The following is a 53,978-nucleotide window of genomic DNA, read 5'->3' on the forward strand; positions in this document are numbered from 1 at the left end:
CGTTTTGCCCGTTCAATCCTTGAGCTGGGCGGCAATAATGCCGGTATCGTTTGCCCATCGGCTGATCTCGATATGGCGCTGCGTGCCATTGCTTTTGGGGCCATGGGAACAGCCGGTCAGCGCTGCACCACGCTTCGTCGTCTGTTCGTCCATGAGAGTGTTTATGACACGCTCGTCCCGCGCCTCAAAAAGGCCTATGAAAGCGTTTCCGTCGGCAGCCCGCTTGATACGCCTTCTTTGGTCGGTCCATTGATCGACAAGGCGGCATTTGACCATATGCAAAAATCAATCAGCGAAGCTGTTGCGCATGGCGGCAAGGTTACTGGCGGCGCACGCGTCGACACAGATCATGCCAACGCCTATTATGTGCGCCCTGCCCTGATTGAAATGCCAAAACAGACAGGACCTGTCGTTGAAGAGACCTTCGCTCCAATCCTTTATGTGATGAAGTATAGCGATTTCGATCAGGCGATTGTCGAGCACAATGCCGTCGGTGCTGGTCTGTCATCGTCGATTTTCACGCTTAATTTGCAGGAAGCCGAACGCTTCCTCAGCCCGGACGGTTCGGATTGCGGCATTGCAAATGTCAATATCGGAACATCCGGCGCTGAAATCGGCGGCGCATTCGGCGGCGAAAAAGAGACTGGCGGCGGGCGCGAATCCGGCTCGGATGCGTGGAAAGCCTATATGCGCCGCGCAACCAACACTGTGAACTATTCCAAGGCTTTGCCACTCGCTCAAGGCGTGTCATTCGATATTGATTGATTGAACTTCACTGCGATATTGTTGCTCCCGCTGTTCAAACGGCGGGAGCGATACTTCCATAAACCCGCCTAGGCGGACTGGAATTTCTCTCCAACAAATTGCCAGTTGACCAGCTTTGCCAGCAGTGCGGCAACATGCTCGGTTCGCCTGTTCTCATAGTCGAGATAGTAGGCATGTTCCCACACATCGATACCGAGTAGCGTCTTCTTGCCATCTGCCAGCGGATTGCCTGCATCCTGCATTCCAACGACGGCAAGTTTATCGCCATCCTTTACCAACCACACCCAGCCGGTGCCAAACACCTTGTCCGATTCCGCGACGATCTGCTTTTGCAATTCGTCAATGCCGCCGAATGAACTTTTCACCGCATCAAGCAAAGCACCCTCAGCGGCGGCAGGTCCACCTTTGAACTGTTCCCAATACAGATTGTGATTCCACGCCTGCGCAGCATTGTTGAAAATCGCCGTTTCATTTTCCTTTTTGGCGCGCACGACAACCTCCTCCAGAGGCAGTTCCGCGTAAGGCGTTTTCTCGGTCAGCGTATTGAGCTTTTTGTAGTAGCCCGCATGGTGCTTTCCAAAATGCAGGCCGACAGTGCGAGCTGAAATGACCGGGCTCAATGCCCCTTCTTCATAGGGCAGTTCAGACTGCTTGAAAGGCATTGAAGCCTGGGCACGAACCGAGGGAGAGAAAAGCGTCGTGGCGGCTGCCGCGCCGGATAGCGCGAGCATATGACGGCGGTTCATTTTCATTTTTCATTCTCCTGCGTTCGGTGAATCTCCAGATACATCGCAAACGACTGCAAAGCGCCAGAGTTCCACCGTACACATCTGCTTGTGCAGCTCAGTTTATGGTTTTTTCAATTCTGCAACGACTGCATCAAAGAATACATTTGGATCGATCGGCTCCTTGCCCACCGGTTTGGGTTGCGCGCCAAAAGTGACAATGACGACCTTTTCAGCCGGGTCAATATAGATGTTTTGACCTTGAATCCCGATGGCGGAAAATGCGCCATCCTTGATGGAAGGCTCTGTCCATGCGGTCCACCACATATAGCCGTAATCGAGCTTTTTGCCGCCTTTAAGCGTCTTTGGCGTAGTCGCTTCCTTTACCCAGCCCTCCGGCAATATGGACTTTCCATCAATAACGCCATTGTTCATGAAGAAGAGGCCGAAACGCCCGTAGTCGCGCAAGGTCGCGCTAATCCCACTGCCGCCAATCTCAACCCCGTCGGGCGAATCCAGCCACCAGGTCGCATCGGTTTCCATTCCGAACGGCGCCCAGATTTTCTCCGACAGATAATCCGCAAGCGGCTTTTTCACCGCACCCCGTACTATCTCACCAAGAATCTGTGTTTCGCCCGTGCTGTAGGTATTCAATGTGCCAGGCTCAGCAGCTCGCGGCAGTTTCGCCATAAGCTCTACGGCAGAGCGTGGCTTTTGCGATATCTGTGCCTTCAACAGGGCGCGCCGGTCAGAGTTTGGGTCGGTATAGGTTTCATTCCATTTGACGCCAGACGACATCATCAAAACATCCCGAACCGAAACGCCATCATAGGCGCTGCCTTTCAGCTCAGGCACATAGTCCACGACTTGCGCATCGAGGCCCTTTATCAGCCCATCCTTTATCGCAATGCCCGCAAGGGTAGAACTGATGGACTTTGCCACCGACATCGACATCCAACGTGTCTTTTCCGTATTGCCGCGTTGATATGTTTCAAAGGCAATCTTGCCGTCCTTGATGACGAGCATGGCTGTAATATTGTCCAGCGCCACAAAATCGTAGAGATCGTAATCCTTTTCCTCATACTTGAATTTGACATTCGTGAGCTGCTTGTCAGCTTTTGGAAGATCGAGAGGCTTCGTTCCGGCTTTGATCGTGCGTGTTGGAAAGAGCCGGTCAATGTTCCGGTAGGTGCTGACAGCCAGATCCGGCAAGAGTGCGCCATCATAAACCTGTTCGACAGTCCCAATAGGCTCATTGCCATGCGGATATGTGCTTTCATCCGCCATCATGGGCGATGTCGCCCCTATAAGAAGCGCTACCGTACTAAACATCGTGGCTCTGAATGACGGCACAATCATATAATTTCGAAACATTCACATCTCCTCCTTTGTTGCCAGGCGAGAGTGCGGTGTTCTTCGCTTCGGTTCAATGCTTGAAACCGGTTTTTTCCATCATAGAGTGCATTAGCTCAGGGACGTGATCGCCAGATATATGCCGAGCAATAGCAGCCCGCTGAAAAAGACACGCCTGAATGCCTCGGCGCTCATTCGCGCTCTAAGCATTTGTCCAATGAACATGCCCAGTAAAGCGGGAATCAGCGCAAGCAGCGAGACACCAAGCAACGGCACAGGTGCCATTTGATCATCGGCATGCAGCGCGAGCCCAAGAGCCAGTGCAATCGTGGATACTGTGAATGACAGCCCCAATGCCTGAATCAGCTCTTCTTTTTCCAGCATCAACGCCTGCAAATAAGGAACCGCCGGAATAACGAATACGCCGGTTGCACCGGTCACGAGCCCCGTTATCAGCCCGACCAGCGGCGAGAGCAGATTTTCATAACGCACGCTCACCTGAAACCTGACTTGTAGCAATCCCAGCATTGCATAGATCGTCAAAGCTGCACCAAGGCCGGAGAGCGCAACGCCGGTGTGACCGCCTGTCAGCCAACCGCTTCCAGCAACGGTTCCAACAGCAACACCCGCCATCATGGTCCAGAGACGCTTGAAAAGCTGCTTGAACGATGGGCCTGCCAGCAACTGCCATACATTGGTGACGAAGGATGGAATAATCAGGATTGCCGCACCCTGTGCGGGAGGCATGGTAATTGCCAGAAGGCCCATTGCGACGGTGGGCAAGCCCATTCCCACGACACCCTTTACAAGGCCGGCCAACAAAAACACCGATGCAACGGTAATCCAGATCATCGGAAAGGAGATAAGATGGCCGGTTGCGAGATTGACCAGATTTCCGGCGACTTCCATCATAGCAGCACTTCCTGTTCTTTTGAGCTATTCCACGCCGACTCTTGACCTTTCCCTATCAAGTCCACAATCTGGAATTGCCCGGGCCAGCCTTCGTTATGGCCGAAGTCACGAGGTGTTGGTTTGCGATTTGATCTGGTTGACCTGAGGTTGTTTTTGCATATCGCTGAAAGCGGCAGCATCACTGCGGGTGCAGACCGCTCGGGCCTCGCGCTTGCATCGGCAAGTGCCCGCATCAAGGGCATGGAGGATATGCTTGGCGTAGCGCTGGTTGAGCGGAAACGGCGCGGCGTCACCCTCACCTCGGCTGGGCATACACTCCTTCATCACGCGCGAACAATTCAGAATCAGATCGAGGCCATGACAGGGGATCTTGGCGAGCACGCCGATGGTTTCAGGGCGCGCATTCGTCTACTGGCAAATACGGCGGCGGCTACACAGTCTCTTCCTGAACTTCTATCGACTTTTCTCGTGGCAAATCCTCATATTGATGTGGACCTTGAGGAACATCCCAGCCACCTGATTGCTGAAAAGCTTGTCAATGGCTATGCGGATCTTGGCATTGCTGCCAGTTGGGCCGATCTGTCGAATCTCGAACAACGGCCCTTTTGCACCGACCGCCTCACAATCATCGCAGCGCATAATTCCCCATTTGCTTCCGGTGCCCGCTCAATCCGCTTCGAGGATGCGGTAAACGAACCCTTCATCGGCCTCCACATCGGCAATGCCTTGCAGGAGCACATCATCCGGCGGGCAGCACAACTCGGACGCCACGTGAACTTTCGGGTGCGTGTGACAACGCTGGAAACTGTCATCCAACTTGTTTCTAATAATGTTGGAATTGCCATTGTCCCGGAAGGGGCGGCACGCAAGTCCTCTCGCACGCGCAAATTGAGGATAGTTCCTCTCAGCAATGATTGGGCCACACGCCGCCTGTGCCTCTGTGCCCGTCGCTTCAGTGACCTCACACCGCAGGCAGCACGCCTTGCTGATATTTTGTCTCAAACGGGATAAGACGGCGGCGTTGAAAGCCAGGATGCCCTGCGGGGCGTCTACGACCCGACGACTTTCGGATCGCCCACCTTGCCAAGAGCCTCGATCATGTAATCAACAACATCGTCCCCTACTGCCTCTTCGATCTCCGCCTCGTTATAGCCAGCAGCCTTTGCATCGGCGAGCAACGCGCGCGCAAGCTCCTCTCCTCGCTTTTCCGCATCACCAAGCTTATCAAGGTGGACGTTCTGCGCCGTCCAAGTCTTCACGAACGCCAGTGCTGGACCAAGTGTGATCATAATTTCTCCTCCAATTCAGCGCAGCGCCAATGAGAGCGCTAGAACCCTAATACCGTTCATATTCAAAATTCGCCATTGAAGCCTTGACGCGCATCGGTTAGAACCGCTTCGCGCATGCGAGCTATCGCAGCCTCATGCACCCGTAGCTCAGCTGGATAGAGCGCTGCCCTCCGAAGGCAGAGGTCACAGGTTCGAATCCTGTCGGGTGCGCCATTTCAGTAGAGAACTGCTGGAACTGCGGACTTCGCCCGCTGGGAGGGCGTAGCCTGCTCGGGACCGTTTGAGACAGTCACCTGACAATAGTGGTCGATGGCAAAACTTTGCGCTGTTTCCAGCCAAGCCAGATCAGGGCGAGCGCGGCAGCACCCATCCAGGGCAGCAGTAACAGGTTGAGCATTTGCCATCCAAGGAATTCCAGCAGCGCTGCTGCGCTCACCGAAGACATAAGCCCACAGGCAAAGATCGTCATGTCATTGGTCGCTTGCGCACGCCCTTTTTCGGCTGGCGTATAGGTGCTGGTCAGCAATGTTGTGCCGCCAATATAGAGGAAGTTCCAACCGATTCCGAGCAGGACAAGTGCGCCTGCAAACGAACCGAAACCAGTTCCCGTCAATGACATGGTCACATGACCGGCCAAGAGAACCAGGCCCGTCAACATAATAGGCAGCACGCCGAAGCGCGCGATCAACGAGCCTGTAAAGAAGGACGGCAAAAACATCCCAAGCACATGGAGTTGAATGACTGTCGCAGTGGCTGGGAGGTCGTGATGATGATGCGCCATGGCAAGCGGCGTTGCAGTCATGGCAAGAATCATGATTCCGTAGCCGGTCACGGCCCCGAAAAGCGCAACGAGATAGACTGGCTGAGTAATGATCTGGCCCCAGGACCGCCCCTTATCCGCATCACTATGAATGGCCTGCGGGGTGGGAACGCGAAGCCAGAGCAGCGCTCCGGCGGCAACCAGAGAGACCAGTGCCAAAAGCAGAAATGAGCCGACATATTCGGGCTGCAGCAGCGGACCACCGAGGCGTGCAAGCATGGGACCCGCCACAGCCGCGACGACACCGCCACCCAGCACGAGCGAGATCGCCCGGGAGCGGAAGTTCTCGTCAGCGACCTCGCTCGCAGCGAAGCGGTAGAATTGTGCAAAAGATTGATAACCTCCGACCAGAAACGTGCCGAATGACAAAAGAAGTAGCGATTCCAGCCAGATGCCCAGTGCCGCGCAGAGCCCGCCAGCAACACCAAGCAGCGCCCCGGCGACAAAGCCCGTCCGGCGGCCGACCCGTGCCATCCACATTGATGCAGGAAATGTCGCTGCCGCTGTGCCCAGAAACATCGCAGCTATCGGCATAGTTGCCAGCCCCGGACGCGAGGCGACCTGACCGCCGGCCAGAGCGCCGACAGTCACGACAAGCACCGTGACCGTTTGAAAGAGCGCTTGTGCGCTCGCTAGCAAAAATACCTGCCGATGCATGGGATTGCCGATCATGCGGATGCCCTTCAATGCAGCTTAAAGTTGATATACATCTCTAACAACAATCACCAATTATCAAAAGTATAGAATTGCCGGAAAACCATGGCGGCTCATTCTCGCAATGCTTCTGGGGGTCCGGCCCCTGCCTCAACGAGATGGAATGGAACAAAACGTCAAAAATACTGTTGCAATGTGTACGGCAAGACGGCATGCGTTGACTTGCCTTCATCGGCACCCAACATGGCCGTTCATCAGACCTTAATCGGCATTCGATTATTGCTGGACGGCTAACGTGACTGGTCAACGACAGAGCTCATTATGACACTGGAATCCGACTTGAACTTCTCCATCACTGATATTGAGCAGCTTGAAGACAGCCTGCGCAAGGCGATGCTTTCCAGCGATACTGCCGCGTTGGATGAATGTCTCGACGACAATCTCATCGCGATAGATCCTTTTGGACGCAGGCTGAACAAGCAGGAAAACCTCGATTTCCATCGTGCCAATATCCTTAAACTTGATCAGATTGACATGTTGGATTGCTCGGTGCGACTCATGGAAAATGCCGCGACAGTCTCATGGTTCGGAAAAATCGCCGGAACATATTACGGGGAAAGCTTTTCCGAAAAGCTCGCTTATAGCCGGGTCTGGTCACGAACTGACGGGCGGTGGACATTGATCCTCATCCACAGCACCAGAATTACGATGTGAGTTATCCGTCTTAAGTACCGTGATAGCTGGGACCAGAGCCAACTCACCCCAGTCGCAGATCAATGATTCAATGTGCGGAAACTGCTCTATTCGAGCTCCAGTACCTCTCCCGCTGTATAGATAATTTCCGGCGGGCCATACTCGCCAACATCCGGCTTCGCTTCCCGGGCCCAAGCGATAACACCAGCATGTTTTGAAGCCAAATCCTTGGCCGTGCGGATGGCGCGATCTTTTGTTTCGAATTGCTGCGGTTCTCCAACCGGGAAAAGCTCGCCAGCATCCCCTTGGTCGAACGCTATGACGACAATCAATTGCACTGGGTCCATTACACTAGCCTTACGTCAAACAATAATCTTAATACTGACCCAAGAATTCAAAGGCAGGCCTTCGATCCAGAAAACATCAGTAAACACATGGGGCCATAGGTGCCCTATTCGATACTAAACGCCAAGCACTAACAGCGGTTCCAATAGCGGCACTATGTTACTACTTTTGGTAACGTTTTATTTCAAAGCGCACCTTGCGTGATCTTATTCGGCGGCCATATAATAGCGGATGATAACTCCTCCACAAAAAAATAGCCCTGCAGCAAGCTCTGATGCTCGTCCTTGGCTTAAAATTCTAAGCCAATATCGCAAACCGCATAGAGGCCGGAGCGCCTTTGAACTTGCGGTTACGCTTGTTCCTTTCGCTATTTTCTGGGCTTTGTGCTGGGCCGCTGTCCATTATGGCTATTGGTGGGGTTTGGTTCTCATTATTCCAGCAGCAGGCTTCCTGTTGCGATTGTTCATGATCCAGCATGATTGCGGCCATGGATCATTCTTTGCTCACCGCCACACGGATGACTGGACTGGCCGGGTCATTGGCGTGCTGACATTGACACCTTATGATTATTGGCGACGCAGTCACGCTATTCACCACGCCTCGGCGGGAAATCTGGATGAACGCGGCATTGGTGACATTACTACGCTGACGGTTGCCGAATATCGCGCGTTGTCACGATGGGGCCGGATTGGCTATCGCTTCTATCGCCACCCGGCGGTTATGTTTGGTGTGGGGCCTGTTTGGCTGTTCTTCTTCAAGCAGCGTTTGCCCTTCGGCATGATGCGGTCTGGTGCTGCGCCGTGGATTTCAACCATGGCAACCAATCTTGGCATCGCTGTCTGCGCCATATTTCTGATGTGGCTTGTCGGCGTCGGTCCATTTCTGCTGATACACCTGCCCATCGTTACGCTTGCGGGAGCGGCGGGTATTTGGCTGTTTTACGTTCAGCATCAATTCGAAGAGACGCATTGGTCATCGGCACCGGAATGGCAGTTCCATGAAGCCGCCCTGCATGGTTCTTCGCATTACATATTGCCGGGTTTTCTCCAATGGATCACCGGCAATATTGGCATTCACCATGTTCATCACCTTTCCAGCAAGGTTCCCTGCTACCGGCTTCCGCAAGTTCTGAAGGACTATCCGGAGCTTGCCGATATTGGCCGTATTACAATCATGGAAAGCCTGCGCTGCGTGAAGCTTGTATTGTGGGATGAAAACCGCAAAAGACTGATTTCTTTCAGGGAAGCAAGGGCGCAGGTCTGATATCAGCGCCCGGCCCTCGCGCGATCACGCAATCGACTGATGCTCTTTGGGCCTCGCGGTGCGGGCCAGCCTTATTACCGCAAGACCCAGGATTGAGAATATACTGCCAACAGTGCCCAGATAGTTCAGCCCCAGATTGGTGATGACCAGCCCTCCGATCATTGATCCTATGGCAACCCCAAGGTAGAGCGCGGAATAATTGAGCGATAAAGCGAGCGGCGCACTTTCCGGCGCTATCGCCAATATGCGGCTTGCCTGTGCCGGTGGAAACATCCAGGCGATAACACCCCAGACCACCATGTGCGCGATCAAGACAATACCGGCAAACTCATGTGGCAAGGTCATGATCCAACTGACCAGGATCAGGGCAACTGTATTGAGAATGGATGCAGCAATCACCGTTTTCGTTGCACCGAAGCGATCGGCCAACTGCCCGCCAAGAAAATTGCCGAATGCCGCGCCAACTCCAAAAGCCAGAAGGATAATCGGCAAGTATTCACGGGAAAGACCTGTCCCCTCCAGTGCAACAGCCGCGATATAGGTATATACGGCAAAGCCTCCGGTCATATAGAGAAGCATGGTCAAGAGTGCGGGCAGCAGGCCCGGATGACGGATGACGCTCAGGCGCTTGGCCAAGGTCATTTTATCTGCGTAAAGGCCGCGTGGCAGCAATAGCCAAACAATCAACGTGGCCAGAACACCGATCAGGGCAATGAATAGATATGTGCCGCGCCAGCCCGCAAAGCTGCTTATAAATGCCCCCAATGGCGCGCCAAACGCCACGGCCAGAGTTGTTCCCCCGACGATCACAGAGATCGCTCTGGCGCGATGATGCGGCTGCGATATTGCAACGGCTGTCGCCTGCGCTGTCGCGGCATAAAGCCCGGCAACCACTGCAATCAGGAGGCGTGCTATCAGCAAGAGAATATATGTCGGGGATATTGAAGCAAGAATAGCACCGAGAACAAAAACCAATGCGCTTCCAGCCAGCACGATACGCCTATCCAGCGCACCTGTGAGGGCAGCGACGATGGGCGCTCCAATTGCATAGGCGAAAGCATAGGTCACAACCAGATAGCCTGCCTGAACAAGACTTACCCCCGTGTCTCCAGCGATCTCGGGCAGAAGGCTTGCCACGACAAAGCCTTCAATGCCGATTGCAAATGTGCCCAGCGCCAGTCCTACAAGACGAATGTCCATGGCTAATACCTAGATGTTCAACGATCATTGAACTATTCGCCTCCTCCAAATCAAAGTCAAGCGGTAAGTTCAATAATTATTGAACATTGAAATCTCTCCTGCCAATTGCTATTACATAGGTATGACGAACGCTCTGTATCATCCTGCGCCGGAAGAAATCGCTCTGCCAGCTGTTCTTGCGGCACTGGGCGATGAAACCCGCCTGACAATCATCTCCATGCTTGCGAGATTTGGCGAAGACGAGCGCAATATGACCTGCAGCTATTTTCTAAGCCTCGGATCAAAAACCGCGTTGAGTTATCATATTGGCAAGCTTCGTGAGGCGGGCATTATTTACGTTCGCCCTGAAGGGACAAAACGCTTGCTGTCCTTGCGGCGCACGGATTTGGAAAAGCGGTTTCCCGGTTTTCTGGATTCAATTCTGGCATCAGCAACGCAGCTCTCACCTGGCGTTGCTCCCTCCTCCACTGAATTTCCGAAACAATCAGGATTGCCATCATGAGAATAACGCCAAACGGCTCTGTCCCCTCGCGCCGCCCTCCTTCCGATTGGTTTACCGGAACTGTCTGGCAGGATCCAATCATTGAAGCGGAAGAACCTGCGCGATTGCGCGCTGTAACTGTCCGTTTCGAGCCAGGTGCTCGTACGGCCTGGCACACCCATCCACTCGGCCAGACTTTGCACGTGACATCCGGCTCCGGGCTTGCTCAGGTTTGGGGCGAAGCAATAAGGGAGATCAAGGCTGGGGATACAATCTGGATCCCACCGGGCGAAAAGCATTGGCACGGCGCCAGCCCCACTACTTTCATGACCCATATTGCCATGCAGGAAGCGCTCGACGGCAAAGCGGTGGAATGGATGGAAAAGGTTTCAGATACGCAATATTCCGGCCACGATTAGTCTGCTACATTTCTGTTACCTGTTCGGGTTGGAAATGTATGTTCGCATGAAAGGGAATAATCATGGCATTCGAAGACGTCAAAGCCAGAATCGCACTTTTGGTTGAAGAGATGGTCAAGCGGCCAGCGGATGCCCATGAAATCCATGAAACCCTGCGCGAACATTTGAATGAGCTCAGGGCCATGGGCATGCCCTTGCCCGATGACCTTGTAGCGCTTGAACGCAAGCTCGAGACTGATTTCGATTCATAACCGCCATTATAGCGGCCCATTGAAATTATCGTCGAGCCGTCCGTCGACAGAGTGCCTGCGCCTGTAGCCCGTTGAGCTCCTGCCATCCAGGGCTCCAATATCACGCATCATATGGTCTGAGAACTCATCCATACGGACATGACTGACAGGCGCGTTTTTGCCGTGCCCGGTTCTCAATCCCTTGATCCAATTTATCCATGCGGAGAATACTGGTTTGGGTGGTGTATGCGCTTTTGACATGTTCATTTCTCTAACTCCGAGTAAAGGCTGTTGGCCCTTTGTTGAAGCGAAGATGCGCCATACCCCAGTTGTTTTCCAACAAAACGGCAAGTAGTATGCATAAGGACAGCTTATGCGAGAAACTTGATGCAACTCCCTCCCTTATCTGCCATCCGGGTTTTTGAAGCCGCTGCACGCCACGGCAATTTTACCAAGGCCGCCGAAGAGCTGGGCATGACCCAAGCGGCTGTGAGCTATCAGATCAAGCTGCTGGAAGAGCGTATTGGGGCGCTGCTGTTTTTACGCAAACCGCGTCAGGTTGTGCTTACTGAAGTGGGCGTCCGGCTTTCTCCAGCGATCAGCGAAGCGTTTGAGCTTATGCGCGCTGCCATCGCCGCCACACGTGAAAATGCTGACGGCGTCTTGACCGTCAATACAATACCGACTTTTGCTTCAAACTGGTTGGTGCCGCGATTGGGGTCTTTCCAGCTTTCACACCCGCAATTGGCGGTACGATTGCAGGCGAGTCGGGAATTGATCGACTTTAACCGCCATCAGGTCGATGTTGCCATCAGGTCGGGAAATGGAAAATGGCCTGGCCTGACGAGCCATAAGCTTTTTGCTGCGGAATTTTCTCCGATGTTGACACCGGCATTGGCTGCCTCGGTCGGAGGGATAGAAACCCCAAGGGATCTTCTCAAATTACCAATTGTCGACACGGGAGATTATTGGTGGAAATTATGGTTCAGGTCGGTAGGCATTGATAATCCGGATCTGAAAGGCGACCCTCGCAACCGCTTTGGCGATCAGCATCTGGAGGGCAAAGCTGTTTTGGCTGGCATGGGCGTTGGAATTCTCACTCCCGCCTTTTATCAATCCGAAATTCAACAAGGTCAGCTTATCCAACCATTCGATATGGTTGGTGCCGATGCGGATCATTTTTATTGGCTGGTCTATCCTGAAGCACGCAGAAATGTCCCAAAGATCCGCGCTTTTCGCGACTGGATGCTGGAGCAAATCGGCAGCAATGGCAATTGAAAAGGGCGGGTTTAATCCCGCCCGCTCCGATCTTTAAAATACTGCGAGATAGCGCAGCAGCGAGATAATACCGATCACCACCACGATGACCTGAATAATCTGCTTGGCACGGCCATCCAGTGGCAGCATCTGGATGAGATAGAGCACGAGAAAAATCACCAGAACGGTGATCAAAAGACTGATCAAAATCGACATTATTTATTTCCTGTTTTCGGGATCAATACGAGTGTAGCCCTTAGAAACTCTCGTGAGCCGGCTTTTGTTCCATGCAATGCACGTAAAGAGTGCATTGTGCTCGTCCTGCATTGTTTGCTCTGGGCTGCACTGATAGTTTGCGGCAACCGCCATGCTTTCAGGAAATACCCATGCGCTCCTTGTTTCATTTTGCCTATCATGTAACCGATCTCGATGAAGCTCGTCGCTTCTATGGCGAGATTCTTGGCTGCGAGGAGGGTCGCAGCACGGAAACATGGGTTGATTTCGATTTCTTTGGTCATCAGATTTCGCTGCATTTAGGCAAGCCATTCGAGACAACCAATACCGGCAAGGTGGGAGATCACATGGTGCCCATGCCGCATTTCGGCATCATACTTGCGCTTGAAGATTGGAACAGGCTGGCAGATCGGCTGAAGGCTGCAAATGCGGAATTTGTCATGCCACCGGTTGTACGCTTTAAGGGCGAGCCGGGCGAACAATGGACAATGTTCTTCCGCGATCCGTCAGGCAATCCCATCGAAGTCAAAGGCTTTGCCGACTTCGCCAGCATCTACGCCAAGTAGCTTAAAATTCATGGAAGTGCCGCCGTCCAATATCAAGGCTGCGTTCTGGATGACCGGATCGCTGGCAGCCATCATTCTGATGGCGGTCTCCGGCCGCGAAGCTTCCAAAGAGCTGAATGTCTTCCAGATCATGGAGATGCGGTCGTTGATCGGCCTCGCCATGCTTTATCCGCTTATCCGCTCATCGGGCGGTATAAGAGCGATGCGAACCAGTCGCATCTGGCAGCATTTGGGCCGTAATACCGCACATTATGCCGGTCAGTTTGCATGGTTGATGGCGTTGTCAATGATCCCCTTGGCGCAGCTCATTGCAATCGAATTCACCACGCCAGCCTGGACCGCCATCATGGCCGTGGCGTTTTTGGGCGAGCGGCTCAATATCTGGCGCATGCTTACAATAGCGCTTGGAATTATCGGCGTGATCATCATCGTTCGCCCCGGTATCGGCACCATTGAAATCGGTCAATTGATCGTGCTTGGCGCCGCTTTTACCTTCGGGATTTCTTTCACTATGGTCAAATCTCTGACGCGCACGGAAAGCGTGGTCAAAATCATTTTCTGGATGCTGGTCATTCAGTCGGGCATCGGTCTTTTACCTGCCCTGCATAGCTGGCAATGGCCGAGCCCACACGTCATGCCATGGGTTATCATTATTGCCTTCACCGGCACATTCTCGCATTTCTGCATGGCGAAAGCTTTGCTCTATGCCGATGCCACTGTGGTCATTCCCATGGATTTTCTTCGCGTGCCCCTCACCGCAATCGTCGGCTGGCTGGTCTATTCCGAACATATCGATGTCTATACTGCCATCGGCGCGGCGCTGATCCTTTCGGGCAATTTGCTCAACCTCAAGAATCGCAAGTCCTAGAGAGGTCTATTCGTCGGGCTTCTGCATGTCTGATGCATCGGCATCATTCTTGGCCAGATCCTGCATTCGCGCTTCCGCAGCAGAGGACAGATGCGACCAGATTTTTGCAAGGCTGCCAGCGGCGCGGCTATAGGTTTCGTCAAGCCCCGGCCTGTTGACCAGTTCCTGAACCTCCTTGAAATCATCGACACCTTTTTGAATTACCCGGTGCAGCCTGGAAACCTGTTCCAGCGTAAGGCTGGGCTTTGAAAGGGCCGCTGGAACCTGCTTTACAAGCTGCTGAACCAGATCGGCATGCTGCTTGAGCCGCGTGACCCCAGTGTTTTGTATCTTTCCATCTTCTGTCATGGCTGCATATTCGCCTGCATCCGGCACGAAAGACAGCCCATATTGCTAATTAATGCTGAATCTGGGGTGTCACGTCGGGCAGCCCAACCGAATGCGCTATCCGATGTAACTTGCTTGGCTCGGCCTCAGCGCCCGTCTCGATACCATTGAGCTCTTCCACGGTCAGGCCGCTGGCAATTGCGAGATCTTCGACCGTATAACCGAATTTTTCCTTGATTGTTTTTACAAGATTGACCCCGGCAGTGATCGCGGAGGCTGTTGTTTCAATCACATCGGCCATTGTCATCTCCTTGTTTGGAAAATTTGCGTCTCCGGTAATGCGCCGCCGCGAATTTGGTTCCTATGTTTTCGGCATATTCTCCGCCAGAAAATCAATAAATGTGCGCACGCGAGTAGCCAGGTAATCATGCCCGACAAATACAGCATTGATCTGCTCCATATCGCCAGCATTGTAATCCTCCAGAATGACCTCCAGCCGACCGGCTTCTATGTCATCGGCCAGATGAAAATATCCGAGGCGCGCTATGCCCAACCCAGCCAGACACATCTGCCGCACGATTGCGCCGCTGCTCGCCAGAAAATTGCCGGAAATACCCATCCGCTCGATTTCACCGGTATCGCGATTTTTGAATGGCCACTCCTCAAGAGCGCGGCGGAAATTGAAATTCAGGCAATTGTGCTTCTCTAGATCGGCTGGCTGCTTGGGCCTGCCTCGCCTTGCAATGTAGTCCGGAGATGCAACTACAACCTTGCGGCTTTCACACAGTTTGCGTGCTTTCAGGTTCGAGTCGCGCATAGGGCCAACGCGAATTGCGATATCTGCTCGCTCGCCGATAAGATCGACCACGCGCTCGCTCAGGGTGAAATCAAGTTCTACCTCGGGGTATAATTCCAGAAATTTCGGCATAAGCGGAAGGATGAGAAATTGACCGACCGCAACCGACGAATTGACCCGCAACAATCCATGCGGCGCGACCGATGCACCAGAGGCGACGACGCGCTCGGTTTCTTCTATTTCAGAAATGATCCGTAGCGCACGCTGGCGGTAAATCTCGCCTTCAGGCGTCAATTGCAATGAACGTGTTGAGCGTACGAGCAAGCGTGTACCGAGCCGATCCTCGATACGGCGGATCATTTTACTGACCGCCGATGGCGAAAGGCCAAGCTTTCTGCCTGCCGCAGAAAAACTGTCCAATTCAACCGCCGTCACGAAGACGTCCATTTCTCCGGCTCTATTATCCATATCAGACCCCGCTACCGCTTATGAATTAGTTTCACAACAGCTGGTCGATAACAAGGAATTATCACACTGGCTGTTTAAGCCCATATGAGGCTTTGGATCATCAGATTTTGTAGCTGCCGCAAATGAGAGGAATAAAGAATGTTCAATGTAAGCGCTCATGGAGCAAAAATTCCGGCAATCGGGTTTGGCACGTTCCGTATGCCTGGCGCGGATGTGCTTCGCATGGTTCCCGCTGCTCTGAAGCTCGGCTATCGCCATATTGATACCGCACAGATCTACGGCAATGAAGCTGAGGTGGGTGAAGCAATCAAGAACTCCGGCGTCTCGCGCGGCGATATATTCCTGACCACCAAGGTTTGGGTCGATAAATACAAGCATGATGATTTCATCAAATCGGTCGATGACAGCCTGTCGAAACTAAAGACAGACTATGTTGACCTCCTGTTGCTGCATTGGCCAAAGAGCGATGTGCCTCTGGCCGAACGCATTGGAGCGCTCAACGAAGTCCGGGATGCGGGCAAGGTCCGTAATATCGGCGTCAGCAATTTCAGTTCAGCCCTCATGGCTGAATCAGTCAAGTTGAGCAAAGCTCCGATCGTGACAAATCAGGTGGAATATCACCCCTATCTCGATCAAAGCACTGTGTTGAAGGCCGCGCGGGATAGCGGCATGAGCATCACCGCCTTTTATGCCATGGCCGATGGCAAAATCATTGGCGATCCGGTCATCAAGGCAATCGCCGCAGCCCATGGCAAGAGCGAAGCGCAGGTTGTTCTGCGTTGGCTCATTCAGCAAGAAGGCGTCATCACGCTTTCCAAAACTGTCAGCGAAGAACGCGCCAAGAGCAATTTCGAGGTCTTTGATTTCGAACTGACCAATGAAGAAATGCAGGCCCTGCATGCACTTGCCAAGCCAGATGGACGGATTGTCAATCCGGGTCATCTTGCTCCAAAGTGGGATTAACTCTCACCAACTTTGCTATTGGAACGCGGCATCTCCTCAACCGAGGAGGTGCCGCAGTCGCGTTTAGACCTATCTGTGAATTGAATTCATAACCATTGAGCATGATCTGGTCATTATCAATGGAATTGCGATGGCTCATATTGGGGGCAACCAACCGGCCATCAGTAATTTCTATTTGAGGGCTGGCTTAACGCAGCATCCAATCAAAGGATAGGATCATGCCTCTCGCACTTCTAGCGCTGACGATCAGCGCCTATGCCATCGGAACGACAGAGTTCGTCATTGTGGGCCTCTTGCCCACAGTTGCCACAGATCTCAACATTACGTTGCCGCTCGCCGGGCTTATCGTCAGCGTTTATGCGCTTGGCGTCACCTTCGGCGCACCCATACTGACCGCCCTCACAGGCAGAATCGAGCGCAAGCCATTGCTGCTCGGTCTCATGGCCCTGTTCGTCGTCGGCAACACTGCGGCAGCACTCTCGCCTACCTATGAGCTATTGCTCGTCGCCCGCGTCATCAGCGCATTTGCACATGGCGTGTTTTTCTCGGTCGGCGCAACAATCGCCGCTGATCTGGTTGCGCCCAATCGCCGTGCCTCAGCAATCGCCATGATGTTTCTTGGCCTGACTGTTGCTATCGTCACTGGGGTTCCACTCGGCACATTTATCGGCCAGCAACTTGGCTGGCGTGCAACCTTCTGGGCCGTAACCGTGCTTGGCATCATCGCATTCCTTGCCATTGCATTCCTTTTGCCATCCAAGATCGCAAAAGCCGCCCCTGCCCGCATCATTGATCAGATTCGTGTTCTGGGGAGCGGGCGTCTTCTGCTTGCCTTTGCCATGACAGCACTCGGCTATGGCGGCACCTTTGTGATGTTCACATTCCTTGCGCCTGTTCTCGAACAGATCACTGGCTATGCCAATTCCACGGTCAGCCTGATCCTTGTGCTTTATGGCCTGTCCATCGCCGTTGGAAATATGGTCGGTGGTCGTGTCGCCGATGGCAATCCGGTCAGAGCGCTTGCAGTCATGTTCCTCTTACAGGCGATTGTCTTGGCGGCGTTCACCTTCACCGCCACATCGCCGGTCTGGGCGCTGGTAACTCTGGCCGCTTTAGGGGCATTGTCCTTCTCCAATGTGCCCGGCCTCCAGCTCTATGTGGTGCAACTCGCCAAGATCCATACACCTGAAACGGTTGACGTGGCTTCGGCGCTGAACATCGCTGCCTTCAACCTTGGCATTGCCGGTGGTGCCTTCCTTGGCGGCATTGTCGTTGCTTCGCCGCTTGGCCTTGGCGCAACGCCTTGGGTTGGCTCCCTGCTCGTTGTTGGTGCGCTCGGCCTTACTCTTTGGAGTCAGATGCTCGACCGACGCGAGTCTGCCCGGGTCCTCGCCCACGCCTGACAGGCTCAAAACTTGGCAGCCTTGTAAAAATCGGTAAGGTCAGCATGAGATTCGCAAGAGGTGTTTCATGCTGGCCGAAGTGGCACTGCCCATCAAGCTGACGTTCAAGCTCTGGTTGCGCTTCTGGCCCCAATTGGTGGCGGTGGTGCTTCTGGGGCTTACTGCTTCCCATATATTGATGCATCTGGCTGTCAAAACAGCCTATATGAACCATTATGCCGGGCTTGGCGTGTTGACCCTCGTTGCGCTTACGCAGCTGGTAACAACTGTTTCCATGATCCAGATTGTGCGCCCGGGACTGCCTTCTGTCAGCGCTGCCCAAGCACAATCCGACAAGGCAGCGGCGGGCAGCGGCTCCGGATTTTCCCGTTTGACGACGATTATCGCTGTCGCCCTTATCCCGTTCTTTGCCTATTATGCAGCCTGGGGTTTTCTTGGCGATACGGTTCGCCAATATTCCCGTTTGGCCCTGTCGATGATGCCCTTTGGCGGAAATGGCAATGTCTTGGATGTCCTAGACTCCAAATGGATATTGCTGTCCGTTGCGCTCTCCTGGCTTGTTCGCTGGTTTGCCAAGACCATGAAAGAACGCACAAAGCGATCTTTCTGGGAAATCGTCATTGTGGTTTGCGAAACCAACTGGATTTTCATCGGTCTCTACATTATCAGCCGCTGGAAAGATGACTGGATGCAGGCACTGGTCAATGGCAAACTATGGTCATGGTTTGAGCAATTGCTTGCCGGGATCGCGCAACCTGTTTCGGTTGCCTATGCGGCGACAATGATCCCGGTAGAACAGATTCCCGAAAGCTTTGGCACAATTGCCACCAACCTGTTTTTCCACGCGCTTTTACCCGTGATCTGGCTGGTCATGATTGCGCTGGTCTATGGCTATGATGTTCGTGACCAGACAGAACTCATGCGGGTGCATCACCGGGTCGAGCGTTTTGGCGAACGCTACCAGGCAGTGCCTAAATTTATCCGAGACTTTATCAATCACTTCGTCAGCGGCTATCGCTCACGTTATCTTCCAATCGCCAATGGAGTGCGGCTGACACTGAATTCCGGGCTGCTGCTTATCATCACGCTGATTCTTGGCTATCGCTTTATTGAGTGGGTGGCCGCTTGGGCGTGGCTGGGCGCAGCCCATATAATCGGCCCGCAACCCGGCAGGGTTTGGGAATTTGCTGGCAATGCGATTGTCTTTTTGTTGGGCAGCCCGATGCAGGATTCTTCCACCGGTCTGCTCGTGGAGCCCTTGCGCATCTGCTTCCTCGCTGCAATTTTGGAAACAGCCTTCTCGATGAGAAAGACAGAGCCTCAATCGGACACCAGCCTTGTGGCGAAGCCAATCTGATCTATTCGGTGCGGGCGAACCTCAGATAATAAGGCCGCTCGCTATAGACACCCAATGTCGGGCGCAGTTCATCCGCGACCGCTACCGGCACGAGGAACCGCTCTTCGATCACCATTCTTGTGCCTTTTTCCGCTCCTGAAAATATGGCCGACGTGCATGTCTGGATACCCTGTTTTGCAGGGCGCATTCCGGGAATGGACGTTGGAGACCAAGAGCGACCAGCCTTGTCTGTCAGTCGGATTGCACACATGAGCCATCGCTCCTGCAAATTGGTATCGCCGATCTCCACGAGAAATCTTGCAATCACAGGCACGGAACCTGCGGGCAGCGAGCCGGGGCGAATGCCCTCTTGCACCTTCCGCGTCCCGTAAAACTGCCAGTCGCTGCCACCATAATGCTTGACCTCACCCGCAGCCACTTCAGTGGGGTATAGATCGGTGTAACGGCTCATTTCCACATAGTCGCCATAACTGATGGTGAACAATGAGACCGGGACAATCACCAGCAGGGCCCACAGGCTGCGGCGGCGCCAGCGGCGCTCGGAAGGTTGGGTATCATGATCCGTCACAGCCATCGCGTCAGCTTCCCGCAGCCGGTTGTGGACGTGATATGTCGAAACGATCGACGATCAACGGCATGCCATCATTGAATTTTTTGAAGTCGTCGATTTTGATCCGCGCTTCGGAATCCAATGAGGGTTTCATCTGCGCCGATAGAAGCAGCGTCGCGCCATTGACCTGATCAGGCAATATCTCAAACGCCAGTTGCACCTGTTTCGGCAATCCCGGCTCGAGCATGTAAGGCGGTTGTCCGGGCAACCAGCCAACCCGATTGCTTTGTGCAAATCTGAGGCCGGTAGGTCCTCGCCAGATGGCCGTTGAAACACCCGTACTTTTGGTCGTTGCAGCAAGCTCTACCAAGGCGATCGCCCAAAGACCGGAGGTCGTAAGCACCTTTTCTTTTCCGAACTGGGTATAAGTCAATTCACGCGCAAAAATCACCTGATTGAGCGTTACGTCAAATTCGCGTGTGTGCACTCGATCATGCATCTTGCCATAGGCAGCAATCGGCCCTGTGAGTTCGCCATAACGCGGTTTCGTCACCCACATGCCGTACAGCAAGGCCACCGCCACAAGGATGACGGCAATATTCGCCAAGCGGCGCATCAGCCCTGCTCCCTTTGCAGCGGCAAGCGCACCGAACCCACAATGCTTTTGCTCCACCACCCCGGCGTTCCGGTCAAATTGTTGCGATGCTTGAATCCCCAAGCCTCAATTGCCAGTTCAACATCATTGCCCGCCACCACATCGCTGGGCATCAGCCAGACATAAACCATTTTCTCCGGCATTCCGGGTTGCAGATTTGGCGACATGGATTCATCGCGCGTAAGATAGACCATCGGTTGTTCGGTCTTTTCTGCAATATTGGCAGGCCATTGAAAGATTTTGTAATAGCCGCTATCGGACTCGATCGTGCGGTTCATCAATTCCACTTCAAGGATGATCGCCTTTTGCCCGTCCTTCGGTGTCGTGCTGTAAACTTTCTGGTCAGTTACCCGAATTGAAAGAGGCTTGATAAGCCACTTTCCCGCCTCCATGGATTGACCGGCTGTAATTTGCGGAAGCTGCGGCTTTTCAGCCGCTTCAAATGCTCCCAATACAAAGGCGAGCCCCAACGCCGCGAATGAACCAAGCCCTGCTGTCAGCCAGGCCGTAGCCTTGCTGCGAAACGTGACGAAATGGGACCACATCTATCTGCGTCTCTCCACAACCGTTCCGTAACCCAGAAAATGAGTCGCGCTGGACAGACCATGCAACAGCAAGGGGGTGTTTTTCAACCCTGCGGAGAAACCGTCCCGATAAGGCTACTTGTGTGCGACTTGCGGCAGATAGGCATTAACAAGACTTACAACTTGCGCATCGCGCTGTCTGGCAGTTTCGCCGCCCATCACGACAGCGACGAGCTGGCGGCCATTATCACTGATCGATGTGACGATATTGAAACCGGAGGCGCGAACATAGCCTGTCTTGATGCCATCTGCGCCGTTCAACTGGGCCAGAACACGGTTATGTCCACGGATGATTTTGCCGTCGAACATGAAATCCTGTGCTCCGAAGTAATGATATTGCTGCGGATAATGCTTACGCAAAGACAAGCCCAGCAAAGCCATATCTCGCGCAGTGGTAATCTGCTGCGCGTCGGGCAACCCGGAAGCGTTGTGAAAAATCGTGCCGCGCATACCAAGCTGTCGGCCTTTTGCGGTCATCTGGGCCGCAAATTGCTCTTCAGTTCCGCCCAGATACTCGGCTAAAGCCACGGCAACATCATTAGCGGATTTAACCACCAGCGCCTTGATTGCAGTATCCACATCAATCGTTCTGCCGGGTTTAAGACCAAGCTTGCTTGGTGCCTGCGAGGCCGCACGAGCCGAAATCGGTATCTGCGTATCCTTGCTGATCCGCCCCGATTGCAACGCCTCGAATGTCAGATAAAGCGTCATCATTTTGGTAAGCGATGCCGGTATGCGCGGCAGATCGGCACCCGCTTGATAAAGCACGGCACCCGTGCTGCCATCAACCACGATGGCAGCGGATTTTTCAGTCGTTGGGGCTGGCGTAATTGCCCCAACGGAATCGAGCGACGTTGCCGTCGTGCATCCACTTGCAACGCTTAAGGTCAGACCCAACACAGCTACGAATTTCACGACAGGATGCAAAAACATGGATACTCGCGGCATATTGTGGTTGGACCAGATGCGCCTTGTTAGCTGATTTCAGCGGCAACGCCAAGCGGTCGCATGAGCATCAGGCTGTCAGAACAACCTTGACGCTGCGCGACCTGTCTAATGCTGTGCGGAAGGCCTCCGGCGCGTCGGCGAGTTTGTATTCGCCTGTTACCAGCTTGAGGACATCAATCTTGTTTTCAACAATCAATTCCACAGCCTCGAAGAATTCATCGCCAAAGCGGAATGTGCCGATCAGATCGAGTTCCTTGGACATGACCGCATTGGCAGGCACGGGAATTGATCCACCGGCAAGATTGCCGACCTGAACAACTGTGCCACCGCGCCGAACTGTGCGAATGGCCGAGGCCAGACCTGCCGGCGTGCCGGAGATTTCAAAAGCAATGTCGAATGGTGTCGCCGCAGCAACTTCGGCCAATCTTTCCTCTCCGCCGGAGACATCGACGATCTGGTCTGCGCCCAGCTCTTCGGCAAACTTCAACGGTGCAGCCGCGATATCGACCATTGTCACGGATTCCGCCCCCGCATGTTTCAGTGCCAGCAATGTCAACAGTCCGATTGGTCCGGAGCCGAAAATGATCGTTGAAGTCCCTTTTACATGCCCTGCGCGCCGAACGGCATGCAGGCAGACCGCAAGGGGTTCAGCCAATGCCGCAGCTTGGAATGGCAGATCGTTCGGGACTTTGACGCATTGCGCGGCAACCGCGTCAAACACACTGGCGAAACCGCCCTGCATGTGAGGCGTCTTGGATGCAGAACCCATGAAATAGATATTTTCGCAAAGGTTCGGGCGTCCCTCATGGCAATAGGCACAGGTTCCGCACCAACGGGACGGGTTTACGGCAACCCTGTCGCCAACGGCAATACCAGTAACGTCGCGGCCGATTTCGATGATCTCACCGGCAACTTCATGGCCGAGAATGAGCGGCGAAGTGACCACGAAATCGCCGGTCTTTGCATGCCGGAAATAGTGCATGTCAGAGCCACATATCCCGCCGGCACCGAACTTGACCCGCGCCATATTGGGCGCGAGTTCTCCAAGTTCAATGTCAACGACGCGGAGATCTTCCGCTGCAAAAAGCGTGGCAGCGATACCTTTATTACTCATTTTATCAGGCCTAGTTGGGTTGGGAGCCAAAGTGTAATCGCCGGAATGAAGGTAATGGCGATCAGTGCGATGAAGAGCGGCACCAGCCAGGGCAGAATTGCCATGGTGGTTCGCTCCACGGAAAGCTTCGCGACGCGGGACAGTACAAACAGCACCATGCCCAGCGGCGGATGCAACAGACCGATCATGAGATTAAGCGTCATGATCAGTCCGAAATGAACCGGATCAATGTCGAAACCCAAGACCAGCGGCAAAAGGATCGGCACAAGAATTGTGATTGCCGCAATGGTATCGAGGAAGCAACCGACAAACAGCATCAGTATATTGACCAGTATCAGGAACACCCATTTGCTGTCGGTAATCGAGAGGATGGCCGCAGAAAGAAGCTGCGCCGCCTGACTGACCGTCAGGAGCCAGGCGAAAACCGAAGCGGCAGTGACAATAAACAGCACGGAAGCGGTGGTCTCGATTGTATCAAAGCTCGCTTTGGCGAGACTAGCCATTGTCATGGTACGATAGCGTACCAACCCAAGAAACAGTGACCAGAGAACTGCGGCAACGGCTGCCTCTGTCGGTGTAAACCAACCCATGGTCATGCCGCCGATAAGAATAACGGGTGTCATCAGTGCCATGACGGCGGAAAAGTCGAAATACCAGTCGGCAGCCAGCAGAACCACAAGTGCAATGCCGACCGAAGCATTTATAGACAAGCCGGTAAGCGTGAGCAGATAGATGAGGACTGGCACGCAGGCGACGACGACGATTTCCAGCGACGCTTCAAGCAGATTCTTGAGTTCGAATGGCGTGTCGGAACCCCAGCGCTTCACATAAGCGAAGATAGCAACCGTAATCATCATCAAGACGGTCATGACGATGCCGGGCACAATACCGGCCATAAACAGCGCGCCAATGGAAACATTGGCCATCATGCCATAGATCACAAAAGGCAGGGATGGCGGGAAAATAGGGCCAAGCGTTGCCGAAGCTGCCGTAACGCCAACCGCTGCTTCCACCGGATAGCCATGATCCTTCATCGCCTTGATTTCGATTGTGCCGATACCGGCGGCATCCGCCAGTGCCGTTCCCGACATGCCGGAGAAGATTACCGAGCCAATAATATTGACCTGCGCCAGTCCGCCCTTCATCCATCCCACAAGCGAAACCGCAAAGGAATAGATGCGGCCTGTAACACCGGCCGAATTCATCAGATTACCGGCGAGAATGAAAAACGGCACGGCGAGCAGCGGAAAGCTCTCAACCCCGGCGATCATGCGCTGAGCGACAATAATGTCGGGTGCAACACCGAAAAACACGAGATAGAGCACTGACGCCACGGCCATCGAAATTGCGACCGGCACACCGACAATCATCAATAGTAGAAATGAACCAACAAGCAGCAACATTGATCAGCCCTCGACGCTCTGGAATTCTTCGGGACGTTCCAGAACGGAATAGCCACGGCGGATATTGGCAATAAAAACCTGAATGGAACGAAGCAGCATCAGGACGAAAGATAAGAGAACCCCGTAAAAAACGATGTTGCGCGGCAGATCGATTGTCACCATCATTTCGTCGGCAACAATCTCGACATAGCGCCACATCAACCACACAGCGTAGATAAAAAAGCCAATGCGAACGAGATCGACAAAAGTTGCAAGAATGCGGGCAATGGGAGCAGGCAGATAGTGGTAAAGCACATCCACCTGAATGTGGCGCGAGACGCGAACACACATGACGGAGCCGAGAAATACGACGCCGATCAGGCAATTGATGGCGATTTCCTCTGTCCAGGCATAGCTGTCATTGAGGACATAGCGTGTGAAAAACTGCAGGAAAACGCAGCCGGTCATCAGCCAGAAGACGACGAGTGTCAGCCAGTCTTCAACCGCATATTCGCGCAGGTTAATAACCGGCGCCGCATCCTCGAATGAATGGGCAATTTCTTCCGCTGTGATCTGTGTATGAACTTCCTTGGACATGGCTGTCTCCGTCCTCAGGGCAGAAAAAGAGGCCGGGAGCCAAGGCTGCCCGGCCAGACTGATAGGTTACTTGATGGCGCGAATGGCTTCCCAGTCGGACTTTTCGTAACCGAAGTCTTCAAACTTCACCTTCTCCAGAACGGTCTTTTCAAAGTCAGCCTTGTCGACATCGGTGACTGACAGGCCACGTTCCTTGAAACTCGCAACAAGTTCCTTTTCCCTGGCGGCAATCGTCTTGGTGGTCTTTTCGGCGGCTTCCTGCATCACATCGCCGAAGATTTTCTTGTCTTCGTCGCTAAGGTTGGCCCAAAGCTGCTTGGAAATGACGGTATTCAGGTGATCGACAATATGGCCGGTCAAAATGATGTTCTTCTGAACTTCGAAGAACTTCTTGGCCTCAATCGTCGTCAGCGGATTTTCCTGCGCTTCGACAGTGCCGTTCTGCAATGCCAGATAGACTTCGGCAAAAGCGATTGGCGTTGTGTTGGCGCCGCAGGCACGCGGCATTGCCAGATAGGCTGGAACGTCCGGGACACGGATTTTCAACCCGGCCATATCCGAACACTTGGCGATGGGCCTGTTGGCGGTAGTGTGACGCGTGCCATAATAGCTGACCGATGCAATATGATTGCCGGTCTTTTCCTCGTAGCCAGCGGCAAGCCGCTTGAAGACATCGCTTTTGGTATAGGCGATCAGATGGTCGGAATCGCGGAAGATATAGGGGAAATAGGTAACGCCGATCGGCTTGGAATCACGGGCAGCAAAGCTTGAACCCGAAATGATGATATCCACTGTGCCGAGCTTCAATCCCTGGTTGATATCAGCTTCCTTACCAAGCTGAGATGCAGGGAACACGTCAATCTTGTAACGGCCATTGGTGCGCTTGGCGATTTCTTCCGCCGCCCATACGGACTCCGTATGGAATGGTTCGGACGTCTCATAGACGTGCGCCCATTTCAGCGTGGTCTGCGCCTGTGCAACCACTGCCGAAATGGCAAGCGCCGCAGCAGCACCAAGAAGTGTAGCCAGTTTGAATTTCATTGTTATTTCCTCCCTTATTGAATTTAGTTCGCGTTATTTCTGTCGAGACATCTTTGCAGATTGGTCTCTTTCCGTTTCCAGCTCCTCGTCGAAACTTCTGGAAAATCTCAGCTGCGATTGATGCAGATGATATTGCATCGCAGATTTTGCGCGAGCGGGATCACCACCTGCTATGGCATCGCGTACTGCACGGTGCTCCTCAAAAGCCTCCCGCCATGAAGCCGCACTCTCGAAATAACTGGCCAGCCTGGTGAAATAAGGCGTCATGCGCTGGTCGAATAACTCTCCGACAACGCGGTCGAGCGCGGAATTTTCCATGATGCCGGCAATGGTCGTGTGGAAGGTGCGATCGAGCGCAATCGACACCTGCGGGTTGTTGAATGTGCGCGCCATTTGCGTCAGCACATCGTCCATCGCTTCTATATGTTTCGTTGTCACTGTGCGGGCGGCTTCTTCGGCAATAGCGCACTCGATCAGCGCGCGTGCCCGCAATAGCTCGAACGGCCCTTCAAGCTCGTCAGGCTGAATCCGCAGGTGTTTCTCCCGCGGCGACCGCGCCACGTAAACACCTGATCCCATGCGAATATGGATGAGCCCCTCGACCTCGAGGGCAATCAAAGCCTCACGAATGGTGGGACGGGAAACGCCAAGTTCCTCCGCCAGTTCACGTTCACCGGGCAACCGCTCTCCGACACCAAGCTGACCATGTTCGATCTGGCTTCGTATCTGGTCTGCCACCTGCCGGTAAAGCCGGCGTGACTGAATGGCTGCGAACATTTAAACCTCCCCACCCGGCTTCCCATTTCCGGCAACTGGTAAACTGGCCTTACCAATATATAACTGATACATTGATATATATGAGCGAGTCAACCGCTGGTTCGGATCGGTTTTAACAGGGCAGGTTTTCGCAACTTGTCTCGCCTTGACAGGGCGCCCATGAGCATTGTTACATTTTGTATCAGAAAGTGATTGCCTCTAAACCGAACGAACGCGCTATGAGAAACCAATCGTTAAAAGAGATGCTTCGTCAAACCGGTGATAAATGCTGCCTGATACACGATCACTTCGGACCTTTGCTTGCTTGAGTTTCGCCTTGGTTTTGGGCGCTTGCACCACGACTGATCCCAAGCTGCCCGAGGCTGCATCACTGCCAATTCCTGAACAATCTCCGCGTGTTGCTGCGGCCGAAGCGCCCGCTAATTCCGATGTGGCCACGGACAGCAAGAGCACCGTCACGGTTGCCACAAGCACGAGAAGCGCCCCTGAATTCAAAGATAACGGTACGCCGCTCGACAGTTTGATTTCAAAATATTCGGTTGCCTACGAAGTGCCTGAATCGCTGGTTCGCCGCATTGTGCATCGGGAAAGCCGCGGTAATCCACAGGCTCGCAACGGTCCCTATTGGGGTCTGATGCAGATGTTGCCCGCGACAGCACGCGGCATGGGTCACACCGGCTCTGCGCAAGATTTGCTGGATGCAGAAACAAATCTCAAATTTGGCGTGAAGTATCTTGCTGGCGCCTACAAGGTTGCCGATAACAATCCTGATCAGGCCGTGCGGCTTTACGCTCGCGGCTATTATTATCAGGCCAAGAAAAAGGGCCTTCTGGAAGAGACCGGCCTGAAACCGTCAAGCACGCCTGTTGCACCCGCGACGATGACGGCGATGGCTCCCGCTGAAACACCGGCTGCCATGCCGGCGCAACTCGCTTATTCAGAAGAACCCGCTGTGGCGTTTCCGGCAGCGATCCCGTTGCCGATGCAACGGCCTGACATTGCTTCGGCAGCCTCCACCAGTGGAGCAACTACAGGCTTGAGCAACGCGACACCAGCCAGCACCGCCGCTCCACTCTGAAATCAAAACTGCACCGGTGCTGCTAGGCCGCCCACCAGCGATGGAAGTGGTGGACCGGCCCACGCCCGCTGCCGACTTTGAGCATTTCGCCAGCCGCCATGGCAGCCGTCAGATAGTCCTTGGCTTCACTAACGGCACCATGCAGAGCCATTCCTTTTGCCAGGCCAGCGGCAATGGCAGACGCCAGTGTGCATCCAGTACCATGATCATTGACTGTCTTGATACGCGGCGTCGAAAATCGCTCCATTCCGGACCCATCAAGCAGGATATCGGTGCTCATATCCCCCTTGGCATGTCCGCCCTTTATAAGTACGGCTGAGGGACCGAGTTCGAGCAGCTTTTTCGCTTGCCGCACCATCTGGGCTTCATCTTCGGCAATCGGCATATTTGTTAGCAAGGCCGCCTCCGGCAAATTGGGAGTCAGCAGCAGCGCGCGCGGCAAGAGAAGCTGGCGCAGAGCGTCGATTGCCGCTGGCTCCAGCAAAGGGTCGCCCGCAGTTGCAACCATGACAGGATCGAACACCGCTTTGCGCTGCCAGCGATCAAGCCCCTGCGCAATTGTCTCTATGGTTGATACTGTCGATACCATGCCGATCTTGATTGCATTCACCTCAAGGTCGGAAAGAACCGCGTCCATCTGAGCCCGGATGATATCGGGCGAAAGATTCTCAATGGCCGTAACACCATGGGTGTTCTGCGCAGTGATCGCGGTGAGCACACTCGCGCCATAAACACCGAGCGCCGAGAAGGTTTTCAAATCGGCCTGGATTCCTGCCCCGCCGCCGCTGTCAGACCCGGCAATAGTCAGCGCTATTGCGGTCATGCTGGCTCTCTTACCTGCAATGCCTCATCCACCGCCGACCGCAAAGTGTGCGCCGCTCCTTGCGGATCGTCCTGACGGAAGATCGCAGAAATGACCGCTACACCATCAGCACCCGCTTCAATGGCAAGCGGCGTGCGCTCGAGCCCAATACCGGCGATAGCGCCTATAGGCAAATGCGGTTTTGCCTTGCGTATGATGGCAGCCAGGCGCTTGAACCCGTCAAAGCCGATCGGTTGCAGGTTTTCCTTGGTGGGTGTTTCAAACAGGCCGCCAATACAGGCATAGTCAATATCGCCATCAATCGCTGCTTGCGCGTCCGGTTCATTCTTGACGGTCAGTCCGATAATCGCATTTGGCCCGAGGAGATGTCGGACATCGGCAACCGCCATGTCTTCGCGCCCCACATGGACACCTTCCACGCCTACGGCAAGCGCAACATCAATCCGGTCATTGACGAGCAGCGGCACGCCTGTCGCCTTGATCGCGGCGTGTATCTGCCGTGCACGATCAATCATGTCACGCGTTGCGGAGTTTTTGTCACGATATTGGATAATTGTTGCACCGCCACGCACCGCAGCCAGAGCCAGCGCCCCTAAATCCTTGTCGGGGCCAATAGCATCAAAATCGACAATGGCATTTAGGCGGTAATCTACATTTGGCACGTCACGGACTCCATTTTCAAAACTGGAGACCCGGATATGTGCGAAGAAAGACGAACCAGCGCGATAATTGCTCAATTCCCGTTCCTACGCCGGCATGATCCGGATCAGGTTCAAGGGTCTTGGCTCAGCGCCATCTCAGCATCGTACGATGCCCCCCTCGGAATGAACTCATGATGAGATGGCGCATCGTGGAAGTCAATGCGCAGGTGTGGTTCGGGTTATTGGGTCAACATAACTTTAGAGAAGTCATACGTGCAGCCTGTGGTCAGGTCGTATTCAAAATCGGGATCGGTGCCGCCCCCGTCTTCCCAGCCATGATGCTCCTTCTCGCCCTTGCAGTTCATGAGATCGTCCATGACAAAAGCATCTTTTTCTTCCGCCGTAGTCGTGGTTGCGCCGTTCAACGCCAATCGCCACGCATCATATCTTCTGTTGCTTTTAACCAAGAAAGCATGGGCACTATTCAGCCGCTTACTATAGTCACTGAAAGTGAGATTTTCAGGGATGCTCGTTAGCTGTTCGCGCGAATTGGTTGTCGCGACACATTTCTTCTGCAACGACCCATCGCGATTTTTTGGGTTAACATAACCAATGGGACAACCTTCCTTTTTCACAATCATAGTGAAGTAGAGTTCACTCACTTCGCCCAATGCAAACGTCTGCGCTTTGTTTACCTCAGGCTTAGAAGTACCTTGCCCGTCCACTTGCTGGGGATTTGTATATTCGATTGAGGCAACCTCGTGTTCCGTTCCATCTTTCCTAACGGCGATCATGGATATCTTTTTATAATAGATTCCCTTGACTTTCGTTATGTTGAAGGTCGCCTCAGTGGGTGAAATTGCGCTCGAAGCTACCGCTTTCACTGCTACGTTTATTGTGTCTTGGTTCAGTACCTTCATAAATGTCGTACCCATCGACGTCGACAGTGTAAGAACGATCTGCGGTGGAATGCTTTCAATTGCAGTGACATTCTTGATGATTCCGCGTGCGTCGTAATCCGCAACATTCGCGCGTAAACTTTCAAGAATGCGCGCATTTACCGGCTTGAGGTCCTTGCCATCATAGATCTCTGCACCCGACAGCACGGCTGCGTCCGCTGCGTTTTGCAGTTGCGAACGATCGCTGCTTGCGCGGGTATAATCCACGGCAAGCCCGGTCATTCCCACCATAGGTACGAGCAACAATGCAAATGTGACGGCTGTCGCGCCACTACGGTCTTTCAGAAAGTTTCTTATTTTTTTCATGGCCCACTCCAGTCGCTGGGCAGACCATTGATTCAGCCATGTGAATGACGGCTTATGAAATTCATTCAGATTTTCACCATTCTGCATTCAGGCAGTAAAGAGCGCCTGAATGTTCAGCAATGGTAAAAATCCGGTGAACCTTACAGCTCTATATGGATGCTTCCGGCCGGACAAAACCCTCGCTCGCCAAAAGAAGATTGCGCGTGTAATCTTCCTTCACAGCATGACGGGCAAGGTCTGTCGCCGACAGGCGTTCCACCTCTGCGCCATTCTGCATTACCATCAGCCGGTCGCACATATGGGTGACCACCGCCAGATCATGGCTGACCATCAGGAAGGTCAGCTTTCTATCCCGCCTTATCTGCTCCAGCAGGTTGAGAACTTCCGCTTGTACCGAAGCATCAAGGGCTGATGTCGGTTCATCAAGAAGCAGGATTGAAGGCTCCAGGATCAATGCACGGGCAATGGCGACACGCTGGCGTTGACCGCCGGAAAGCTGATGCGAATAGCGAAAGCGAAAGCTTGAACCAAGGCCCACTTCATCAAGCGCGCGCAGGATACGTTTTTCGATATCGGCAAAGCCATGCACGACCAATGGTTCCAGCAACAGGCGATCCACCGTCTGGCGCGGATGCAGCGAGCCAAAGGGGTCCTGAAACACCATTTGCACTTCACGGTAAAATGCTTTTGTCCGGGACGAGCCAAGCGTCTTGCCATTGACTGTGATCGCGCCGCCGGTAACAGGTGCAAGTCCCGCGACGGCTCGCAGCAAGGTTGACTTTCCCGAGCCGCTCTCGCCCACCAGACCAAAAGACTCGCCCTGCTGGACATCAAGACTGACGCCGCGCAATGCGCGAAAACGATCATACTTCACTTCAAGATTTTCGACGCTGAGAGCCGCCACTTGCAGATTGTTCATGCGGCCCACTCCGGCTTGCGGTCAAGGACCGGCAGCGGATGCCGGTCGGTGCCGATCTGCGGCATGCAATTCATCAACCCGCGCGTATAGGGATGTTTTGCGTTCTTCAGGTCTGCAGCGGCGATTTCTTCGACGATCCGCCCCGCATACATGACGATAACGCGGTCGCAAAAGGAGGAGACCAGCCGCAAATCATGGGAGATGAAGATCAAACCCATGCCGCGATCCCGCACCAGATTGTCAAGGATTCGCAGCACATCAAGCTGCACTGTCACATCAAGCGCGGAAGTCGGTTCATCCGCGATCAGCAGCTCCGGTCCGGTCACCAGCATCATCGCGATCATGGCGCGTTGTCCCATGCCGCCGGAAACTTCATGCGGATGCAGATTAAAGACCCGTTCCGGATCACGTATCTGCACAGCAGCAAGCATGTCGAGCGCGCGCTTGCGCGCCTCGGCTTTGCTCACCTTTTCATGGGTACGCAGCGTTTCAACAATCTGCCTGCCGATGCTCATCACAGGATTGAGCGAATATTTCGGGTCCTGGAGGATCATTGCGATGCGGTTTCCACGCAGGCTTCGCCGCTCCTTTGCCGAAATATCCAGAAGATCCATTCCGTCAAAATTCAACGTATCGGCGGTGATCTTTGCGTGATGTGGCGTCAGCCCCATGATTGCGCGCCCGGTCTGGGATTTTCCTGAACCGGACTCGCCAACAATGCCGAGCCTTTCGCGACCAAGCGTGAACGAAACGCCGCGCACAGCATCCACGACCCCCGTGCGGGTCGGAAATTGCACGCGAAGATCCTTGACTGTCAGCAAGGCGCTCATTGGTTGTTCCCCTTTGGATCGAGCGCATCGCGCAAGCCATCGCCAAGAAGATTAAAGCCCAGACTGACGATGAGAATTGCAAAGCCCGGTGCGGCTGCCACCCACCATTGATCCATGATGAACCGGCGGCCGGATGCGATCATCGCACCCCATTCAGGCAATGGCGGCTGTGCGCCCAGACCAAGGAAACCAAGGCCTGCGGCGACCAGGATAATTCCGGCCATGTCGAGTGTCACACGGACGATCAGAGATGAAAGGCAAAGCGGCATGATGTGGCGCAGGACGATACGCATGGGTGATGCACCCATGAGCTGCACGGCGGCAATATAGTCGGAATTGCGCACGGTCAGCGTTTCAGCTCTGGCAATGCGTGCATAGGGCGGCCACGAGGTGACCGCTATGGCAATGACGGCATTCTCAATGCCAGGTCCGAGCGCCGCCACCAAAGCGAGAGCCAGAATGAGCTTTGGAAATGCCAGGAAGATATCGGTGAGCCGCATAAGAATTGCGTCTACCCAGCCTCCGGCATAACCGGCGATGGTGCCGACAAGCAGCCCAATCGGCGCGGCGATGATAGCCACGAGGACAACTACATAGAGCGTCAGACGCGAACCATAGATAAGGCGCGAAAGAATATCGCGGCCCTGATCGTCTGTGCCGAGCCAATAATCGCCACCGGGCGGCAAAAGCCGTGCATTGCGCAGATCGCCTGCAACCGGTGAATGCGGCGCAAGCAGAGGAGCGAATAGCGCCACCAGCACCAGCGCAAAAATGATGCCAAGTCCGATCACGGCGAGCCTGTTGCTGGCAAAACGGCTCCAGATCAAATAAGCGCGGCCAAGCCGGGCCTGCATACGCGATTGCGGCCGGTCGCTCATCAGCCATTCGCGGCGGGAAATTGGTTTTGCGATCTCGCTCATCGTGCGCGTGTCCGTGGGTCAAGTAGCCGATACAGAAGATCGGAAAGAAGGTTGATGGCGATGAACACGGCACCAATGATAATCGTGCCGCCGAGCACCGCATTCATGTCGGCATTTTGCAGCGAATTGGTGATGTAGCTGCCAAGGCCTGGCCAGGAAAAGATCGTTTCGGTCAACACTGACCCCTCAAGCAGATTGGCAAAGGAGAGCACAATCACAGTCAGCAATGGCACTGCCGCATTGCGCAGGGCATGGGCCCAGATGATGCGGGTTTCGGACAGGCCCTTGGCGCGCGCCGCAACAATATATTCCTGCTCAAGCTCGTTCAGCATGAAAGAACGCGTCATCCGGCTGATATAGGCCAGCGAAAAATAACCCAGCACTGAGGCGGGCAGGATGATGAAGCTGAAAATATTGCGGAAGACTTCCCAATTGTTCTGCAAAATCGCGTCAAGCAGGTAAAGGCCGGTAATGGGCGTAAACGTGTACTCGTAGACAACGTCGATACGTCCTGGTCCCGATACCCAGCCAAGCTTGGCGTAAAACAGCACGAGACCGAGCAGCCCCAGCCAGAACACCGGCACTGAATAGCCGATAAGTCCGATAACTCTGACAATCTGGTCGAGGATCGTGCCCCGCTTGACGGCAGCAAGCACTCCAAGCGGAACACCAATAAACGCGCCAATAAGCGTGCCCAGTGTCGCCAATTCGAAGGTAGCGGGAAAGACGCGGATAATATCGGTCATAACCGGATTGCTGGTCAGAACGGAATTGCCGAACTCACCCTGCAGGACACCCTTAAGATAAAGGAAAAACTGCTGGTAGAGCGGCAGATTCAGTCCCAGCTCTTCACGCACACGCGCCACGACGTGGGCAGGCGCGCGATCGCCTACAATGGCCAACGCGGGATCGATCGGGATGACACGGCCAATGAAAAACGTGACGGCCAGAAGACCAAGAAATGTGATGGCGCCAATGAGCAGAAACCTGCCCACGGCCCAAGCGAAATTTGAAGCCCAGGCGCCTGAGCGCCTGGCCTCCAATTGCATGTCAGATGTGCTCACCGGTACAGGTTCCGGATTACTTCGTTACATTGAAAACGTAGTTGGTATCAAATGATGGACCAAGCTTGAAGTTCTTGATGTTCGCACGCAGTCCTGCCACTTCCGTCTGCTGGAAGATGATGATGAAGGGGCTGGTTTCAAGCACTTTCTTCTGCAGATCCTGATACATTGCCGCGCGCTTGGCATTATCACGCTCCAGCAGGGCTGCCTTCGTTTCCTTGGTCAGCTCCGGCACATCCCAGGCATTGCGCCATGCGAGTGTCTTGTTGGTGCCGGTATCAGCATTGTCCGTATTGCTGGTGAAGGTCTCGGCGTTGGAATTCGGATCCCAATAATCCACGCCCCACTGACCAATATAGGAATCATGCGTACGGGCACGATATTTGGTCAGGGTCTGCTTACCGTCGCCCGGGATGATCTCCATTTTCACACCTGCCTGCGCGAGTGTTTGCTGAACTGATTCAGCAATACCCGTCACCGGCTGGTTGTTACGCACATCCATGGTGAAGGAGAAGCCATCCTTCAATCCTGCCTTCTCGAGCAGTTCCTTGGCCTTAGCCACATCCAGCTTGAACGGCTTTTCATCCAGCTCGCCCAGAATATTCTTTGGCAGGAAGGTCTGGTGGATATCACCGGCACCCTTGATCAGCTGTTCTCCGATGGCATCATAATCGACCAGATATTTAAACGCCTGCCGGACTTCCGGCTTGGCTAGGTTTTCATTTTTCTGGTTGAGGCTGATATAATAAATTGTTCCCTTCGGCGCACTGACCGTGGTGATGTCCTTGTTCTTGGTAACCTGCTCCATATCATTTGGTTCAAGATTACGGGCGACATCAACATCGCCTTTTTCAAGCAGAAGGCGCTGCGCCGCGCTTTCCTTGACGTGGCGATAAATAACACGGGCGAGCGGAGCCTTGGTGCCATAGTAATTGTCATTACGCTCCAGAACGATAATCTCGTTGGCGCGCCAATCGCGAATTTTCATCGGACCGGAACCCGCATAATTCGTCTTCATCCAGGCATTGCCGAAATCATCATTGACGATGTGCTCGGAGATCAATTTCTTGTCTACAACCGAAGCAACGGTCGATGTCAGGCAATTCAAGACGAAGCTTGGTGCATAAGGCTGATCGACAGTGAAAACAAAAGTGGACGGATCAGCCGCTTTTGCCTTTTCGGTCACATTGTCCTTGTTCAGGCCAAACTGCGTCAGAATGAATGCCGGGCTCAGATCGAGCTTGACGGCACGCTCAAAGGAATAGGCAACATCTTCAGCGGTAAGCGGGTTGCCGGAAGCAAATTGCAGATTGGGCTTGAGTTTGAATGTATAGGTCAGGCCATCATCGGAAACCGTCCAGCTTTCGGCGACATCCGCAACGATCTTGGATGGATCATTGATGTCGAGCCGTACCAGCTTGTCATAGGTGTTACCGTTGATCTCGCCCATGGTCAGCTCAAAAGCTTCACCCGGATCAAGCGTGATGACGTCATCAATCGCCCATGCCTCGACCAGCGTATCGGCGGGCGTTTCGGCGAAGGCCGGCATGCCCGACAACATTACGGCGGAGATGGCCGCGCTACCGAGCATCATGCGGAACTTTGGGTTCATCTTGGTCATCAACATTGTTCTGGTTCCCTGTTTAGAGCTATTGGCCGGAATCTCTTGAGCTTGTTCCGAACCTTTGTTTATTTTTATTGTTCATGCCAGGCTGAGCCAAGCACGCGCAGCCAGTTTTTACGACAGATTTTTGCAAGATCATCCTCACCATAGCCAGCCTCGCGCAATGCTTCGACCAGTTTCTGGTTGCCGCTTGCATCAGCAATTTCGCCGGGGATTTTAGCACCATCGAAATCAGAACCAAGTGCCACGCAATCAATACCCATGCGATTGACCATATAGTCAATATGACGAACCATATCCGTCAGCGGTGTGTCGGCATTTTCGCGGGCGTCGGGACGCAACATGGCCACGGCGTAATTCAAGCCGACAAGCCCCTTGCTTTCGCGGATTGCATCAAACTGCTTGTCGGTAACATTGCGCGCGACAGGCGTCAGTGCGTGCACATTGGAATGGCTGGCAACCAGGGGTTGGTCGCTCAGACGTGCCACGTCCCAAAAACCCTTTTCAGTTATATGCGCGAGATCAATCAGAATGCCGAGGCGGTTGCATGCCTTGACCAATTCTTCGCCTGCTCCTGTCAGACCGGGACCCGTATCGGGGTCCATTGGATAGGCAAACGGGACGCCATGCGCGAATATGTTGTTCCGGCTCCAGACCGGCCCCAGCGAACGTAAGCCAGCTGCATAAAACACATCAAGTGCCGACAGATCAGCACCAATCGCCTCGCAGCCTTCCATGTGAAGAACTGCCGCAAATTGATCCTGATCGATGCATTCGTTGATTTCCGCTGTACTCCGGCAGAGTTTCCATCCGCCTGCCTGCTGCAACCGGAGGGCTATAGAAGCCATTTCTAACGCAATATCGAGCGATGGAGCGCGTTCAAGCGGCGCTGCAAGCGGTGTCGAATAATGGCCATTGGCATCCGGAGCCTTGAATGCCAAATCACCGGACGGAACGTAGATGGCGCAAAGCCCGCCAACCAGACCGCCTTTCAGTGCACGCTTCTTGTCTATATGGCCTAAACTTGTTCCTTCGATGAATTCCTGAACCGGATCCGTTCCGCTTTTCGAATGTTTCCACAACCGGTAGAGCACGTCGTTGTGACCATCGAAGACTGGCTGCATTTCAATTTCCGTTCAGATTTATCAAAAGCCTTGCACCGGCGGATAATCATTTCGTCGAATATCCCAGCACCAATTCTGCCAAAAGATCACGCCCGCAATGAACATTCAAGGGAGTTGTTAGACAAAAGTATAAATACAAGGCTGCCGGACAATTTGCCCACACATTGTGCACTTACCGAACGTGGCTAGGAGCGCAGCCAAGACACAGCAAGGCGATAATCTTTTGATTACCGCCTTGATATTGATCGGAATGTTTGGAGTGATAAGCGATGCTGTGTTTGTTAAACGTCCAGATTTGCTACGCTGAGCGCATTGTCCTGAATGAACTCACGACGCGGCTCGACATCATCGCCCATCAGACGTGAGAACAGGCTGTCAGCGTCGGTCGCATCGTTCACCTTCACCTGCAGCAGCGAACGTGCGTTTGGATCAAGCGTGGTTTCCCAAAGCTGATCAGCATTCATTTCGCCCAGACCCTTATAGCGTTGCAGCGAAAGCCCCTTGCGGCCGGCGGCGAATACCGCTTCGAGCAATGAGATCGGGCCGGCAATCATATCGGTTTTTTCCTTGCGGCGCAGAACAGGCGGCTTGGAATAAATCTCATGCAGACGGGCGGAATAACGATCCAGCTGGCGCGCGTCAGCCGAGCCAATCAGCGCCATATCCAACGTTACGGTCTCTTTGACGCCGCGCAATGAGCGCTCAAAAATATAGCCGTCAATACCATCATCAGGCGTTGCAAGACGGCCGCTCCAGCCCTTTTCCGTTTCTTCGGCAATAAGGTCGAGACGCCCTGCAACTTCTGTCACCAGCGCTTGAGCGCGTGCCGTATCGGAAATGGCTTCGGGGTTCAGAGCACCGGCAATTGTTGCCTGCTCGACAACCGCCCGGTCATAGCGTGTATTCAGGCCCTGCAGCAGATGGCGAACAGCCATCGCGTCATTGATCACCGCGCGCAGATCGGAACCAGCGCGAACTTCGCCGCTGTCCAGCTCCATCGAAGCTTCTTCCAAACCGGATTCAATCAGGAATTCTTCGTAGGCGACTTCGTTCTTGAGATATTGCGAGGATTTGCCGCGCGAGACCTTATAGAGCGGCGGCTGTGCAATATAGATATGGCCACGCTCGATCAATTCCGGCATCTGGCGGAAGAAGAAGGTCAACAGCAATGTACGAATATGAGCACCATCGACGTCAGCGTCGGTCATGATGATGATCTTGTGGTAACGCAGCTTGTCCGGGTTAAACTCATCCTTGCCAATGCTCGTGCCCAGCGCCAGGATCAGCGTGCCGATCTGGTCGGATGAAAGCATCCGGTCGAGCTTCACGCGCTCCACATTCAAAATTTTACCACGAAGTGGCAAAATGGCCTGGTTTTGACGCGAGCGTCCGCCCTTGGCAGAACCACCGGCGCTATCCCCCTCGACGATGAAGATTTCCGACTTGGCCGGATCTTTTTCCTGACAATCGGCAAGTTTGCCCGGCAGTGAGCTGATGCTGAGCGAGTTCTTGCGGGTGATGTCGCGCGCCTTGCGCGCGGCTTCGCGGGCCGAGGCTGCCTGAATAACCTTGTCGACCAGCACCTTGCCTTCAGTCGGGTGCTCTTCAAGCCAGGTCGACAATGCCTCATTGACCAGACTTTCCACGACAGCACGCACTTCCGAAGAAACGAGCTTGTCCTTGGTCTGCGACGAGAATTTCGGGTCCGGCACTTTTACCGAAAGCACGGCTGTAAGGCCCTCGCGGCAATCATCGCCCGTCAGTGTTACCTTGGCTTTCTTGGCCTGACCGGTGCTTTCCGCATAGCCGGTCATCTGACGCGTCAGCGCGCCACGGAAACCGGCAAGATGCGTTCCGCCATCGCGCTGCGGAATATTGTTGGTAAAGCACAGGACATTCTCGTGATAGCTGTCATTCCACCACATGGCGACTTCAACAGTCGTATCATCCCGCTCGCCGCGAATATAAATCGGCTCGCCGACCAGCTCCTTCTTGGAGCGGTCGAGATATTTCACATAGGCAGTCAGTCCGCCCTCGTAAAACAGCTCCAGGTCGACCGGATCGGCATGGCGGCGGTCAGATAGAAGAATACGCACACCGGAATTCAGGAAGGCCAGTTCGCGCAGGCGATGTTCCAATGTCTTGAAATCGAATTCAACCATGGTGAAGGTTTCGGTCGAAGGCAGGAACGATACTTCCGTTCCTGTGAGGCCTTCAGAATCGCCGGTCACAACCAGCGGACTATCCGCCACACCATGCGTGAAGCTCATCTCATGAATCTTGCCCTGACGGCGAATCTTCAACTTCAGCCAGACAGACAGCGCATTGACAACCGAAACACCAACGCCGTGCAAACCGCCGGAGACCTTGTAGGAGTTTTGGTCAAACTTACCGCCCGCATGCAACTGGGTCATAATGACTTCGGCAGCGGAAACGCCTTCCGAGTGCATGTCGGTGGGGATACCGCGGCCATTGTCGGTGACAGTGCAGGAACCATCGGGATTGAGCGTCACTGTAACGCGGGTCGCATGACCGGCAAGCGCCTCGTCAATAGCGTTGTCCACGACTTCGTAAACCATGTGGTGAAGGCCGGAACCGTCGTCCGTGTCACCGATATACATTCCGGGGCGCTTGCGAACTGCATCCAACCCCTTGAGAACCTTGATGGACTCCGCGCCATATTCCGGCGAGGTTTCGGTTGTCATCTCGGGTGTTTCACTCATGTAAATTCAATCTTTTCTAAAGGCAGGAACAGTGCATCTGTCCTTATAGCATATCTTGGGCGAATCATGCCCAACCTATGCTTAGATATAGTGATTTCTGTTGGTTTTTCCAATTCATGCCGCATGGCTGTCCACGGATGATCGTTAATCTGCGCCAGCACTATGGATAATCTGTGTCCTAGCGGGGTAATTTTGACATTCATGCTCCATCCGCCCGCAGGCTCCTATGCAAATGTCAAATGCGTAAACTCCACTAGAAATATATACTTACCTTTGGTTTTGTTGATTTTGAGCTTGGCTACTGGCGGGACCGAACGGACGGGTCGTGGAAACACGACCACCAGCGCTTTGAAAAAGGTTTCAAGCGCACTGGCGAGCAGCCTTGAATAACCACTCGCTGTGCATTTGGAACCTTGCCGGGAACTGGCCCCGGCTCTTGGCATCATCGTCTGGCCGCAACCATTCCGGGCCGCCCAACTATTCGATAATCTGTATTTCCTTTGAGGCCGGCCTTTTTATGGGTGACTGCGCATCAAAAAAACCTTTGACCTCGCTATATCGAAGGCTGCCATCCTGATCACGGTCAATCAGTGCGAAATTATCGACAAAGTACCCCACTCCTGCCCTATTGGCAGATTCGATAGTCACCAGATGCGTCGAAGGATCCGCAGCGCGGTCAAAAAGCGCACGAATGCGCGCGTCAACCGCATTGAGCACCGTTTCAGGCGTGATTGGCATAGCGGTTCTTTCGACCGCGCTCTTGGCTGGAGGGTATATTCTCCCCGACATTGTTGCCCCAAATTCCGGGGGCTTTGTCAGCGTGATAACATCGTCAGCAGCCGATCCGGCAACCTGCAAAACAACCGAAGATATAATCGCCACGGTAAAGACCATTCCACGCTTCATGGGTTCCTCGCTTCCGGAAGAGCGGCATTGAACGCGGCAAGCTTCACCACTGCTGGCTGGTCATAAAAGGCATCGAGTTCAGCGAGCACCTTTTCATAGCCATCCGTCCTGCCCGGACCAATCCCATGCCCGCCAAGGTAGGTTTTTATCGGGATTCTGGAGGACAGATTTGCATTCTCTATATCCACCTCCGTCTTATGGAAGGGCGTATTGAGATCATAATAGCCGTGCTGAATAAGAACCTTCAGATTTGGATTTAGTGTTACGTCGAAAGTCAGATCGGGAATGGCACTTGCAAATCTGTCGCCTGTAACTGACAAATGCTGATCCGGCATATAGTTCCAATGAAGGATAATTTTGCCATTGCTGCCGAGATATCTTGATTTCGCTTTATAGTCGGCAAATCCTGCCAGATAGGATTTGATGTGATCGTAATTAACGTCAGTGCGATCAACGACTGGATCGACCGTGTCTTTCTCCAGAAAATATCGCCCATCATTCATCTGTAATGTCTCTTGAGGGCTGAACCTCTTTACAAACTCCCTGCTATCCATATTCGGATTTGCAATCCATGGATTGCTGTCCGCGCCTTCGCCCAGCTTGTACAGTTTCCCTATCCCTGTGATTTTATACAATCTATTGAGGAAAACTTCAGATTCTGGTTTTTGAAGATAGATGTTCCATTGCGACCGATCGGATATTTTCTGGTCAACGCTTTTAAACACACTTTTGTAGAGATTGTTGAAAGTGACCGCGAAAAGCCTTGCGTCACCCAGAAAGGCTGGCAGATCAAAGTCTGGCTTTTCGACTGACTTGTCATGAAATGCCTTTACCATTGCATATGTTGGCAGAACGCCATGACAGGAAACGTAGCGAGAAGAACAATCGCTATTGATATCAAGAATTGGCGAATTCAGGATCAGACCACTTAAGACCTTCGCTGGTTTTTTGCTGGGATCAGGCAGATAACCACGTTCACCCTTTTCTATCAGCAACTGCGCGATGATCGGCACGCGAAATCCGCCATAGGAAACGCCGTAAATATATTTTGGCGAGCTCTGGCGATTATTGGCGTTGATGTAGCGTGTGATGAAGCTGCGCAAAACTTTTGCATCGCTGTCGACACCCCAAAAATCCTCGTTTTTATTTGGCCAGATAGCTTCAGAATAACCCGTGCCTACCGGATCGACAAAAACGAGGTCCGTTTTGTCCAGTATCGTATTGGGATTATCCTTCCAGAGCAGAGTTTTCGCTTTGTCCGAGGCATCGTCATCGTAACTCTTGGGGCCAAGGAAGCCCAGATCAAGAGCCGCTGATGCGCCACCCGGGCCGCCATTGAATACAAATGTAACCGGCCGGTTTTCTTTTGGCAGATCATCACGCGTATAAGCCGTGTAGAAAATAGCGGCATCGGCATCTCTATAGTTCAGACCCGTTCCAATAGGTATCGAGCCTGTCGAAATCAGATGACCAGCGCTTGCGGTAAACTGTACCGGTATCCCCTTCACGGTAATTTTTTGCGACTTGCTTGCCGGCTCCTCGCTAACGGACGAGCGTGAAATGCCATCCTCAGGTCCGTAAGAAAAGACAGCAGAGCCAGGTGTCGGCGCATCAATCTTGGGAACAACGGTTACCTGCGGTGTAAATGATGATGGCGCTTTTTCAGGCTCTGAATCTGAGCCACCACTACAGGCTGAGAGAAAAACTGCAAGCGTCAGCCCGCACAAGCGATAATGCATGATTAAAAACCTCACAGTAAAATATTTATGCAATAAGATATTGATATTATTACGTAATACTTTGGTCGTATAATGCCGAAATTAAAATAAAATATTGCCCGAAACCGATCTCACTAGAGCTCAAAGGAGGTTGAAGGTCAAGAAAATTACTGCTGTTTCGACCTTTCCATTTTCCCCTCTCTTCGCCCTGGCTGGGCGAAACTTGTGGACATGAGACGCAATCATACCCACATCGCAATTATGGAGGCGCAATGGATATTTTGAAAACCGCATTCACACCACCGGCACCCGTTCCCCGCACCGGACCTGTCGGTACGCTGCAATTGATCCGCACCATCTATCGCAATCCGCTGGAGCTGTGGGGTGAGCCCTCCTATAACGAACCTTGGGTATCCATTGATTGGTCTTTCGCCCATACGATCATTGCCAATGATCCCGGCCTCATTCGTCATGTCCTTGTCGACAATGCCAAGAACTACAAGATGGCGGCTGTACGCCAGCGTATCCTGCGTCCGATCCTGCGCGACGGGTTGCTGACGGCCGAGGGCGATACGTGGAAGCGCTCGCGCAAAGCCATGGCACCCGTGTTTACGCCGCGCCATATCAATGGTTTTGCGACAAGCATGCAGCGGGCAACGGAGAACTTCGCCGACCGTTACAATGGGCAAAGCGGCATTACGGATGTGTCGCGGGACATGACCATGCTGACCTATGATATTCTGGCCGAAACCCTGTTTTCAGGTGAAATTGCAGGCGATCCTGACCAGTTTTCGCATGAAGTCGATCGGCTTTTCGAGACCATGGGGCGGGTTGATCCATTTGATCTTCTGGGTGCGCCCGAATGGTTGCCGCGCTTTACCCAAATTCGCGGACGCCGTGCTCTCGCTTTCTTCCGGCAGATCGTGGCCAACACGATTGAGATGCGCAAAGCACGCATGGATAAAGAGGGCGACAAGGTTCCAAACGACTTTCTGACTCTGCTCCTGCGTGCGGAAGGGCCCGATGGCCTGTCGCGCGCCGAGATCGAAGACAATATCATTACTTTCATCGGTGCTGGCCATGAAACGACCGCACGCGCGCTTGGCTGGACGCTTTATCTGCTGGCACGAGCGCCATGGGAGCGCGAACTGATCGAGCAGGAAATTGATACATTCATGGACCAGCGCGATATGCCGCCGCCCCATGAATGGCTGGATGCATTGCCCTTTACGCGCGCCGCGTTCGAGGAGGCCATGCGGCTCTACCCACCCGCACCATCAATCAACCGGGAGCCGATTGAAGATGATCAGTACCAGGACTTGAAACTGCCTAAAGGGTCAGCCGTTCTGGTCATGCCATGGACCGTGCATCGGCACCGTCTTTATTGGGATCAACCTGACGCGTTCATACCGTCGCGTTTTCACCCGGAAAACCGCGGTAAGATTGATCGCTTCCAATATCTGCCCTTCGGTGCCGGTCCGCGTGTGTGTATTGGTGCCAGTTTTGCCCTGCAGGAAGCCATCATTGCATTGGCCGTGCTGCTGCATCGTTATCGCTTTGATATGGCAAGCTCGGTAAAACCCTGGCCGGTGCAAAAGCTGACAACGCAGCCAAATGGAGGTCTGCCAATGAGTGTTATTGCAAGGCGTTGATGTATTGCGTGGTTCGACAGGCTCACCATGAGGAAGGTGGATGATTGCAGGGAGCCAGTATTTGCGATGTATCTGCAATATTGATGATTAGCGTTCAGCCCACCCCACCCTCCTCATGGTGAGCATGTAGAACCACGCAATACTTTGATGCATGCATTCGCTTGATTTCACAGGAAATTTAATGTACTTATATTTCTAGTGAAAGGACATGCAATGCGAACCAACGCACAACACAAAACTGAAACACCCAGCAAGACCACCGTTGTTTCCAAGGCATTGCTGCGCTCTGCCGAATTGCTCGGACTGACCGCGAAGGAGCTTTCCAATATTGTCGGCCTGTCGGAACCCAGTCTTTCGCGCTTGAAGCGCAGCCTTGATGGCTCGCCGCTCACCGGCAAGAGTTACGAGCTTGCCCTGCTCTTCATTCGTCTCTACCGGTCACTGGATGCCATTGTCGGCGGCGATGATGCTGTGGCGCGTCAGTGGATAAGAACCGATAACACCATGCTTGGCGGCAAACCGCTCAACCGTATCAAAACCATTGACGGTCTCACCCATGTCCTCGCCTATCTGGACGCCCGACGCGCTCCGATCTGAAGCCCATGTTCTGCATGGCGCCTGCTGGCGTCTGGTCGAAGCGCAGCACCGTGTTTCTACAATGAAGCTTGTCGACACGCTTGATGAGCAGGCTTTGCTTGAGGATGAGCTGGAGGCCACCAAGCCGCCACTGCCAGCCAATTGTGCGCATCTTGACTACCTGCTGGCCACACCTTTTCGCTATGGTCGATATCCCGGCAATTCAAGGTTCCGGCGCGAAGGGTATTCGCCCGGCGTGTTTTATGCCAGCGAGGCTGTTGAAACAGCCGTTGCTGAAACCGCCTTTTACCGACTGCTGTTTTTTGCCGAAAGTCCGGGCACTCCATGGCCGCACAATGCACTGGAGTTCACTGCCTTCGAGGCGCGCTATGCCACCACCAAAGCGCTTGATCTTATGGCGCCACCTTTTCTGAAGCAGGCCGCGCAGTGGACTCACCTCAGCGACTATTCCGCCTGCCTCGACCTTTCCGATAAGGCGCAACAGGCAGATATTGAGTTGATCCGCTATCAATCGGTTCGCGACCCTGAAGGCGGTGCCAATCTTGCACTGCTTTCATGTGCCTGCTTCGCGCTGCCGCGACCAACCAAAATGACAACTTGGCGGCTGCATTTTTCAAGCTATGGCGTCAAGGCAATCTGCGACCAGCCAGATTTGCGTCTAGGCTTTGACCGGGAAACATTCGCTGCCGATCCGAGGATGGCCGCGGCCGGACGCGCCAATTAACCCAGCCTTTCCACATGCCAGGCAATGTGGTCGGCCATGAAGGTCGAAATGAAGAAGTATGAATGGTCGTAGCCGTCACGCATGTTCAGCGTCAGCGGAATACCTGCCTTCTCACAAGCTTCCTCAAGTAGCCAGGGCCGCAGACCATCGTCCAGAAAACCATCGGCTTTGCCCTGATCGACCAGCAATTCCGGTAGGCGATATCCGTCTTCGATCAAGGCAACAGTGTCATAAGCACGCCAAGCCGTTTCATCACTGCCGAGATATTTCTCGAATGCCGGGCGCGACCAGCCAGCAACCATCGGCCTGGCTATTGGGGCGAAAGCGGAAACGGATTTGAAGCGGCCGGGGTTTTTCAGCGCCAAAGTGATCGCGCCATGGCCACCCATGGAATGGCCGAATATACTCTGGCGCTGCATATCGATTGGAAAGTTTGCGGCGATCAGTGTAGGCAATTCTTCGGCAATATAAGTCGCCATGCGATAGTTTTCGGCATAGGGCGATTGCGTTGCGTCGAGATAGAAACCGGCGCCGCTCCCAAACTGCCAATTGTCCTTCTCATCCGGCACATTCTCCCCGCGAGGGCTGGTATCGGGGCAGATGATCGCAATGCCAAGCTCTGCGGCTGTGCGGCGATATTCTCCCTTGTCCATGACATTTTGATGCGTGCAGGTCAGGCCGGAAAGATACCACAAGACGGGCACAGACCCTTCTTTTGCCTGCGGCGGCAAGAACACTGCAAATGTCATATCGCAAAGGCAGGCATCGCTGCGATGGCGATAAACACCCTGCGTTCCATCAAAGCTTTTTGCGACTGAAAGCGTTTCCATGACTGTCCTTATGACTATTCTTATTGGCCAAGCGAGACGGCAACATTGACCGCAGCGGCAACGAGCACCGTGTTGAAAAAGAACGATACAATCGCATGCAGCAGGTTAATCTTACGCATTTGGGTACTGGTGATACCCGTATCGGAGGTTTGCGCCGTCATGCCTATGACATAGGAAAAATACAGGAACTCAATCCCGCCAGGTTCCTTGCCACCGGGAAAATCCAGCCCGCCAACATGTTTTCGTGTCTTTGTCTTTGCGCCTTCTGCACTCTCATCAGGCTGCCAGTAAAGATGCGCATAATGAATTGCCGTCATCATGTGGATAGTCAGCCAGCCGAGAGGCACCGCGGCCAATGCCAATGTGAGATCAAGGGGCTGCGGGTTCTGGCCTGAATTGATCAAGACAAAAAGCGAGCCCACGGCCACGACCACCGCGCCAAATGTGACCGTGAAAATGATCCATACCGGCTCGTCGGATTTGGCCGCATTGCGGCGCAGATAATCTGCCGTCAATTTTGGGATTCTGATCGTTGTAAAGCCCAAATAGACGAGAAAGAACGCATTGGCAGAGATAACATAGGCAATGCGTGGCACAAAGGCCAAGCCCAATCCCAAAGCTGCAAGCCCGATGAGGGCGGCAATGTAAAAAGGCTTATGCCGCTTGTTCATGGCCACTACTCGGATGTCACAACGGCTGGACGCTGCATATCAATATGGGGGATATTATCCTCCAGATATTCCTCCGACACGGACACGAAACCGAACGAGGCGTAAAAGCGTGACAAATGGCTTTGCGCCGAAAGCTTGATCGGGCTTTCCGGATAGAGCCGTTCGCATTGCGCAATCGCCTCAACCATGATCCTGTCACCCAGGCGTTGTCCGCGATGTTCCGGCGAAACCACAACGCGCCCGATCCGGGCAGCCGGATCGGTTTTGGCCGGTTTGCGGATACGCGCGCTTGCCACCAGATTCTTGCCGCTCAATATTCGCAGATGCAAGGCATCGGCGTCCTTGCCGTCCAGTTCCGGATAGGCGCATTTCTGCTCGACGACAAAGACATCGACGCGCAGTTTCAGCATGGCATAAAGATCGCGCGGCGACAGCTCGTCCAGCCCGCAAAGGACGACCTTATAGGCATTTGCTTCCATCAGAAGGTCACGACGCTGCGAATGGACTTGCCTTCGTGCATCAGGTCGAAAGCCGTATTAATTTCTGTCAAAGGCATGGTGTGGGTAATCAAGCTATCAATATCGATCTTGCCCTCCATATACCAGTCGACGATTTTCGGAACATCAGTACGTCCGCGTGCGCCGCCAAAAGCGGTGCCACGCCAGTTACGACCCGTAACCAGCTGGAAAGGCCGTGTTGAGATTTCCTTACCTGCTTCTGCAACGCCGATCACGATACTGGTGCCCCAGCCGCGATGACAACATTCCAGTGCCTGCCGCATGACATTGGTATTTCCGGTTGCGTCGAATGAAAAGTCCGCGCCGCCGTCGGTCAGATCCTGAATGGCGGAAACCACCTTGTCATTGCCAATCTCTGTCGGATTGATGAAATGGGTCATGCCGAATTGCTTTGCCATTGCCACTTTGCCGGGGTTGAGATCGACACCGATGATCTTGTCCGCGCCCACCATGCGAGCGCCCTGAATGACATTGAGGCCGATACCACCCAGACCGAATACAACGACATTCGCGCCGGGCCAGACTTTGCCCGTATAGATCACGGCACCAATGCCGGTAGTGACGCCACAGCCAATGTAGCAGATTTTGTCAAAAGGCGCGTCCTCGCGCACTTTTGCCAAGGCAATCTCTGGCAAAACAGTAAAGTTCGAGAAGGTCGAACAGCCCATATAGTGGAACACTTCACCGCCATCGCAGGAAAAGCGGCTTGTGCCGTCGGGCATGACACCCTGCCCTTGCGTGGCGCGGATGGAAGTACACAGGTTTGACCGTTGCGACAGGCAGGTTTTGCACTGACGGCATTCCGGCGTGTAAAGCGGAATGACATGATCGCCGACCTTCAGTGATGTGACACCGGCGCCAATTTCGCGCACGATCCCTGCACCCTCATGGCCGAGAATTGCCGGGAACTTGCCCTCGGAGTCTAACCCCGACAAAGTATAGGCATCCGTATGGCAGACACCGGTCGCCATGATCTCGACGAGAACTTCGCCGGGCTTGGGTCCGCCAATCTCGATTGTTTCGATGGTCAGTGGCTTGTTGGCTTCCCAAGCGACGGCAGCGCGCGATTTCATGAATGTGTCTCCCAATGCGTCTTCAGTGATTTGCTCACTATCAGGATCGCAGCCCGGATCGTCAATCAAATCGGCGACATTTCTCGTCATGAAACCGCTTTGTCGCAGATGATTGTTTTCCGCTTCAACATTAGAAATCAATGGACTTGGCTCGGGAAAAATTGTCAAAGGCGACGATAACAATTTGCGGATATGCCGTGACAGTTCTTCCAACCCTGCCCGTCACCGAAATCTTTCCCGCTCTTGATAGAGCGCTGGATGCGGGCAATTCTGCGGTGCTTGTCGCCCCGCCAGGTGCTGGTAAAACCACGCTCATTCCCCTGCACCTGCTTGATGCGCCATGGCGCGGCGAACGCACGATCATCCTGCTTGAACCCCGCCGTCTTGCCGCCCGCGCTGCGGCCAGCCGCATGGCGAGCCTGCTGGGCGAAGAGGTCGGCACAACCGTTGGCTATCGTATGCGGCTAGAAAACAAGGTTTCTGCCAAGACCCGCGTCCTCGTTGTGACCGAAGGCGTTTTCGCCCGGATGATCCTCGATGATCCTGATCTGACAAACATAGCTGCGGTGCTCTTTGATGAGTTTCACGAGCGCAGCCTTGATGCGGATTTTGGTCTTGCGCTCGCGTTGGATGTGCAGGCCGCCCTCCGTCCCGATCTCAAATTGCTGGTCATGTCGGCAACATTGGATGGCGCGCGCGTTGCCAGGCTGCTCGGCGATGCGCCAGTGCTTGAAAGCAAGGGGCGCTCTTTCCCCATCGATATCCGCTATCGTGAGCGCAAGCCTGATGAGCGCATCGAAGACGCCATGTCCAAGGCGATCCGCGACACGCTTGCTGATGAAACCGGTAGTATCCTTGCCTTTCTTCCCGGTCAGCGCGAGATCGAGCGCACGGCTGAAGCACTGCAAGGCCGCGTGCCTGCCGATACGTTTATCGTGCCGCTCTATGGCGCGCTTGAGGGGCGCGATCAGGATGCGGCGATCAAACCTGCACCGCCGGGCAAGCGCAAAGTCGTTCTCGCCACCTCCATTGCAGAAACATCAATCACTATTGACGGCGTTCGGGTCGTCATTGATAGCGGCCTTGCCCGCTTGCCTAAATTTGAACCCGCAACCGGCTTGACGCGGCTGGAAACTGTGCGCGCGGCACGGGCTGCTGTGGATCAGCGCGCGGGTCGTGCAGGACGCACAGAGCCAGGTATTGCAATACGCCTTTGGCGTGCCGAACAGACCGCCGCGCTTGAAGCCTTTGCTCCGCCTGAAATTCTGGAAGCAGACCTGACGGGTCTTGTGCTGGATTGCGCTGCATGGGGCGTTTCTGATCCATCCAGCCTTGGCTTTCTCGATGCTCCACCTGCCCCGGCGATCAAAGAAGCAAAGAGCCTTTTGGAAAATCTCGGCGCACTCGGCAAGGACCATCGTGTCACGCCAATGGGCCATGAAATGCGTGCGCTGGCTCTGCCTGCCCGCCTTGCCCATATGGTGCTGACCGCGCGCGAACGGGGGCAGGCATTACGGGCTGCCGAACTTGCAATCCTCCTTACCGAGCGTGGACTTGGCGGCAATGACATAGATCTCGATGTAAGGCTTTCCCGCTTCCAGCGTGAGCGCGGTGATCGCGCCACCCGTGCCCGTGGATTAGCAAAGCGTCTGGCAGGGTCTGGTCCCGTTGCGGCGGAAGCCGACAGCGTTGGGCGGCTGCTGATCGGCGCCTATCCTGATCGCATTGCCAAATCGCGTGGCAATGGCCAGTTCACTCTGGCCAATGGGCGCGGCGGCGAAGTTGATCCTAGCTCTGCACTTGCCAAATCCCCTTGGCTCGTCGTCGCTGATCTGTCCGGACGAGCCGGACGCGCGCGTATTCTTGCTGCTGCCGAGGTGAGTGAAGCGGAAATACGCGAGGCTATGGCGGATCGGATCGTCAGCGGTCGGCAAGTCACCTATGATGCCTCCCGCAATGCGCTTCAGGCCCGCGATGCAACGCGGATCGGTGCCATAGCCCTGTCAGAAAAGACCATGCCCGCCCCAACCGGTGAGGAAGCTGATCTTGGGGTGATTGCTGCTGTCAAAACCCATGGGCTTGATATTCTCCCATGGTCAAAGGAGGCGCTGACATTGCGCCGCCGCCTTGCCTGGCTGCATCAGGGTCTGGGGGCGCCTTGGCCCGCCATGGATGATGACACCTTGCTTGCCACGCTTGACGATTGGTTGAAACCCTTCCTCAAGGGTGGCGCGCAGCTTAACCAAATTCCCGCGCATGTACTGATCGAGGGATTGCGTTCTACCGTTCCCTACGATCTGCAACGCAAGATTGAAACTCTCGCGCCAACCCATTTCGAGGTACCGACCGGATCGCATATCCCGATCCGTTATGATGAGGGCGAGCCTGTTCTTGGCGTGCGGGTGCAGGAGCTTTTCGGCTTATCCACCCACCCGGCCATCGCCAATGGCACCATCCCTCTCTTGCTGGAACTTCTGTCTCCCGCGCACCGGCCCATCCAGATAACACGCGATCTTCCCGGATTCTGGAAAGGCTCCTGGGCCGATGTTCGCAGCGATATGCGCGGGCGCTATCCCCGCCATGTCTGGCCGGAAGATCCTGCCAATGCTGCCCCCACTGCCCGCGCCAAACCACGGGGAACGTGAGGTGGTTTCCAGCTAATTGCATCTCGACAGACAAGCCCCGTCGAACCACGCACTATATTCTCGCAACACGCAGCCTCCGTTTCCCTCGCCGAACTCTCCAATTCCATTTTTGCCACATTTGATCTAAAGCACCTTCATGGTTCAGGATTTTGGCATACGCTCTTCATATTTGTCGCGCCGGTTACGGTTGACTACGCTCATTCGCCTGCGCTGGCTCGCAGTGGCAGGTCAAAGCATAGCGGTGTTGTTTGTCGCGCTCTACCTGAAATTCCCCTTCCCGGTCAGTGTATGTTTTGCGCTGATCGCCTGTTCGGCATGGCTCAATCTGCTCATGTCATTCCGCTATCCGATCAACCACCGGTTACAGCCACGCGCGGCCATTCCCGTGCTTGCTTTTGATATTTTGCAGGTTGCGGGCCTGCTCTACATGACCGGCGGCTTGCAAAATCCCTTTGCTGTTCTGATGATTGTTCCTGTCATCATATCGGCAACGTCTTTGCCCTCATGGTCGACCATTCTGCTTGGACTTCTCGTCACCATCTGCGCCACTGTCCTTGCCTATATTTACCTGCCGCTTCCCTGGTATCCGGGCGAAAGCATGCATCTGCCTTTCATACTCATTGCAGGCGTGTGGTGCTCGGTCGTTTCCGCCCTGGCCTTCACTGCGGTCTATGCCTATCGCGTGGCTGAGGAAGCACGCCTGCTGGCCGATGCGCTGACAGCAACAGAACTGATCCTCCAGCGCGAACAGCATCTGTCCGCGCTGGATGGCCTTGCCGCCGCAGCCGCCCATGAACTTGGTACACCGCTTGCCACTATCGCCCTTGTTGCCAAGGAGATGGAGCGCAGCCTGAAGCAGGATGACCGTTTTGCTGAAGATATCGAGCTTTTGCGTTCGCAGACCCAACGCTGCCGCGAGATTCTGAAACGTCTCACCAGCCTTTCATCCACCAGCGAAGAGCATATGTCCCGGTTGAAGATTTCCTCGCTTATCGAGGAAGTCATTGAACCGAACAGGAACTTTGGGATCGGCATTGAAGTCACCAAATTGCGCGGCGAAGGCATCGAACCATTTATCCGCCGCAACCCCGGCATCATTTACGGCCTGGGTAATCTGGTCGAGAATGCCGTCGATTTCGCCAAGCATACGATTAGGGTCAGTTGGGGCTGGAACGACAAAACCGTCGAGATCATCGTCAGCGATGATGGCAAGGGTTTTGCTCCCGAAATTCTGGACCGTATCGGTGAGCCCTACACGACGGGCCGCGACCGCGAAGTGAATGAACATGGTGGCGGTCTTGGTCTTGGTCTGTTTATTGCAAAAACGCTTCTGGAGCGTTCCGGTGCCACAATAACATTCCGCAACCGCAATGATCCGGGACAGGGCGCGGAGGTCGTCGTGATCTGGCCAATCAGCGAATTGACGACCAGCGGCTAGTTCGCCTGTTAAACAAAACTTGCTCTAGCCTTTGACTTTTTCTTCATTGCGAACCATTACATCACTAACTATTACAAAATGAGCAGGAAACCCTGATGGATAATACGGATCAGGACGATATTGCCGCCATTGGCAACGATCCGACACTTCTTCTTGTTGATGACGACAAGCCGTTCTTGCAGCGTCTGGCGCGCGCCATGGAAACACGCGGCTTCACCGTGGCGATTGCCGATTCGGTGGAGGCGGGGCTTGCCAGCGTCAAAAGCCATGCCCCGGCCTATGCGGTTGTCGATATGCGCCTTGGCGATGGCAATGGTCTCGATATTATCGAAGCCATTCGTGCTCGCCGCGAAGATACGCGCGCGGTGATTCTCACCGGCTACGGCAATATTGCGACAGCGGTTAACGCCGTAAAGCTCGGCGCAATCGATTATCTTTCAAAACCGGCTGATGCGGACGAGGTGTTCGCAGCCCTGACCCGCCGTTCCGGTGAAAAGGTGGCGCCGCCTGAAAATCCGATGTCGGCCGATCGTGTGCGCTGGGAACATATTCAGCGCGTTTATGAAATGTGCGACCGGAATGTTTCTGAAACAGCACGCCGGCTTAACATGCACAGACGCACCTTGCAGCGTATTTTGGCCAAGCGCGCCCCGCGCTAGATTGCCGGACGCTTTACGGGCGATCTATTACTACCCTTTTCTTGTATATTGCACTGCTTCGTCCCACAGGATAACAGCCGTCCACCCTATTATAACCGCCATTGCACTGATGCAGTGCGTGGTTCGACGGGGCTCACCATGAGGGAGGTTGAGGATTGCAAAGCTGTCCTTCAATGTCTCAGAATTAGCGTTGCTGCCAGGCTCATGAGCGAGATTGAGGATAGCAATAGCGCTAACAGGACAACCTCCCTGCAGAGCCCCCCGCCTTCCTCATGGTGAGCCCTCCTGAGCCTGTCAAAGGGTGAACCACGCATCGCGCTCTTGCAACCAAAGGCAAATCACAAGGCTCTTGCCACAGGTCAATCTGCCTTCCTGTTATATAGAAGCAACAAGGACGGCATCATCTGCCGCCCTCTATTACCATCCTAAAACCGCACGCTCAGATCGGCCTTGATGGCATTGTCATGTGACTGGCTGGAGAACTGGCCGGTATAGCTGAC

The 53,978-nt window shown here is 54.0% G+C and carries 58 protein-coding genes, 1 tRNA gene and 1 riboswitch (1 of these 60 running past the window's edge); of the genes, 21 read left to right on the plus strand and 38 right to left on the minus strand.

Annotated elements, in window-relative coordinates; translation table 11 throughout:
- Nucleotides 1-765, plus strand: partial view of an L-piperidine-6-carboxylate dehydrogenase gene (gene amaB / locus V9K95_RS10050; protein WP_336440699.1) — the 3' portion only. The gene continues 747 nt to the left of window position 1, outside the view; the window shows 765 of its 1,512 coding nt (coding positions 748-1,512); the start codon falls outside the window, past its left edge; the stop codon is at nt 763-765.
- Between the two features lie 68 nt (nt 766-833).
- Here the strand turns inward: amaB and V9K95_RS10055 are convergent, their stop codons facing one another.
- The 3 genes from V9K95_RS10055 to V9K95_RS10065 all read right to left on the minus strand — a co-directional run bounded on the left by V9K95_RS10055 (nt 834) and on the right by V9K95_RS10065 (nt 3,695).
- Nucleotides 834-1,517, minus strand: coding sequence for a superoxide dismutase (locus V9K95_RS10055; RefSeq protein ID WP_336440700.1), 684 nt, complete (start codon nt 1,515-1,517; stop codon nt 834-836).
- A 96-nt stretch (nt 1,518-1,613) separates the two neighbouring features.
- Nucleotides 1,614-2,864, minus strand: a complete 1,251-nt coding sequence (locus V9K95_RS10060; protein WP_307282297.1) for a serine hydrolase domain-containing protein — start codon at nt 2,862-2,864, stop codon at nt 1,614-1,616.
- Nucleotides 2,865-2,954: 90 nt separating this feature from the next.
- Nucleotides 2,955-3,695, minus strand: a complete 741-nt coding sequence (locus V9K95_RS10065) for a sulfite exporter TauE/SafE family protein (RefSeq protein ID WP_336440743.1) — start codon at nt 3,693-3,695, stop codon at nt 2,955-2,957.
- A 180-nt stretch (nt 3,696-3,875) separates the two neighbouring features.
- Here V9K95_RS10065 and V9K95_RS10070 point away from each other — a divergent pair, with 180 nt between their 5' ends.
- Nucleotides 3,876-4,766, plus strand: coding sequence for a LysR family transcriptional regulator (locus V9K95_RS10070; protein ID WP_336440701.1), 891 nt, complete (start codon nt 3,876-3,878; stop codon nt 4,764-4,766).
- Nucleotides 4,767-4,804: 38 nt separating this feature from the next.
- Here V9K95_RS10070 and V9K95_RS10075 read toward each other — a convergent pair whose 3' ends face one another.
- Complete coding sequence (locus tag V9K95_RS10075; protein ID WP_336440702.1) at nt 4,805-5,044, minus strand: hypothetical protein; 240 nt, start codon at nt 5,042-5,044, stop codon at nt 4,805-4,807.
- A 136-nt stretch (nt 5,045-5,180) separates the two neighbouring features.
- On the opposite strand from V9K95_RS10075, the gene V9K95_RS10080 reads away from it, so the two are divergent.
- A tRNA-Arg gene (locus V9K95_RS10080) sits at nt 5,181-5,257 on the plus strand.
- A 76-nt stretch (nt 5,258-5,333) separates the two neighbouring features.
- Here the strand turns inward: V9K95_RS10080 and V9K95_RS10085 are convergent.
- Complete coding sequence (locus V9K95_RS10085; RefSeq protein WP_336440703.1) at nt 5,334-6,536, minus strand: MFS transporter; 1,203 nt, start codon at nt 6,534-6,536, stop codon at nt 5,334-5,336.
- Between the two features lie 303 nt (nt 6,537-6,839).
- On the opposite strand from V9K95_RS10085, the gene V9K95_RS10090 reads away from it, so the two are divergent.
- Complete coding sequence (locus V9K95_RS10090; protein WP_115051464.1) at nt 6,840-7,232, plus strand: nuclear transport factor 2 family protein; 393 nt, start codon at nt 6,840-6,842, stop codon at nt 7,230-7,232.
- Between the two features lie 86 nt (nt 7,233-7,318).
- On the opposite strand, the gene V9K95_RS10095 is transcribed toward V9K95_RS10090, so the two are convergent.
- On the minus strand, nt 7,319-7,558 hold the full coding sequence (locus V9K95_RS10095; protein ID WP_115051465.1) for a hypothetical protein: 240 nt from the start codon (nt 7,556-7,558) through the stop codon (nt 7,319-7,321).
- 229 nt (nt 7,559-7,787) lie between these two features.
- Between V9K95_RS10095 and V9K95_RS10100 the strand changes: the two genes are divergently transcribed.
- Entirely contained in the window at nt 7,788-8,819 is a 1,032-nt protein-coding gene (locus V9K95_RS10100) for a fatty acid desaturase (RefSeq protein ID WP_115051466.1), read from the plus strand.
- 24 nt (nt 8,820-8,843) lie between these two features.
- Here V9K95_RS10100 and V9K95_RS10105 read toward each other — a convergent pair whose 3' ends face one another.
- Entirely contained in the window at nt 8,844-10,019 is a 1,176-nt protein-coding gene (locus V9K95_RS10105) for an MFS transporter (RefSeq protein WP_336440704.1), read from the minus strand.
- Between the two features lie 121 nt (nt 10,020-10,140).
- On the opposite strand from V9K95_RS10105, the gene V9K95_RS10110 reads away from it, so the two are divergent.
- The 3 genes from V9K95_RS10110 (at nt 10,141) to V9K95_RS10120 (ending at nt 11,170) form a co-directional block, all read left to right on the plus strand.
- Nucleotides 10,141-10,521, plus strand: a complete 381-nt coding sequence (locus tag V9K95_RS10110; protein ID WP_336440705.1) for an ArsR/SmtB family transcription factor — start codon at nt 10,141-10,143, stop codon at nt 10,519-10,521.
- Nucleotides 10,518-10,919: a (R)-mandelonitrile lyase gene (locus V9K95_RS10115; protein ID WP_115051469.1), complete on the plus strand. Its 402-nt coding sequence runs from the start codon at nt 10,518-10,520 to the stop codon at nt 10,917-10,919. Before V9K95_RS10110 ends, V9K95_RS10115 begins: the two co-directional genes overlap by 4 nt.
- A gap of 62 nt (nt 10,920-10,981) precedes the next feature.
- Nucleotides 10,982-11,170: a hypothetical protein gene (locus V9K95_RS10120; RefSeq protein WP_115051470.1), complete on the plus strand. Its 189-nt coding sequence runs from the start codon at nt 10,982-10,984 to the stop codon at nt 11,168-11,170.
- A 6-nt stretch (nt 11,171-11,176) separates the two neighbouring features.
- Here V9K95_RS10120 and V9K95_RS10125 read toward each other — a convergent pair whose 3' ends face one another.
- Entirely contained in the window at nt 11,177-11,416 is a 240-nt protein-coding gene (locus V9K95_RS10125) for a hypothetical protein (protein WP_307282276.1), read from the minus strand.
- Nucleotides 11,417-11,536: 120 nt separating this feature from the next.
- On the opposite strand from V9K95_RS10125, the gene gcvA reads away from it, so the two are divergent.
- Entirely contained in the window at nt 11,537-12,427 is an 891-nt protein-coding gene (gene gcvA, locus V9K95_RS10130) for a transcriptional regulator GcvA (RefSeq protein ID WP_115051472.1), read from the plus strand.
- A 33-nt stretch (nt 12,428-12,460) separates the two neighbouring features.
- Here gcvA and V9K95_RS10135 read toward each other — a convergent pair whose 3' ends face one another.
- Entirely contained in the window at nt 12,461-12,622 is a 162-nt protein-coding gene (locus V9K95_RS10135; protein WP_115051473.1) for a Thivi_2564 family membrane protein, read from the minus strand.
- A 170-nt stretch (nt 12,623-12,792) separates the two neighbouring features.
- On the opposite strand from V9K95_RS10135, the gene V9K95_RS10140 reads away from it, so the two are divergent.
- Both V9K95_RS10140 and V9K95_RS10145 read left to right on the plus strand, forming a co-directional pair.
- Nucleotides 12,793-13,206 (plus strand): VOC family protein, encoded by a 414-nt coding sequence (locus tag V9K95_RS10140; RefSeq protein WP_336440706.1) that lies wholly within the window; start codon nt 12,793-12,795, stop codon nt 13,204-13,206.
- Between the two features lie 10 nt (nt 13,207-13,216).
- A complete protein-coding gene (locus tag V9K95_RS10145) occupies nt 13,217-14,074 on the plus strand; it encodes a DMT family transporter (RefSeq protein ID WP_336440707.1) in 858 nt (285 codons plus the stop codon).
- 6 nt (nt 14,075-14,080) lie between these two features.
- Here the strand turns inward: V9K95_RS10145 and V9K95_RS10150 are convergent, their stop codons facing one another.
- Genes V9K95_RS10150 through V9K95_RS10160 form a run of 3 tightly spaced genes read right to left on the minus strand, consistent with a single transcriptional unit; the run spans nt 14,081 to nt 15,665 of the window.
- On the minus strand, nt 14,081-14,422 hold the full coding sequence (locus V9K95_RS10150) for a hypothetical protein (RefSeq protein ID WP_336440708.1): 342 nt from the start codon (nt 14,420-14,422) through the stop codon (nt 14,081-14,083).
- Nucleotides 14,423-14,471: 49 nt separating this feature from the next.
- Nucleotides 14,472-14,702 (minus strand): XRE family transcriptional regulator, encoded by a 231-nt coding sequence (locus tag V9K95_RS10155; RefSeq protein WP_115051477.1) that lies wholly within the window; start codon nt 14,700-14,702, stop codon nt 14,472-14,474.
- Nucleotides 14,703-14,762: 60 nt separating this feature from the next.
- On the minus strand, nt 14,763-15,665 hold the full coding sequence (locus tag V9K95_RS10160) for a LysR family transcriptional regulator (protein ID WP_336440709.1): 903 nt from the start codon (nt 15,663-15,665) through the stop codon (nt 14,763-14,765).
- Between the two features lie 138 nt (nt 15,666-15,803).
- On the opposite strand from V9K95_RS10160, the gene V9K95_RS10165 reads away from it, so the two are divergent.
- The 3 genes from V9K95_RS10165 to V9K95_RS10175 all read left to right on the plus strand — a co-directional run bounded on the left by V9K95_RS10165 (nt 15,804) and on the right by V9K95_RS10175 (nt 19,388).
- Nucleotides 15,804-16,628: an aldo/keto reductase gene (locus V9K95_RS10165; RefSeq protein ID WP_336440710.1), complete on the plus strand. Its 825-nt coding sequence runs from the start codon at nt 15,804-15,806 to the stop codon at nt 16,626-16,628.
- A gap of 218 nt (nt 16,629-16,846) precedes the next feature.
- Nucleotides 16,847-18,031 carry an MFS transporter gene (locus tag V9K95_RS10170; RefSeq protein ID WP_336440711.1) on the plus strand — a complete coding sequence of 395 codons (1,185 nt, stop codon included), beginning with the start codon at nt 16,847-16,849 and terminating at the stop codon, nt 18,029-18,031.
- Nucleotides 18,032-18,098: 67 nt separating this feature from the next.
- Nucleotides 18,099-19,388, plus strand: a complete 1,290-nt coding sequence (locus V9K95_RS10175) for a hypothetical protein (protein ID WP_336440712.1) — start codon at nt 18,099-18,101, stop codon at nt 19,386-19,388.
- Between the two features lies 1 nt (nt 19,389).
- Here the strand turns inward: V9K95_RS10175 and V9K95_RS10180 are convergent, their stop codons facing one another.
- The 9 genes from V9K95_RS10180 to V9K95_RS10220 form a co-directional block, all read right to left on the minus strand.
- Nucleotides 19,390-19,962: a hypothetical protein gene (locus V9K95_RS10180; RefSeq protein ID WP_336440713.1), complete on the minus strand. Its 573-nt coding sequence runs from the start codon at nt 19,960-19,962 to the stop codon at nt 19,390-19,392.
- A 4-nt stretch (nt 19,963-19,966) separates the two neighbouring features.
- The gene (locus V9K95_RS10185; protein ID WP_336440714.1) at nt 19,967-20,554 is read right to left on the minus strand and encodes a hypothetical protein; all 588 of its coding nucleotides are present in this window, start codon (nt 20,552-20,554) and stop codon (nt 19,967-19,969) included.
- Nucleotides 20,554-21,138 (minus strand): hypothetical protein, encoded by a 585-nt coding sequence (locus V9K95_RS10190; protein ID WP_336440715.1) that lies wholly within the window; start codon nt 21,136-21,138, stop codon nt 20,554-20,556. Before V9K95_RS10190 ends, V9K95_RS10185 begins: the two co-directional genes overlap by 1 nt.
- A gap of 114 nt (nt 21,139-21,252) precedes the next feature.
- Nucleotides 21,253-22,110 (minus strand): D-alanyl-D-alanine carboxypeptidase family protein, encoded by an 858-nt coding sequence (locus V9K95_RS10195; protein WP_336440716.1) that lies wholly within the window; start codon nt 22,108-22,110, stop codon nt 21,253-21,255.
- 82 nt (nt 22,111-22,192) lie between these two features.
- Nucleotides 22,193-23,239 (minus strand): L-idonate 5-dehydrogenase, encoded by a 1,047-nt coding sequence (locus V9K95_RS10200; RefSeq protein ID WP_336440717.1) that lies wholly within the window; start codon nt 23,237-23,239, stop codon nt 22,193-22,195.
- The gene (locus V9K95_RS10205) at nt 23,236-24,642 is read right to left on the minus strand and encodes a TRAP transporter large permease (RefSeq protein WP_115051487.1); all 1,407 of its coding nucleotides are present in this window, start codon (nt 24,640-24,642) and stop codon (nt 23,236-23,238) included. Before V9K95_RS10205 ends, V9K95_RS10200 begins: the two co-directional genes overlap by 4 nt.
- Before the next feature lie 3 nt (nt 24,643-24,645).
- Nucleotides 24,646-25,218, minus strand: a complete 573-nt coding sequence (locus tag V9K95_RS10210; protein ID WP_336440718.1) for a TRAP transporter small permease — start codon at nt 25,216-25,218, stop codon at nt 24,646-24,648.
- 66 nt (nt 25,219-25,284) lie between these two features.
- The gene (locus tag V9K95_RS10215; RefSeq protein WP_336440719.1) at nt 25,285-26,259 is read right to left on the minus strand and encodes a sialic acid TRAP transporter substrate-binding protein SiaP; all 975 of its coding nucleotides are present in this window, start codon (nt 26,257-26,259) and stop codon (nt 25,285-25,287) included.
- 33 nt (nt 26,260-26,292) lie between these two features.
- Nucleotides 26,293-27,036: a FadR/GntR family transcriptional regulator gene (locus V9K95_RS10220; RefSeq protein ID WP_336440720.1), complete on the minus strand. Its 744-nt coding sequence runs from the start codon at nt 27,034-27,036 to the stop codon at nt 26,293-26,295.
- Between the two features lie 304 nt (nt 27,037-27,340).
- Between V9K95_RS10220 and V9K95_RS23685 the strand changes: the two genes are divergently transcribed.
- A complete protein-coding gene (locus V9K95_RS23685) occupies nt 27,341-28,114 on the plus strand; it encodes a transglycosylase SLT domain-containing protein (protein ID WP_442958553.1) in 774 nt (257 codons plus the stop codon).
- A 22-nt stretch (nt 28,115-28,136) separates the two neighbouring features.
- Here V9K95_RS23685 and thiD read toward each other — a convergent pair whose 3' ends face one another.
- From thiD to V9K95_RS10290, 13 genes are all read right to left on the minus strand, one after another.
- Complete coding sequence (thiD, locus tag V9K95_RS10230) at nt 28,137-28,937, minus strand: bifunctional hydroxymethylpyrimidine kinase/phosphomethylpyrimidine kinase (protein ID WP_115051492.1); 801 nt, start codon at nt 28,935-28,937, stop codon at nt 28,137-28,139.
- On the minus strand, nt 28,934-29,599 hold the full coding sequence (thiE, locus tag V9K95_RS10235; protein ID WP_370878852.1) for a thiamine phosphate synthase: 666 nt from the start codon (nt 29,597-29,599) through the stop codon (nt 28,934-28,936). Before thiE ends, thiD begins: the two co-directional genes overlap by 4 nt.
- A 64-nt stretch (nt 29,600-29,663) precedes the next feature.
- A riboswitch (TPP riboswitch) is annotated at nt 29,664-29,767 on the minus strand.
- Nucleotides 29,768-29,817: 50 nt separating this feature from the next.
- The gene (locus tag V9K95_RS10240; protein WP_336440721.1) at nt 29,818-30,843 is read right to left on the minus strand and encodes a TadE/TadG family type IV pilus assembly protein; all 1,026 of its coding nucleotides are present in this window, start codon (nt 30,841-30,843) and stop codon (nt 29,818-29,820) included.
- A gap of 148 nt (nt 30,844-30,991) precedes the next feature.
- Nucleotides 30,992-31,762 (minus strand): ABC transporter ATP-binding protein, encoded by a 771-nt coding sequence (locus V9K95_RS10245; RefSeq protein ID WP_336440722.1) that lies wholly within the window; start codon nt 31,760-31,762, stop codon nt 30,992-30,994.
- On the minus strand, nt 31,759-32,592 hold the full coding sequence (locus tag V9K95_RS10250; RefSeq protein WP_307282236.1) for an ABC transporter ATP-binding protein: 834 nt from the start codon (nt 32,590-32,592) through the stop codon (nt 31,759-31,761). The genes V9K95_RS10245 and V9K95_RS10250 overlap by 4 nt, the downstream gene beginning before the upstream one ends.
- Nucleotides 32,589-33,512, minus strand: a complete 924-nt coding sequence (nikC, locus tag V9K95_RS10255; protein WP_336440723.1) for a nickel transporter permease — start codon at nt 33,510-33,512, stop codon at nt 32,589-32,591. Before nikC ends, V9K95_RS10250 begins: the two co-directional genes overlap by 4 nt.
- Nucleotides 33,509-34,561 carry an ABC transporter permease gene (locus tag V9K95_RS10260; RefSeq protein ID WP_115051497.1) on the minus strand — a complete coding sequence of 351 codons (1,053 nt, stop codon included), beginning with the start codon at nt 34,559-34,561 and terminating at the stop codon, nt 33,509-33,511. The genes nikC and V9K95_RS10260 overlap by 4 nt, the downstream gene beginning before the upstream one ends.
- A gap of 31 nt (nt 34,562-34,592) precedes the next feature.
- The gene (locus V9K95_RS10265; protein ID WP_115051627.1) at nt 34,593-36,200 is read right to left on the minus strand and encodes an ABC transporter substrate-binding protein; all 1,608 of its coding nucleotides are present in this window, start codon (nt 36,198-36,200) and stop codon (nt 34,593-34,595) included.
- 71 nt (nt 36,201-36,271) lie between these two features.
- Nucleotides 36,272-37,324, minus strand: coding sequence for a dipeptidase (locus V9K95_RS10270; RefSeq protein ID WP_336440724.1), 1,053 nt, complete (start codon nt 37,322-37,324; stop codon nt 36,272-36,274).
- A gap of 281 nt (nt 37,325-37,605) precedes the next feature.
- Nucleotides 37,606-40,047 (minus strand): DNA topoisomerase (ATP-hydrolyzing) subunit B, encoded by a 2,442-nt coding sequence (gene gyrB / locus V9K95_RS10275; RefSeq protein ID WP_115051499.1) that lies wholly within the window; start codon nt 40,045-40,047, stop codon nt 37,606-37,608.
- Nucleotides 40,044-40,250 carry a hypothetical protein gene (locus V9K95_RS10280; RefSeq protein WP_336440725.1) on the minus strand — a complete coding sequence of 69 codons (207 nt, stop codon included), beginning with the start codon at nt 40,248-40,250 and terminating at the stop codon, nt 40,044-40,046. The genes gyrB and V9K95_RS10280 overlap by 4 nt, the downstream gene beginning before the upstream one ends.
- Nucleotides 40,251-40,524: 274 nt before the next feature.
- The gene (locus V9K95_RS10285; RefSeq protein ID WP_307282229.1) at nt 40,525-40,953 is read right to left on the minus strand and encodes a hypothetical protein; all 429 of its coding nucleotides are present in this window, start codon (nt 40,951-40,953) and stop codon (nt 40,525-40,527) included.
- Nucleotides 40,950-42,692 (minus strand): S10 family serine carboxypeptidase-like protein, encoded by a 1,743-nt coding sequence (locus V9K95_RS10290; RefSeq protein ID WP_336440726.1) that lies wholly within the window; start codon nt 42,690-42,692, stop codon nt 40,950-40,952. Before V9K95_RS10290 ends, V9K95_RS10285 begins: the two co-directional genes overlap by 4 nt.
- A 251-nt stretch (nt 42,693-42,943) precedes the next feature.
- Between V9K95_RS10290 and V9K95_RS10295 the strand changes: the two genes are divergently transcribed.
- The 3 genes from V9K95_RS10295 (at nt 42,944) to V9K95_RS10305 (ending at nt 45,644) form a co-directional block, all read left to right on the plus strand.
- Nucleotides 42,944-44,323 carry a cytochrome P450 gene (locus V9K95_RS10295; protein WP_336440727.1) on the plus strand — a complete coding sequence of 460 codons (1,380 nt, stop codon included), beginning with the start codon at nt 42,944-42,946 and terminating at the stop codon, nt 44,321-44,323.
- Nucleotides 44,324-44,536: 213 nt separating this feature from the next.
- Nucleotides 44,537-44,920, plus strand: a complete 384-nt coding sequence (locus V9K95_RS10300; protein ID WP_115051504.1) for an MbcA/ParS/Xre antitoxin family protein — start codon at nt 44,537-44,539, stop codon at nt 44,918-44,920.
- A complete protein-coding gene (locus V9K95_RS10305; RefSeq protein ID WP_115051505.1) occupies nt 44,880-45,644 on the plus strand; it encodes an RES family NAD+ phosphorylase in 765 nt (254 codons plus the stop codon). The genes V9K95_RS10300 and V9K95_RS10305 overlap by 41 nt, the downstream gene beginning before the upstream one ends.
- On the opposite strand, the gene fghA is transcribed toward V9K95_RS10305, so the two are convergent.
- The 4 genes from fghA to V9K95_RS10325 are packed head-to-tail and all read right to left on the minus strand — an operon-like array spanning nt 45,641 to nt 48,736.
- Complete coding sequence (fghA, locus tag V9K95_RS10310; RefSeq protein ID WP_336440728.1) at nt 45,641-46,474, minus strand: S-formylglutathione hydrolase; 834 nt, start codon at nt 46,472-46,474, stop codon at nt 45,641-45,643. The two genes, V9K95_RS10305 and fghA, sit on opposite strands and share 4 nt — an antisense overlap.
- Nucleotides 46,475-46,494: 20 nt before the next feature.
- Nucleotides 46,495-47,151, minus strand: a complete 657-nt coding sequence (locus V9K95_RS10315; protein WP_336440729.1) for a DUF1345 domain-containing protein — start codon at nt 47,149-47,151, stop codon at nt 46,495-46,497.
- The gene (locus V9K95_RS10320; RefSeq protein WP_115051508.1) at nt 47,151-47,624 is read right to left on the minus strand and encodes a GNAT family N-acetyltransferase; all 474 of its coding nucleotides are present in this window, start codon (nt 47,622-47,624) and stop codon (nt 47,151-47,153) included. The genes V9K95_RS10315 and V9K95_RS10320 overlap by 1 nt, the downstream gene beginning before the upstream one ends.
- Nucleotides 47,624-48,736, minus strand: coding sequence for an S-(hydroxymethyl)glutathione dehydrogenase/class III alcohol dehydrogenase (locus V9K95_RS10325; RefSeq protein ID WP_307286334.1), 1,113 nt, complete (start codon nt 48,734-48,736; stop codon nt 47,624-47,626). Before V9K95_RS10325 ends, V9K95_RS10320 begins: the two co-directional genes overlap by 1 nt.
- A 197-nt stretch (nt 48,737-48,933) precedes the next feature.
- On the opposite strand from V9K95_RS10325, the gene hrpB reads away from it, so the two are divergent.
- From hrpB to V9K95_RS10340, 3 genes are all read left to right on the plus strand, one after another.
- Entirely contained in the window at nt 48,934-51,381 is a 2,448-nt protein-coding gene (hrpB, locus tag V9K95_RS10330) for an ATP-dependent helicase HrpB (RefSeq protein WP_336440730.1), read from the plus strand.
- A gap of 136 nt (nt 51,382-51,517) precedes the next feature.
- Nucleotides 51,518-52,819 carry an ActS/PrrB/RegB family redox-sensitive histidine kinase gene (locus V9K95_RS10335; protein ID WP_115051509.1) on the plus strand — a complete coding sequence of 434 codons (1,302 nt, stop codon included), beginning with the start codon at nt 51,518-51,520 and terminating at the stop codon, nt 52,817-52,819.
- A gap of 95 nt (nt 52,820-52,914) precedes the next feature.
- The gene (locus V9K95_RS10340; RefSeq protein WP_115051510.1) at nt 52,915-53,478 is read left to right on the plus strand and encodes an ActR/PrrA/RegA family redox response regulator transcription factor; all 564 of its coding nucleotides are present in this window, start codon (nt 52,915-52,917) and stop codon (nt 53,476-53,478) included.
- Nucleotides 53,479-53,978: the final 500 nt, after the last annotated feature.

The sequence above is a fragment of the Phyllobacterium sp. CCNWLW183 genome (genome assembly GCF_037203775.1).
In the GTDB taxonomy this organism is placed as follows: Bacteria; Pseudomonadota; Alphaproteobacteria; order Rhizobiales; family Rhizobiaceae; genus Phyllobacterium; species Phyllobacterium ifriqiyense.

Excerpts from the sequence above, each read along its gene's own strand:
- V9K95_RS10185 (WP_336440714.1), bottom strand. The coding sequence starts at position 20,554 with ATGCGCCGCTTGGCGAATATTGCCGTCATCCTTGTGGCGGTGGCCTTG.
- V9K95_RS10110 (WP_336440705.1), top strand. The coding sequence starts at position 10,141 with ATGACGAACGCTCTGTATCATCCTGCGCCGGAAGAAATCGCTCTGCCA.
- V9K95_RS10170 (WP_336440711.1), top strand. The coding sequence starts at position 16,847 with ATGCCTCTCGCACTTCTAGCGCTGACGATCAGCGCCTATGCCATCGGA.
- V9K95_RS10095 (WP_115051465.1), bottom strand. The coding sequence starts at position 7,558 with ATGGACCCAGTGCAATTGATTGTCGTCATAGCGTTCGACCAAGGGGAT.
- gcvA (WP_115051472.1), top strand. The coding sequence starts at position 11,537 with ATGCAACTCCCTCCCTTATCTGCCATCCGGGTTTTTGAAGCCGCTGCA.
- V9K95_RS10285 (WP_307282229.1), bottom strand. The coding sequence starts at position 40,953 with ATGAAGCGTGGAATGGTCTTTACCGTGGCGATTATATCTTCGGTTGTT.
- V9K95_RS10245 (WP_336440722.1), bottom strand. The coding sequence starts at position 31,762 with ATGAACAATCTGCAAGTGGCGGCTCTCAGCGTCGAAAATCTTGAAGTG.
- V9K95_RS10100 (WP_115051466.1), top strand. The coding sequence starts at position 7,788 with ATGATAACTCCTCCACAAAAAAATAGCCCTGCAGCAAGCTCTGATGCT.
- V9K95_RS10260 (WP_115051497.1), bottom strand. The coding sequence starts at position 34,561 with ATGCAATTGGAGGCCAGGCGCTCAGGCGCCTGGGCTTCAAATTTCGCT.
- gyrB (WP_115051499.1), bottom strand. The coding sequence starts at position 40,047 with ATGAGTGAAACACCCGAGATGACAACCGAAACCTCGCCGGAATATGGC.
- V9K95_RS10055 (WP_336440700.1), bottom strand. The coding sequence starts at position 1,517 with ATGAAAATGAACCGCCGTCATATGCTCGCGCTATCCGGCGCGGCAGCC.
- V9K95_RS10270 (WP_336440724.1), bottom strand. The coding sequence starts at position 37,324 with ATGCAGCCAGTCTTCGATGGTCACAACGACGTGCTCTACCGGTTGTGG.
- V9K95_RS10085 (WP_336440703.1), bottom strand. The coding sequence starts at position 6,536 with ATGATCGGCAATCCCATGCATCGGCAGGTATTTTTGCTAGCGAGCGCA.
- V9K95_RS10250 (WP_307282236.1), bottom strand. The coding sequence starts at position 32,592 with ATGAGCGCCTTGCTGACAGTCAAGGATCTTCGCGTGCAATTTCCGACC.
- V9K95_RS10215 (WP_336440719.1), bottom strand. The coding sequence starts at position 26,259 with ATGAAATTCAAACTGGCTACACTTCTTGGTGCTGCTGCGGCGCTTGCC.
- V9K95_RS10300 (WP_115051504.1), top strand. The coding sequence starts at position 44,537 with ATGCGAACCAACGCACAACACAAAACTGAAACACCCAGCAAGACCACC.
- V9K95_RS10335 (WP_115051509.1), top strand. The coding sequence starts at position 51,518 with ATGGTTCAGGATTTTGGCATACGCTCTTCATATTTGTCGCGCCGGTTA.
- V9K95_RS10220 (WP_336440720.1), bottom strand. The coding sequence starts at position 27,036 with ATGTTCGCAGCCATTCAGTCACGCCGGCTTTACCGGCAGGTGGCAGAC.
- V9K95_RS10090 (WP_115051464.1), top strand. The coding sequence starts at position 6,840 with ATGACACTGGAATCCGACTTGAACTTCTCCATCACTGATATTGAGCAG.
- fghA (WP_336440728.1), bottom strand. The coding sequence starts at position 46,474 with ATGGAAACGCTTTCAGTCGCAAAAAGCTTTGATGGAACGCAGGGTGTT.
- V9K95_RS10125 (WP_307282276.1), bottom strand. The coding sequence starts at position 11,416 with ATGAACATGTCAAAAGCGCATACACCACCCAAACCAGTATTCTCCGCA.
- V9K95_RS10290 (WP_336440726.1), bottom strand. The coding sequence starts at position 42,692 with ATGCATTATCGCTTGTGCGGGCTGACGCTTGCAGTTTTTCTCTCAGCC.
- V9K95_RS10295 (WP_336440727.1), top strand. The coding sequence starts at position 42,944 with ATGGATATTTTGAAAACCGCATTCACACCACCGGCACCCGTTCCCCGC.
- V9K95_RS10135 (WP_115051473.1), bottom strand. The coding sequence starts at position 12,622 with ATGTCGATTTTGATCAGTCTTTTGATCACCGTTCTGGTGATTTTTCTC.
- V9K95_RS10240 (WP_336440721.1), bottom strand. The coding sequence starts at position 30,843 with ATGAAAAAAATAAGAAACTTTCTGAAAGACCGTAGTGGCGCGACAGCC.
- V9K95_RS10325 (WP_307286334.1), bottom strand. The coding sequence starts at position 48,736 with ATGAAATCGCGCGCTGCCGTCGCTTGGGAAGCCAACAAGCCACTGACC.
- nikC (WP_336440723.1), bottom strand. The coding sequence starts at position 33,512 with ATGAGCGAGATCGCAAAACCAATTTCCCGCCGCGAATGGCTGATGAGC.
- V9K95_RS10145 (WP_336440707.1), top strand. The coding sequence starts at position 13,217 with ATGGAAGTGCCGCCGTCCAATATCAAGGCTGCGTTCTGGATGACCGGA.
- V9K95_RS10280 (WP_336440725.1), bottom strand. The coding sequence starts at position 40,250 with ATGAATGTCAAAATTACCCCGCTAGGACACAGATTATCCATAGTGCTG.
- V9K95_RS10075 (WP_336440702.1), bottom strand. The coding sequence starts at position 5,044 with ATGATCACACTTGGTCCAGCACTGGCGTTCGTGAAGACTTGGACGGCG.
- V9K95_RS10340 (WP_115051510.1), top strand. The coding sequence starts at position 52,915 with ATGGATAATACGGATCAGGACGATATTGCCGCCATTGGCAACGATCCG.
- V9K95_RS10190 (WP_336440715.1), bottom strand. The coding sequence starts at position 21,138 with ATGTGGTCCCATTTCGTCACGTTTCGCAGCAAGGCTACGGCCTGGCTG.
- V9K95_RS10165 (WP_336440710.1), top strand. The coding sequence starts at position 15,804 with ATGTTCAATGTAAGCGCTCATGGAGCAAAAATTCCGGCAATCGGGTTT.
- V9K95_RS10115 (WP_115051469.1), top strand. The coding sequence starts at position 10,518 with ATGAGAATAACGCCAAACGGCTCTGTCCCCTCGCGCCGCCCTCCTTCC.
- V9K95_RS10120 (WP_115051470.1), top strand. The coding sequence starts at position 10,982 with ATGGCATTCGAAGACGTCAAAGCCAGAATCGCACTTTTGGTTGAAGAG.
- V9K95_RS10060 (WP_307282297.1), bottom strand. The coding sequence starts at position 2,864 with ATGTTTCGAAATTATATGATTGTGCCGTCATTCAGAGCCACGATGTTT.
- V9K95_RS10195 (WP_336440716.1), bottom strand. The coding sequence starts at position 22,110 with ATGTTTTTGCATCCTGTCGTGAAATTCGTAGCTGTGTTGGGTCTGACC.
- V9K95_RS10155 (WP_115051477.1), bottom strand. The coding sequence starts at position 14,702 with ATGGCCGATGTGATTGAAACAACAGCCTCCGCGATCACTGCCGGGGTC.
- thiD (WP_115051492.1), bottom strand. The coding sequence starts at position 28,937 with ATGACCGCAATAGCGCTGACTATTGCCGGGTCTGACAGCGGCGGCGGG.
- V9K95_RS10105 (WP_336440704.1), bottom strand. The coding sequence starts at position 10,019 with ATGGACATTCGTCTTGTAGGACTGGCGCTGGGCACATTTGCAATCGGC.
- V9K95_RS10320 (WP_115051508.1), bottom strand. The coding sequence starts at position 47,624 with ATGGAAGCAAATGCCTATAAGGTCGTCCTTTGCGGGCTGGACGAGCTG.
- V9K95_RS10205 (WP_115051487.1), bottom strand. The coding sequence starts at position 24,642 with ATGTTGCTGCTTGTTGGTTCATTTCTACTATTGATGATTGTCGGTGTG.
- V9K95_RS10065 (WP_336440743.1), bottom strand. The coding sequence starts at position 3,695 with ATGATCTGGATTACCGTTGCATCGGTGTTTTTGTTGGCCGGCCTTGTA.
- V9K95_RS10180 (WP_336440713.1), bottom strand. The coding sequence starts at position 19,962 with ATGGCTGTGACGGATCATGATACCCAACCTTCCGAGCGCCGCTGGCGC.
- V9K95_RS10175 (WP_336440712.1), top strand. The coding sequence starts at position 18,099 with ATGCTGGCCGAAGTGGCACTGCCCATCAAGCTGACGTTCAAGCTCTGG.
- V9K95_RS10305 (WP_115051505.1), top strand. The coding sequence starts at position 44,880 with ATGTCCTCGCCTATCTGGACGCCCGACGCGCTCCGATCTGAAGCCCAT.
- V9K95_RS10150 (WP_336440708.1), bottom strand. The coding sequence starts at position 14,422 with ATGACAGAAGATGGAAAGATACAAAACACTGGGGTCACGCGGCTCAAG.
- V9K95_RS10200 (WP_336440717.1), bottom strand. The coding sequence starts at position 23,239 with ATGAGTAATAAAGGTATCGCTGCCACGCTTTTTGCAGCGGAAGATCTC.
- V9K95_RS10160 (WP_336440709.1), bottom strand. The coding sequence starts at position 15,665 with ATGGATAATAGAGCCGGAGAAATGGACGTCTTCGTGACGGCGGTTGAA.
- V9K95_RS10210 (WP_336440718.1), bottom strand. The coding sequence starts at position 25,218 with ATGTCCAAGGAAGTTCATACACAGATCACAGCGGAAGAAATTGCCCAT.
- V9K95_RS10140 (WP_336440706.1), top strand. The coding sequence starts at position 12,793 with ATGCGCTCCTTGTTTCATTTTGCCTATCATGTAACCGATCTCGATGAA.